The sequence below is a fragment of the Variovorax sp. Soil_C_26 genome (assembly GCF_057657075.1).
In genome coordinates, this window is sequence record NZ_JBDGJC010000018.1 from 1 (window position 1) to 55,222 (window position 55,222).

Genomic DNA, 55,222 nt, shown 5'->3' on the forward strand with positions numbered 1-55,222 from the left:
CCGGCCGCCACGGTGGTGCCGCCGGTGTAGCTGTTGGCGCCCGTGAGCGTGAGCGTGCCGCTGCCCACCTTGACGATCGAGCCGCCGGTGCCCGTGCCGGGCTGCGGGAAGAGGCTGCCCGTGTCGGAGATGGCGCCCGAGATCGCGTCGTTGGCATTCAAGCCGCCCAGCGCCAACTGCGTGGCGCCAAGCACCACCGCGCCGTCGCCCGCGAGCGAGCCGATCGAAAGGCCTGCCGGCGCCGTGATGCCCGACACGTCGACCTTGCCGCTACTCGCGTTGGTGATCGTCGCCGTGCCCGCGGACCCATTGCCCGCGAAGTACACCACGCCGCCGGCCTGGTTGTGGACCTTGGCCGTGCCTGCGGAGGCATCGAACGCGAAGCCCAGGAGGCTGTTGGCACCGACCGTTATGGCCGCGTTGCCTGCGCTGGCCGTGTCGGTGAAGACGACCGTCCCGCCCTGGTTGTCGATGGTCGCGCTGCCCGCGGTGCTGGCATCGCCGAACACCACGCCATTGAGGGTGCCGCCGAAGAAACCCTGGCCATGGAGGTCGATGCGGGCCGCGCCGGCCGAGGCCGTCTGCGCGAACCCGAGCGTGTTCGCGCTGTCGGCGCTGCCTGCACGCCCCACGGTGAAGTGGGTGCTGCCGGCGTTCGCCGAACCCGTGATCGCCACCTGCGTGCCATCGGTTTCCTGCCGCACGTCGCCGCTGCCGAAGGCGCCGTCCGCGTTGGCGATGATCGAGCCTCCGTCCCGCAGCAGCGTGCCACCGTCGTAGGTGTTCGCGGCATTCAGCACCAGCGCACCACCCACCCCGCCCGCGCCCCTGACCGTGAGGCCGCCGACACCGCCGATGGACCCGTTCGCGTCGAAACTGCCGCTCGCCATCTCGAAGGTCCCGCCGCCCGCGCCCAGCGTGATGGCGCGCGTGGAGGCCACCGTGCTGACCCCGGTGGCCACGCGCAGCGTGCCCCCGTCGAACGCCAGCCCGGTGCCGGCCACGCCCAGGTTGTGGTCCGCCGAGATCTGCAGGATGCCGCCCTTGACCGTGGTGCCCCCCGCGTAGGTGTTCGCGCCGCCCAGCACCAGCGTGCCGCCGTCTTCCTTCACGAGGCCGCCCGCGCCGCCGATCGCCGCGCCAATGCTCGCGGTCATGCCCGCGCTGGCCGCCGAGCCGTCGCCTACGCGAACCACGCCCAACGGTGCGCTGATCGTCAACGCATCGCCGTCGATGCTGTAGCCGTCGACCGCGAACTGCGCGCCGCCGATGCGCACCGCGCCATCGGTGCCCTTGTTGTCCACCGTGACGGCGCCGCCCGTGCCGCCGAAGATCGCGAAGCCGTCCTGGACCCAGCCTGCGTTCACCACCCCGTTCACGTCGGTCCAGTTGTCGCCGGGGCTGCCCGCGCGCCAGGTGCCCGCGCCGCCGGCGATCTTGCCGTCATTGAAGTTGGCAGGGTTGGCGCCGTCCCACATGTTGAGCGCGAGGCCGCCGGTGTTGACCAGGTTGATCTGGTTCGCGACGCTGGTCTGCAGCGCGAGGTAGCCCGGCGGCGTGGGCGCGCTGCCGATGGTCATCGCATTGGCGGTGAGTGCACCGGTGTAGTTGATGAGCCGGTAAAGGCCCGCGCCGAAATTGCCGCCGGCCGACTGGCTCACGTTGAGCGTGCCGCCGAGCGCGAGGTCGCCGTTGACGTTCAGCAGGTCGTTGAAAGCGCCGCCGACCACACCGGCCTGGCCGAGTTCCATGTCGAGCGACGAGCCCGCCGCGAGCGTCAGCGCTCCGGTGTTCATCGTGCCCACGCTCGCGCCCACCGACAGGCGTCCGCCCGCATTCACCACCACCGGGCCGGCCATGGCGCCGCTGCCGGCCAGGGTGGCACCCTTGCCCACGGTGACGGCGCCCAGGCCGGTGGCGCTGCCCGACGCATTGGCGATGCGCAGCGTGCCTTGCGCCACGAGCGTGCCGCCCGCGTAGGTGTTGGCGCCGCCCAGCACCAGTTCGCTCCCGCCGACCTTCACGATGGCGCCGTCGCCCGACACCGTGCCGCCGATCGACATCGCCGGGCCGGTGACCGTGAGCGTGCGGCCCGCGTCGATCGAGAAGGCATTGGCCAGCGCACGGGGTGCGTTGCCCGACAGGGCCACGTTGCCTTCGATGGACACCGTGCCGGCGCCCAGCGCGGTGTCGCTGCCGACCAGCACCGAGTTGGCCCCCAGGCGCGTGCCGCCGCCGTAGCTGTTGTTGCCCAGCAGTGACACCGCGCCGCCGACTGCGCGCAGGTCCAGCGCGCCCGCGCCGGACACCAGGCCGTTGAAGGTGACGCTGCCGGGCGCCTGCACCGCCAGCGTGCCGCCGCCCGCGAACAGGTCCACCGCGTTCAGCGACAACGCGGGAGCCGCGCTGGTGAGCGTGACCGGTCCGCCGATGCCCAGCGCCGCGCCGCCCAGCGCCGCTGCGCCCGTCAGTTGCAGCGTGCCCCCATAGGCCGTGATGCCGCCCGTGAAACCGCTGTTGTTGCCGCTCAGCGCCAGCAGGCCCGTGCCGAACTTGATCAGCGTGCCCGAGCCGCTGATGTCGCTGGCGACGTTGGAATCGAGGTTGTCGTTGAGGCGCAGTGCGGAGCCGGCGCCCAGCGACACCGTGCTGCCCGCCGCGCCCTGGAGGTTGCCGATGAGCGGCGTGGCGCCCGTCACCGTGTAGAGCTGCGAGCCTGCGGCCAGGCTCACCGCGGCATTGCCGCCGAACGTACCGCCGGCGCCGAAGCCCAGCGCACCTGCCTCGATCGAAGCGGTCCGGGGCCCGATCGACCGGTCGATCAACCAGTCGCCGCTGTCGACCTTGATCAGGTCGCCGCCGAAGTCGGTGATCCCCGACGCGGCCTGTGAATAGACCTGGGTGCCCGCGCCCGCCAACGTCAGCGTCGACCCCGCCATGGCGCCGATGCTGAGGTTGCCGACGATCCGGCTGCCGGTACGAAGCGTGACGCGCTGCACAAGACCGTGGTCGAGGGCGATGTGGCCTCGCAGCAGACCCCCGTTGTCGATCGTGAGCGACGTGGCTTGGCCGTAGATGCTGTATTGGCCCTCGATGGTGGAGCCGAAGGTATTGGTGATGTTTGCACTGCCGCCTCCGAAGCCGAGCCCGAGGTAGTTGCCCGTGCTGGTGATGCGGCTGTTGCCGGCATTCACGATCGTGCCGCCGCCGTACAGCAGGGCGCCGGCCAGGCCTTCGATCACGCCGCCGTTCGAGTTGGTCAGCGTGACCGGTCCACCGGTGACCTGGATCGCGCGATCGCTGGCAACGATCGAGCCGCCGTTGTTGTTGATTACCGCATTGCCTCCGGCCACCACGCCCGACGTACCGGTGACCGTGCCGGTGTTGTTGACCGTGACGTTGCCGCCGACGTAGACACCCCATGTGCCGTCGTTGAAGGTGCCGATGGTGCCGCTGTTGTTGATGATCCCGCCGTCGGCCACGCCCCGCCAGCCGGGGTTGGAACCGGTGCAATCGAGCGTGGAGCCGGTCAACGTGCATGCGGCCCAGGCGGGTGCCGTCATGGCGAAGCCCGCGGCCGCGAGCAACGGTCCGGCCATGCCCACTGCACGGCCGACGCGCGAGCGGGTGCTACTGCTGCTACGTTTTCCGCGCACGCGCGCGAGTTCCGAAGCTGCAACCCAAGCGCCGAGTGCGGCGTTCCAGACGGTGGTGAAAGCGATGTTCATTCACACGAGGCGCAACATGTGTGCCGAACCTGCGCAGGTGCACTGGCCGCGGAGGGCGCGCGCAAAAGACGTTATCTCCGCCGAACATCGTGGAAGATTGGCCAGACCGGGCCGGCCGTCTACCAGCCTGGCGTTGCGTGTTACGTAACGCCGACGGGTACCGTGACGTAACGCCGCGGCCCTCAGCCGCGCTTGTGTCCCGCCCGGTAGGCGGCGATGCGGTCGCGCAGGCCGGGCCGTGCGGCCGAGCGCACAAGGCGCACCAGGTCCTCGGCATCGCCAGCGTCGCCGCGCGGGCGGCGGGCGACGTCGATCGCCTCTTGGACGCCGCGCTGGGTGGGCGCGTCGAGCCGGCGTGAGCGGGCCGCCAGCTGCGCCAGCGCTTCGTCGAGCGCTTCGGGCGCCAGCCGGCGCGTGACCAGGCCGGCTTCGAACGCGGCGCCGTCGTCGATCGACATGCCGCCCTCGACCCAGGCGCGGGTGCAGGTAGCGCCCACGGTATCGGCAAGCCGTGCCGTGCCCAGCACAAGCCCGAAGGCTGCGCCCGGGAAGGCGAAACTGGTGTCGCCGACGGCCCAACGCTCGGCGCAGGCGCAGAAGATGTCGGCACCCGCGCCGATCGTGCGGCCGTGGGCGACCGCGAGCGTGGTGAACGGTGCCGCATGCAGGGCCTGCAGCAGGAGCTCCACGCGGGTGAAGCGGGCCAGCAGGCTGTCGTCCGTTTCGGCGTCGAGCCCGGAGAGATCGAAGCCGGTGCAGAAATGCCGCCCTTCGCCCGACAGCACGAAGAGGCGCACATTCGCCTCGCGCGCCACGTCGACGGCCTGCGTCAGTTCGGCCACGAGTTCGGCCGACAGCGCGTTGCCCTTGCCCGCACGCGCCATCACCACGTGCATCACGTCCTCGCGCTGATCGATGCGCAGCTGTCGCGGGGCGCTCGTCATGACTGCTCCCGTGCCCAGAGGTTGGGCGTCAACGCATTCGAGTAGCCGGACACGAAGTTCTTGCGCTCGCCCGCTTCCGGCACGAACACATGCCGCTCGATGCGCCCGATGTTGCCGCCGTACAGGTGGATGCTGATGGACACGCGGTCGGCGAATGCGTTGCGCACCACATGGATGTCGCCGAGGTCGGGCGAGACGATGTCGAGCTCGCCCGGGCGCAGCGTGACCTCGTCGCCCTGCGCGACCAGCCGGCCCTCGGCACCTGGCGCGTAGCGCTGGCCGCACTCCGCGCCGCGCAGCATGCCGATGATTCCCCACACGGTGTGGTCGTGCACCGGCGTCTTCTGACCCGGCCCCCAGACGAAGCTCACGAGCGAGAAGCGGTCGAGCGGATCGCCATACAGCAGGTGCTGCTGGTAGTACTGCGGATGGCTTGCCGTCATTGGCTCGGGCAGCCAGTCGTCCTCGGCGACGAGCGCACGCATCAACGGTGCCGCGCGTTCCAGCATCTGTGCCTCGCTGCGCGGACCTTCGTTGACGAGCCGCGTCATCGCGGCGACGAATTCGAGGAGCCGGGCGGCCATCAGGCGTCTCCCTGCGCAAAGCGCTGGCGGATCTCGGCTGTGTGCTCGCCGAGCGCGGGCGGCGTTCGCCGGATCGGAAAGCCCTTGCCGTTGAAGCGTATCGGCGAGGCGAAGGTTTGCGTCTGGCGGCCATTGGGGAGCGTCAGCGGCTGCACCCATTCCATGTGTGCGGTCTGCGGATCGGCCAACGCGGCGGCGTAGTCGTTGATGCGCGCGTGCGGCACGCCCGCGGCATGGAACGCATCGATCCAGTGGGCCACCGGCCGCTGCGTGAACACGGCCTCCAGGATGTCCTTGAGCGTGCCCTGGTTGCGCGCCCGGTCGGTGGTGCTGACGAAGCGCGGGTCGGACGCCAGTTCGGGCATGCCGACCACGCGGCAGACCTCGAGCCAGAGCTTGTGGTTGCCGGCCGCGATCGCAAAAAAGCCGTCGTCCGCCTGGAACGCCTGGTATGGCGCGTTGCGCGGATGCGCCGAGCCCAGCTTCACCGGACTGCGGCCATTGCCGAAGTACTCGCTGGTCTGCAGCGCCGCAATGCCCAGCGTGCAGCCGAACATTGGCACGTCGATGTGCGCGCCCTGCCCGCCTGCGCGCACGTTCGCCAGGGCTGCGGCAATGGCGAAGGCGGCATACAGGCCGGAGGCGAAGTCCGAAAGCGGCACGCCGCACTTGACCGGGGCACCGTCGGGCTCGCCGGTAACGCTCATCACGCCGGCCGCGGCCTGAACCGTGAGGTCGAAGCCACCCTCCCCCGAGCGCGGGCCGCTCTGGCCGTAGGCGGAGATCGAGCAGTACAGCAGCTGCGGCCGGCTCTCCGCGAAGCTCGCATAGCCCAGGCCCAGCCGGTCCATCACGCCGGGCCGGTTGTTCTCGACCAGCACGTCGGCCTCGAGCACGAGCTTGCGCGCCAGCGCCAGGTCGGCCGGTGTCTTCAGGTCGAGCGCCACCGAACGCTTGTTGCGGTTGAGCGCCGCGAAATTCTCGCTGTAGCCCTCGTTCAGCGGCGGCCACTGGCGCAGGCCGTCGCCCGCGGGCGGCTCGACCTTGACGACGTCCGCGCCCATGTCGGACAGCAGCATGGTCGAGAACGGGCCCGAGGCGGTGGAACAGAACTCGACGACGCGAACGCCGGACAAGGGCAATGGGGATGGCACGGGGAAAGTCATGGAATGGGCGACGCCGGGTCAGGGAAAGGTGCCGTTTTACCGCACCGCCCCGTGGCGCGTCAGCCCTGCTGCCAGAACCCGCGGTGCGGCGCCGCAGCCTCGTCTTCCAGCAGCGGCCCCAGCACCTCGACGCGGCGCTGGCCGCGTGCGAAGACTTCGCGGCAGGGCAGCGAGAAGGTCGGGTTCTCCGGATGATCGCCGGTGAGCCCGAGCAGCGTGTGCTCCGACAGCGCATAGACCACACGGCCGATGCCGGTCCAGTAGACCGCGCCCGCGCACATGCAGCAGGGTTCGGCGCTGGTGTAGAGGGTGCAGCGCAGCAGCTGCTCGGGCGTGAGCTTCCGTGCGGCCCGCGCCGCCGCCACCAGTTCGGCATGTTGGGTCGGATCGCCTTCGGGCGGCATCGAGTTGTTGCCCGCCTCGGCGACGACGTTGCCGTTTTCGTCGGCGACCAGCGCCGCGAAGGGATGCCGGCCCTGCGCTTTCGATTCTTCCGACAGGGCGATGGCCTGGCGCAGCAGTTCGAGTTCGCGCGGCTGAAGGATGGATGGGGCGGGCGTGGTCATGGTGTCGGTGTATGCAAGGGAGAAGTGGATGCGGAAGTGGATGATGCCGCGTGTGCGTCGCGGCCGCGGTTCAAGAGCAGGTTGAGCAGCACGGCCGTGATCGCGCAAAGGAAGATGCCGCTCTCGAGCACCAGCCTTGCGGGCCCGCTGGCCTGCGCGAAGAGCGCCGGAAAGGACATCGGCAGCACGCCGATGCTGACCGACACCGCAACCACGATCGCGTTGCGTGTTCCCTCGAAGCGCACGCGCGCGAGCTCCTGGATGCCGGCGACCGTCGTCATGCCGAACATCACGATCGCACAGCCACCGAGGACCGGCCGCGGCACCGAGGCGATGAGCGCGCCGAGCTTCGGGAACAGCCCCATCAGGACCATGATCAGCCCTGCGGTCGCCACCACGTAGCGGCTCTTGATGCCCGACAGCGCGATCAGCCCGGTGTTCTGCGTGAAGGCGTTGTAAGGAAAGCTGTTGAAGATGCCGCCGATCATGGTCGACAGCCCGTCGGCGCGAAAGGCATCGCCCAGCGTGGTCTGGGTGGCGGGGCGCCCGACGATCTGCCCGATCGCAAGGCAGTTGCCCGTGGTCTCGGCCATGATCACCAGCATCGCGAGCGTCATGATCAACGTCGGCACCAGGCCGAAAGTGGGCGCACCGAATGCAAAGGGCGCGCTGATCTCGAACCAGGCCGCCTGCGCCACCGGCGCGAAGCTCGTGAGCCCGAAGGCCGCGGCCAGCGCAGTGCCACCGGCCAGGCCGATCAGTACCGCCAGATTGCCGACGTAGCCGCCGAAGCGCGCATAGACGAAGAGCGTGATCGCCACCGTCGCGAGCCCAAGGCCCAGGTTAGCGGCGCTGCCGAAATCGCTCGCGTCCGGGTTGCCGCCGCCAAGCCAGATCGCCGCAGCGGGCATCAGCGTGATGCCGATCACGGTGATGAGGCTGCCGATCACCACCGGCGGAAAGAACCGCAGCAGCCGGCTGATCGCCGGCGCGAGCAGCACGGTGACGGCACCACCCGCAATCACGGCGCCGAAGACGGCCGGCAGGCCGTATTCCTTGCCGATCATGATCATCGGCGCGAGCGCGATGAACGAGCAGGCCTGCACCAGCGGCAAGCGGGCGCCGAAGCGCCTGAACCCGATCGTCTGGATCAGCGTCGCGACGCCGGAGGTCAGCAGGTTGGCATTGATCAGCAGCACGACCTGCGAAGCCGAAAGGCCAAGCGCGCTGCCGAGGATGAGCGGCACCGCGACCGCCCCCGCATAGAGCACCAGCACGTGCTGCAGCCCGTAGCCGGCCATTTGCCGGACGGGGAGGATCTGGTCGACCGGGTGAACGGCCACTGGGGAAGAAGTCTCCATCGAACGCGTCTCCTTGGTTTTTCTGGCGTCGCGATCTTCGGGGCGCTATCCGCCAAGTCCAAACTGATAACCATCGGCTTCTTCGATGGAACAATCCCGCCATGCGTTATTCCCTCGACCAGCTCGAAGTGTTCGCGGCCATCGCCGAGGCCGGCTCGTTCTCTGCCGCAGCGCGCCGGCTGGGCCGCACCCAGTCGTCGGTGAGCGCGGCGATCGGCAACCTCGAGGTCGACTTCGGCGTGGTGCTGTTCGACCGCGGCACCAAGGTCCCGACGCTGACCGAAGCCGGCCAGCGCCTCCTTCGCGAAACATCGGAGGTGCTGGACCGCTGCCTGGAGCTCGACCGCCACGCGCGCAGCCTCGGCGAAGCCGTCGAGCCGCGGCTCACGCTGGCGATCGAGGTGCCCTACAAGGCCGTGGTGCCCCCGCTCGCGGCTTTCGCGGAGCGGTTCCCGCTGGTGGACATCGACGTGCGCCATCCGCTCGAAGGCGACGTCAGCGCGCTGGTCCTGCAAGGCACTGCGCACCTCGGGCTGGCGTTCTCGCAGCCCGACTATCCGCGCGAGCTGGGCTTCGTGCAGATGGGCAAGCTCGTGATGTCGCACGTGGCCGCACGCGACCATCCCCTCGCCCGGCTCGCCAGCGTGAGCTTCACCGAACTGCATCGGCACCGGCGCCTGGTCTTCAGCGCCCACGGCGATCGACTGCCCAGCAGCGAATACCTGGCGTCGACGCGGCGCTGGCGCGCCGAGAGCCACCTGGCGCTGCTCGAGATGACGCGTGCCGGCCTCGGCTGGGCCACGCTGCCCCGTCAGCTGGTGCTGCGCGAGCTCGAGAGCGGCGACTTGGTGGAGCTGCGCCTGCAGGCCTATCCGCACACCGACTGGCTGGTCGGCGTCGACCTGCTGTGGAACAGGTCGCGCCCGCTCGGCAGGGCCGAGGGCTGGCTGCGCGATGAGCTGGCGCGGTTCAAGGTCTCGGAGACCGACAGCGCCGGCCACCCGACGACGTTCTGAGCGCGCCTTCGGAGAAGCTGCCGTTGTTCGAACGCTTGTCCGCTTGCTTGATTTCAATAGTTCGATGATAATTGAATAATGGAAGAAAATACAGTCGTACGTTCCTTGGCCGCACTTGCGCAACCGGTGCGCCTTCGCGTGTTTCGCGCCTTGGTAGTCGCCGGCCCCGAGGGCATGACGCCAGGCACGCTCACGGAAGCCCTGGACATTCCGGCAACGAGCCTGTCGTTTCACCTCAAGGAGCTCACGAACGCCGGCCTCGTTTCGCAAGAGCGGCAGGGGCGGCATCTCATCTATCGGGCGTCGTTCGATCAGATGAATGCGCTGTTGGCGTACCTCACCGAGAACTGCTGCCAAGGGCAGGCATGCGCCACGGAGCAGGTCGACGCTTCGTGTGCCTGCTGACGCTCGCGCACTTCATCTTGCCGCCCCGTCAACGTCCACCTAGGAGAGCCATCATGAAGCGTTTCCACGTTCACCTGCATGTCGATGACCTGAGCAAGAGCATCGCGTTCTATTCCAACCTTTTTGCGGCGGAACCTGCGCGCGTCGAGCAGGACTATGCCAAGTGGATGCTGGAGGACCCCAGGGTCAACTTCGCGATTTCCACGAGGGGCCACGGCACGGGGATCGACCATCTCGGCATTCAGGCCGAAGACGCGAGCGAGCTCGCCGAACTCAAGGTCCGCGCCCAGGCGGCCGACCGTGCACTTTTCGATGAGGGGGCGACGGTCTGCTGCTATGCCAAGAGCGAGAAGCACTGGGTCACCGATCTGCAGGGCGTGGCATGGGAGCACTACCGAACGATGGATGCCTCCAGGATCTTCGGCCAGGGCCGCGACCAGGTCAGCCAGCAGGTTCAAGGCGTGGCCTCGAAGGCGGCCGAACAGCTGGGTCTCTCGAAAAGCGCTTGCTGCACCCGGTGACGCTCAGCCGGCGCCTGTGCATCCATCAACCTGCAATCCACTCATCATGACCGACCGAAAACACAACGTCCTGTTCATCTGCACGGGCAACTCCGCACGTTCGATCCTGGCCGAGGGCATCCTCGAGCAGTTGAGCTCCGATCGATTTGCCGCCTACTCGGCCGGCAGCCATCCCAAGGGCGCCGTACATCCATTGGCACTGGCCACGTTGCGTCAGCTGCGCTATCGCGACACCGGCTACCGAAGCAAGAGCTGGGGCGAATACGCCAAGGACGATGCGCCTCAGATGGACTTTGTGATCACCGTCTGCGACCAGGCAGCCGGTGAGGTCTGCCCGATCTGGCCGGGGCAACCCATCAGCGCCCATTGGGGTCTTCCGGATCCCGCGGCGGTCGATGGCTCGGACGAGGTCAAGCATCGCGCCTTCATGGACGCCGCCGTCACGTTGAAACGCCGGATCGAATTTCTGCTCTCGTTGCCGCTCGCCAAGCTCGAGACCCTGGCCATTCAGCGTGAAGTGCGCGACATCGGAACCCGCTGACATGACGACGAATATCCTGATCCTCTGCACGCACAACTCGGCGCGCAGCGTGCTGGCGGAGGGCATGCTCAATCACTGGGCGCAAGAACTGGGTGTCGACGCGCGGGCCTACAGCGCCGGCAGCGCGCCCAGCGGCCGCATCAATCCGATGGCGATCGAGGTGCTTCAGAACGCGGGCATCGACACGTCGAGCTGCCGCAGCAAGAGCTGGGACGAGTTCACAGAGGCCGGTGCGCCCACCATGCGGGTGGTCATCACTGTCTGTGATAGCGCGGCGCAGGAAACCTGCCCCTATTGGCCCGGCTCGCCCGTGAAGATTCATTGGGGGTACCCCGATCCTTCCAATGCCGGGACGAACGCGGACGAGAAGCGGGAGGCGTTCGAATCCACCCGCCAGGCCATCGGCGAACGGATGCGCAAGCTGGTGCAGGTGCCCTTCGATACGTTGGACGACACGCAGCTGCGCGCAACCCTCGAAGCCATCTGATCCACAACGGCTCGATCTTCCGACCTCATGCAGCGGGCCGGCAGTGCCTGCTCGTGCATCGCCAATTCCAACCAAGAAGAACTCTCCAATGCTCGCGGCCATCCTGATCTTCATCTTCACCCTCGTGCTGGTCATCTGGCAGCCGCGCGGCCTCGGCATTGGGTGGAGCGCTTCGCTCGGCGCCGTGATCGCGCTGCTCTTCGGCGTCGTGCAACTCGCCGACATCCCGGTCGTCTGGGGCATCGTCTGGAACGCCACCGCAACCTTCGTGGCCGTCATCATCATCAGCCTGCTGCTCGACGAAGCCGGCTTCTTCGAATGGGCCGCGCTGCACGTGGCGCGCTGGGGCAACGGGCGCGGCCGGCTGCTGTTCGCCTTCATCGTGCTGCTGGGTGCCGCGGTTTCGGCGCTCTTCGCGAACGACGGCGCGGCGCTGATCCTCACGCCGATCGTGATGGCGATGCTCGTCGCACTCGGCTTCACGCCGGCGGCCACGCTGGCCTTCGTGATGGCAGCCGGCTTCATCGCCGACACGGCCAGCTTGCCGCTGATCGTCTCGAACCTGGTGAACATCGTCTCGGCCGACTTCTTCAAGATCGGCTTCAACGAGTACGCCGCCGTGATGATCCCGGTGAACCTCGCGGCCGTGGCGGCCAGCCTGCTGGTGCTGATGCTCTACTTCCGCCGTGGCATTCCGGCGAACTACGACGTGAGGCAGCTCAAGGCCCCGGTGGAGGCGATCCGCGACCCCGCCACCTTCCGGGCCGGATGGATCGTTCTGGTGCTCCTGCTCATCGGCTTCTTCGGCCTCGAACCCCTGGGTGTGCCGGTCAGCGCGGTGGCAGCCGTGGGCGCGGCCATCCTGCTCGCCGTCGCGGCGCGCGGGCACGTCATCAGCACGCGCAAGGTGCTGCATGGCGCGCCCTGGCAGATCGTGATCTTCTCGCTGGGCATGTACCTGGTGGTCTACGGTCTGCGCAACGCCGGGTTGACCGGTCAGATCGCCTCGCTGCTGGACGTCTTTGCGCAAAGTGGCGTCTGGGGTGCGGCGATGGGCACCGGGTTCCTCACGGCGGCGCTGTCGTCGGTGATGAACAACATGCCGACGGTGCTGATTGGTGCACTCTCCATCGATGCCTCGAACGCGAGCGGTATCGTGAAGGAAGCGATGATCTACGCCAATGTGATCGGCTGCGACCTGGGCCCGAAGATCACGCCGATCGGCAGCCTGGCCACGCTGCTCTGGCTGCATGTGCTCGCGAAGAAGGGCATGGTCATTGCCTGGGGCTACTATTTCAAGGTGGGCATCGTGATGACCATCCCCGTGCTCGCCGTCACGCTGGCCGCGCTGGCGCTGCGCCTCAGCGCAGGCTGAAACAAACCAGTCACCCTCCACACACGCTTGGTACCTCATGAGCGACATCACCATCTATCACAACCCCGCCTGCGGCACGTCCCGGAACGTACTCGCGCTGATTCGCAACACGGGCGAAGAGCCCACGGTGATCGAGTACCTCAAGACGCCGCCCGATCGAACCACGCTGAAGCAGTTGATCTCCGCCATGGGCACGCCGGTGCGCGACGTCCTGCGCCGGAAGGGAACGCCGTACGACGAGCTTGGCCTCGATGATCCGAAGTGGACCGACGACCAATTGGTCGATTTCATGCTGCAGCATCCGATACTCATCAATCGGCCGATCGTGGTGACGCCGCTGGGCACGCGCCTGTGTCGCCCCTCCGAAGCAGTGCTCGACATCCTGCCGCGTCCCCAACTGGGCGCGTTCTCCAAGGAAGATGGCGAAGCCGTGATCGATGCGAAAGGCCAACGTGTCGCCAAGCCCTGAACTCCCCAACCTCGATCCCGAGGCCTTTCACGAGCCGGATCTGCAGCGCTTGCTTCCCACCGTGCGGGCTATGCATGCGCCGCGCATCCTGCTGCTCTACGGTTCGGTGCGTGAACGCTCCTACAGCCGGCTCGTCACGGAAGAAGCGGCTCGACTGCTGCGCAAGATGGGCGCTGAGACGCGCATCTTCGACCCGCGCGGATTGCCCCTGCCGGACGGCGCACCGGAGGATCACCCGAAGGTCCAGGAGCTGCGTGATCTGGCGCAGTGGTCCGAGGGCATGGTCTGGTGCTCGCCCGAACGCCATGGCGCCATGTCCGGGATCATGAAGGCGCAGATCGATTGGATCCCGCTGTCCGTTGGCTCCGTGCGTCCCACCCAAGGCAAGACGCTCGCGGTCATGCAGGTGTCGGGTGGCTCGCAGTCGTTCAACGCCGTGAACCAGCTGCGCGTGCTCGGCCGCTGGATGCGCATGATCACCATCCCCAATCAGTCGTCGGTTGCCAAGGCCTTTCTCGAGTTCGAGGAAGACGGGCGCATGAAGCCCTCGCCCTACTACGAACGCGTGGTCGACGTCATGGAGGAGCTCGTGAAGTTCACGCTGCTCACACGCGACTGCGCAGACTACCTGGTCGACCGCTACAGCGAACGGCGCGAGAGCGCAGAAGCTCTTTCGAAACGCGTCAACCTTCGGAGCATCTGAGGGGGCAAGCCACGGTGCAGAGCAGGACCACGACGACGGTGATGCTGGGGGTGGCGCAGACCCTGGCATGGGCGTCGTCGTACTACCTGCCTGCGGTCCTGGCCGGCGCCATCGGCAGGGATGTGGGCATGTCGACCTCCACGGTCTTCGGCGCATTCTCCGTGGCGCTCCTTGTTGCCGCCGCGATCGGGCCGTACGCGGGCCGGCTTATCGATCGCCTCGGTGGGCGACCGGTTCTCATGGCCAGCAACCTGGTGTTCGCGGGCGGTCTCGCTCTTCTGAGCCAGGCCACACATTCCAATCTCGTCTTTGCGGCCTGGGCCTTGATGGGCCTCGCAATGGGCAGCGGCCTTTACGAAGCAGCCTTCGCCACCGTGGTGCGCCTGCATGGCCAGAACGCGCGCAGAGCAATCACCGGCATCACTTTGTTCGCGGGCTTTGCAAGCACCGTGGGGTGGCCACTGTCGGCCTATCTGGAAAGCACGGTGGGATGGCGCGGCGCCTGTCTTGCATGGGCCGCGTTGCACCTGGTCCTCGGCCTGCCGCTCAATGCCCTTCTGCCTCGCGCGTCCCGCGCCGATTCGGCATCGAAGGAGAACGCGACCTCCGAGAAGGACACCGGACCGGGCCTCACGCCCGCGCAGCAGCGCCGTGCCGCAGTCCTGATGGCCTATGTGTTTGCAGTGGCCTGGTTCATCAGCACGGCCATGGCGGCGCACCTGCCCGCGCTGCTTCTGGCCAGCGGTGCCACGCTCGCCGCGGCGGTGGGAATCGCCGCGCTGGTCGGGCCGGCGCAGGTGGCGGGACGGCTGATCGAGTTCACTTTCTTGAAGCGCGCGCACCCCTTGCTGTCGGCCAGGCTGGCCACGCTGGCACATCCACTGGGCGCGCTCTGTCTGGGCCTGTTCGGCACCTCGGCCGCCGCGGCCTTCGCGGTGCTCCACGGCTTGGGCAACGGCATTCTGACCATCGCCATCGGGACGCTTCCGCTCTTGATCTTCGGCGCCAAGGGCTATGGCCAGCGGCAAGGCTTCTTGATGGTGCCGGCGCGCCTCGTGCAGGCGGGCGCGCCGTTCCTGTTCGGCATGGCCGTGGAGCGGTGGGGTGACGGTGCGCTGTGGTTTTCAGCCGCACTCGGCCTGTCCGCCTGCCTTGCGCTGGCGCTCATGACCACCAGCATCAGGGCGACTCCGCAGGCCGTGAAGGCGCGGAAATCGGCGGCCTGACAGTCGAATGACTTACGACGCGATCATCATCGGCGGTGGCCAGGCCGCGCTCTCGGTGGCGTACTTCCTGCGCCGCACGCAGCGCACGTTTCTGATTCTGGACGCCGAAGAGTTCGGCGGCGGCGCCTGGCAGCATGGGTGGGATTCATTGCGTCTGTTTTCACCGGCAGCGTGGAGTTCGATCGCGGGTTGGCCAATGCCGAGCGCAGGCTCAAGCTATCCCGCTCGCGACCATGTGGTGAGCTACCTGCGGGACTACGAAAAGCGCTACGCACTCCCGATCGAGCGAGCGGTATTCGTGTCCTCGGTCACGCCCGATACACAGGGCTTCCAACTGCAGGCCGGCGACAGGAATTGGACAGCGCGAACGGTCGTCAGCGCAACGGGCACCTGGCGCAAGCCATTCATGCCCGTCTATCCGGGCATGCAGGATTTCGCCGGCCGCCAGCTCCACTCGGCGCACTACCGAAGTCCGGAGGAATTCCGAGGTCAGCGCGTCATGATCGTGGGCGGCGGAAACTCCGGTGCACAGATCCTGTCCGAAGTGTCGCTCTCGGCGAACGAAACCGTGTGGGTCACGGAAGACGAGCCCAGGTTTCTGCCAGATGACGTGGACGGCCGTGTGCTGTTCGAGCGTGCGACCGCACGATGGCGTGCGCTGCAGGAAGGGCGAAGCATCGACGAGCTTCCGGGCGGATTCGGAGACATCGTCATGGTGCCGCCGGTCATGGACGCCCGTGCTCGAGGGGTGCTGTCGTCCGTCAGACCTTTCCGCCGGATGACGCCCGACGGCGCGCTCTGGGACGACGGCACCGCTCGCCGATTCGACGCGGTGATCTGGTGCACAGGATTTCGCGCGGCCCTGGACCATCTCATATCGCTCGACGCCGTCGAGGACGGAAAAGTCCCGGTCGCAGCAGGAACTCGCTCGCGCGACGTGCCCGGACTATGGCTGGTGGGATATGGAGAATGGACTGGGCCGGCTTCGGCAACGCTCATCGGGGTAATGCGTACCGCAAGAAGTACCGCTAGCGAGATTGATGCATTTCTGGATCATCCGTGAGGGCTGGACGAGTGTTCGAGCAGCGCGCTCTCACACTGTTTGCCGAGCTGCTCGGCCGACGTAGCGCGGCCTTTTCCGGAGGACGATCTTGGTTCGTGGTCAGCGCTGTGACGCGCTCATCGCTCACGAACCAGTTTGGAGTATCGCCAGCCTCCCCAGATCACTCCAACGGTTACGCCGATCCCGACGCTCAGGCCGACCGACCACCCCAACCCGAAGGCCAGGAGCAGCATCAACCCGACACAGACCAGCCCAATGAAAATCGACGTGACGAAGTCGAAGCGCACGACCTCGAACGTGTCTTTCCCAACACTGCGCGGACTGCGACCGTGCTTGCTGCGCTGGCGCCTGAACACTAAGACATCCGTCACGAGTTCGAAGAAGCCGGTGCACAGATCGGCCAAGATGCTCCACATCGGGTGGCTCCATTCGGGTAACGACCGGGTTGTCGCTGTTGTCGAAACTTCGTGCGACCAGGGCGGATGTCGCATGACGTTGGAATGCTGCCGTCTTCGGCACGGGTGCTTTCGCAACCAGTTTTCTCGAACGCGGGGTTGACCGAGTTGGTCAACGTCCGGTGTTGGCCCGAGTTGAGCCCGCGCATTGTTCCCCTATCCCCAGGCCCTGGTCATCAACTCGTCCATCGCATCAATGATCTGTTGCCCATATTCCGCAAGAGAATCAAATGCGGCACCAAGTTGATCGGTAGCCACGGATACCACCTGCAGAGGGTTGAGAACGACTTCGACACCCCCAATCCGGAAGATGGGATTCATCCGGGACCCAGAAACTGATGCGCCGGGAGCGTGCTGGCGCAAGACCAAAGGAGCAACCACTCTGCGACGATAGGCATCGAAGCGCGCAGACTGGATGACCACCACAAAGGGAATGCTCTCTTTCTGGCTCCCTTTGTTGCGATGAACGTCGAATTGCGCCACTGGTTCAGAGCGTTGAGTGCTCGTCCGCGAACGCGCCGAACCTGGTGTCGAAATCATTCCAGGCCTGTGCGCTTGTCGTGGCCCAGTCGCGCGCAGATTTGCCTTGACCACTCCGTGCACGCGCCTCTTGGAACTCTTTCATGTCTTGAGGCGAGATCATGTAGGCAGCGGGCCGCCCGTGACGCGTGATGATGACGGGCTCGCGCTGCGCTGTGTCGAGGAGCTGCCCGAATTTGTTTTGCGCCTCGACGGACGTAATGGTGATCATGTTCGATCCTTCAAAGTAGCTAGCTTGGACATTTTAGCGCGCAGGGTGCTGATGCCCAGGCAAATACGTGAAACTTACTTGCAATCGTGATTGCAAGTATTTAACATCGCGGCATGACACAAGCCCGTCCCGAGACGCCGTCGCTGTCCTCGCCGCCCGACGATGCCTCCTCCCGGTCCGCCAACGACAGCGCCACCCATGCCCCGCGCCGCACGCGGCGCACGCAGGCCGAGCGCGTGGCCGAATCGGACCGCCGCCTGTTCGAGGCGGCCACGCACCTGATCGCCAAGCACGGCTACACCCAGACCACGCTCGAGGCCATTGGCGTAGAGGCCGGCTACAGCCGCGGCCTGGTGCAGCACCGCTTCGGCAACAAGGACCGCCTGCTCGACGAGCTGATCAAGAAGATCGCCGCCGACCACCGCGAGCGCCTGCTGGCACGGCTGCGCGGCCTCTCGGGCGTGGACGCGCTGTTCTGCGAAATCGACTGCTACCTCGAAAGCATGGACACGGCGCGCGACAGCTCGCGCGCCTTCTTCATGCTGATGCAAGAGTCGCTCGGGCCGGCGCCGCACATCCGGCCCACCTTCGCGGCGATCAGCGCGCGCTGGCACCGCGCGCTCGCGCGGCAGGTCGAGAACGGCCAGCGCGCCGGCCAGATCCGCGACGACATCGATCCCGAACGCGAAGCGCAGCTGCTCATCGCCACCGCGCGCGGCCTGCGCACGCAGGCGATGCTCAATCCGCAGACCAGCGACATCGCCTCGGCGATCCAGGCCTTCAAGGACGGCCTGCGCGCGCGCTGGCTGAAGCCCGCCACCGGCTAGGCCCGCCGCACCCTTTTCTTCGACGCGCCCAGAACCTTTTCGCCCGGCCCGCGCCCGGCGAACGGGACAGGCTCGTCCCATCGTTTCCCTCTTCTTCTTCTTTCTTTTCTTCACGGAGACATCACCACCATGCGAACCTCGTGGCTTCGCCCGCTCCTGCTCACGCTGCCGTTGGGCCTCGCGGCCTTCGGCGCCAGTGCCCAGGCGAACGACTTTCCCGCCAAGCCGATCCACCTCGTCGTGGGCTTCGCGCCCGGCGGCGCCTCCGACATCGTCGCGCGGCTGCTGCAGCCCGAGCTGCAGAAGCGGCTGGGGCAGCCGATCGTCATCGACAACCGCCCCGGCGCCAACGGCAACATCGCCAACGAGGTGGTCGCCCGCGCCGAACCCGACGGCTACACGCTGCTCTTGGGCAATCCGGGGCCGCTGGTGTTCAACCCCTTTCTCTACAAGCAGGTGCCGGTCGATCCGGCCAAGGCGTTCGCGCCCGTGTCGCAACTGACCGAAAGCCCGATGGTGATCGTGGTGCCCGCCAGGTCGCCGCTCAAGTCGGTGGCCGACCTCGTCGCCCAGGCCAAGGCCAAGCCCGGGGGCCTTGCGTACGGCTCGGCCGGCAACGGCAGTTCGATGCACTTGGCTGGCGCGACGCTGCAAATGCGCACCGGCGCCGCGCTCGTGCACGTGCCCTACAAGGGCAGCGGCCCGGCCATCACCGACCTGCTCGGCGGCCAGCTCGACTTCATGCCCGACAGCCGCTCGACGACGATGCCGTTCATCCGCGATGGCCGCCTGCGCGCGCTGGCGGTCACGGGCGAGCGCCGTGTGGCGGACCTGCCCGACGTGCCCACCGTGGCCGAAGCCGGCGTGCCGGACTTCAAGGTCACCACCTGGCTCGGCGTGGTGGCGCCGGCCGGCACACCGCCGCCCGTCATCAAGCGATTGCACGAGGCCTTCAGCGAAACGCTGAAACAGCCGGCCATCAAGACCCGCCTCGACGAGCTCGGCACCAATGCCATGGGCAGCACGCCCGAAGCCTTCGGCCGCGCGATGGAACAGGAGCGCAAGGAAGCGCGCCAGCTCGTGCAGCAGACCGGGATGAAGATCGAATGAGCGCCGCCGTCCTCGAACTCGCGCGCTGTACCGCGTGCGGCGGCACCAGCTTTCCGGCGCAGGTGCCGGGCTGCCGCCACTGCGGCGCGGCACCGGCGCAATTGCGCGCCGAGGCCTGCGGCGAACCCGCGCGCCTGCTCAACTTCGTCACGGTGCATGCGCCGCTGGCGCCCGGGCTCCAGGTGCCCGCGGTGATCGGTGAAGTGGCGCTCGCGCCGGATCTCGTCGAGGAAGCCCTCCTCGACGTGGCGGACGAAAGCGTCCTCACGCTCGGCATGGCGCTCAGCGCATGCTGGCAGACCGGCGCCGAAGGCGCGTCCGGCCACTGGGTGTTCCGTCCGCTCGATGCCGAGGTGAACGCATGACGACGAACCCGACTCCCCTGCTGCGCGAACGCGCCGTGTATGTCGTCGGCATCGGGCTGCACCCCTACGCCTTTCCCTCCGAGACGCCATACGTGCAGCTCGGCCTGCATGCCGTGCGCGAGGCGCTGGCCGACGCCGGGCTCGCGTGGCCGCAGGTCCGCTCGGCGGTGGTCGGCACCGCCGCGCTCGGCATGGCCGCCGGCCGCGTGATGCTGCGCCACCTCGGCTCCACCGGGCTCGAGGTGATGCAGGTGGAAAACGCCTCGGCCTCCGGCTCGACGGCCTTTCGCATCGCCTGCCTGCAGGTGGCCAGCGGCGAGCACGACGTGGTGCTGGCCATGGGCGTCGACAAGTTCGGCGACGGCCGCCGCGCCGTGCTGAAGGACGGGCTGGCGCCGCTCAGCCCCACGTCGAATGTGCCGCTGGTGAAGTTCGCGCTGCTGGCGCGGCGCTTCATGCGCGAACGCGGCCTGACGCGCGAAGACATGGCCCGCGTCGCGGTCAAGAACCACGGCAATGCCGCGCGCAATCCGTACGCACAGTTCCGCAAGCCGCGCACCCTCGAACAGGTGCTGGCCTCGGCGCCGGTGGCGGGCGACCTCACCGCGATGCAGTGCTGTCCGCGCGGCGAAGGCGCCGCGGCGGTGATCGTGGTCTCCGAAGCCGCGCTCCAGCGCCTCGGCCTGCCGCGCGAGCGCGCCGTGCGCGTGCTGGCCTCCACGGCCACGAGCGAGATGCTGCCGGCCGACGACGCGCCCGCGCTCGTCGACCTGGTGCGCACGTCGTCGGCGGCCGCGCTGGCGCAGGCCGGCATCGGCGCCAACGAGCTGGACATCGTCGAACTGCACGACGCCTTCACGATCGAGGAGCTGCTCTACACCGAGGCCGTGGGCGTCTGCGAAACCGGCGAAGGCGCGGCCTACGTCGCGCGCGGCGACGCCGACATCGGCGGGCGCTGCGCCATCAATCCCTCGGGCGGGCTGATCGGCATGGGCCATCCGCTCGGCCCCACCGGCATCGGCCAGGTGGCCGAGATCGCGCGGCAGCTGCGCGGCGAAGCCGAAGGCCGCCAGCACCCCCATGCCCGCCTCGCGCTGGCCCACATGATCGGCCTCGGCTCTGTGGCCGTGGCCCACGTACTCGCACGCGCCTGATGCAGGCGAAGAAGAAGACACCACTGCCATGAACTACGACACCCTGCTCTACGAGGTCACCGACGCGGTGGCCGTGATCCGGCTCAACCGCCCCGAGCGCATGAACGCGATCGGCGGCGCCATGAAGGCCGAGCTGCGCGACGCGCTGCTCGAACGCGCGCGCCATGACGACGCGGTGCGCTGCGTGGTCATCACGGGCGCGGGCGATCGCGCCTTCTGCGCCGGCGCCGACATCAAGGAGCGCGCCGGCAGCACGACGCCGCAGGCGCACTACCACCTGCAGCAGAAGGCCACGCACGAGCTGTTCCGCGCCATCGAGCAGTTCGAGAAGCCGGTCATCGCCGCCATCAACGGCGTGGCGATGGGCGGCGGACTGGAGATCGCACTGTGCTGCGACGTGCGCATCGCGGCGCGCGGCGCGAAGCTGGCGCTGCCCGAAGCGCGCATCGGCGCCCTGCCCGCCGCCGGCGGCACGCAGCGCCTGCCGCGCCTGGTGGGCCCCGGCATCGCCAAGGAGCTGATGCTCACGGGCGACCACATCGACGCCGAGCGCGCGCTCGCGATCGGCCTGGTGAACCAGGTCGTGGCGCCCGAGGCGCTCATGGCCACCGCCATGGCGATGGCCGCGCGCATCGCCGCCAATGCGCCGCTCGCGGTGCGCCACATCAAGCACGCGGTCGACACGGGCCTGCAGGTGGGCATCGACGCCGGCCTCGAATACGAGCGCTATGCGGCCGCGCTGGTGGTCGCCAGCGACGACCGCCGCGAGGGCATGCAGGCCTTCGTCGAGAAGCGCAAGCCGGTCTTCCGCGGCCAGTGAGCGCCGCGGTTTCCTTCACACCCCACAACGACATCGCAACAAGGAAAGCAACGACATGGATCTGAACCTCAAGGGCCGCGTGGCCTTCGTGACCGGCGGCGGCCAGGGCGTGGGCCGCCGCATCTGCCTGGACCTGGCCGCCGAAGGCGTTGCCGTGGCCGTGAACGACATCTTCGAAGAGCGCGCGCAAGCCGTGGTGCGTGAGATCGCGGCGGCCGGTGGGCGCGCCTTCGCGGCCGTGGCCGACATCACCGCGCAGCATGAAGTGGAGGCCGCCGTCACCGCGACGCAGGAGGCGCTGGGCCCGGTCGACATCCTCGTGAACAACGCCGGCGTGCTGGTCGAGCGGCGCGAGAAGGGCGGCGCCGCGCCGCTCTTCCTCGAGACCGAGGCCGAGGGCTGGCAGCGCATCGTCGACCTCAACGTGTTCGCGATGATGTACTGCTGCAAGGCCGTGCTGCCCGGCATGAAAGAAAGGCGCCACGGCAAGATCGTCAACATCATGTCGGAGGCCGGGCGCGCGGGCGAGGCGCGGCTGGCCGTGTATTCGGGCGCCAAGGCCGCCATGCTCGGCTTTGCCAAGGCGATCGCGCGCGAGCACGGCGCCGACTGCATCAACGTCAACGTGATCGCGCTCGGTGCGGTGTCGCACGAGGGTATCCGCGAAGGCGCGCTGAGCCCCGAATCCACGCCCGAGAACAACGAGCGTCTGGCCAAGATGCTCAACGCCTACCCGATCTCGCGCGGCCTGCGCCGCCTGGCCCGCCCCGAGGACATCTCGGGCATGGTCTGCCTGCTGGCTTCCGACCGCGCCGCCTACATCACGGGGCAGAGCATCGGCATCAGCGGCGGCTTCGTGATGCAGTGACCGGCACGATGTTCCGCACCCGTCTCACGGAACTCCTCGGCATGCGGCTGCCCGTGCTGGGCGGCGGCTTGATGTGGCTGTCCGACGCGCGCTACGTGGCCGCGCTGGCACGCGCCGGCGCGCTGGGCTTTCTCACGCCGCGCTCCTTCGACGGGCCGGAAGAGTTCCGTGCCGCGGTGCGCGCCTGCCGCGAAGCCAGCGCGGGGCAGCCCTTCGGCGTCAACATCACGCAGTCGAGGCGCGCCGAAGAGAACCGGCTCGTGCCCGCGTGGATCGACATCGGCCTGGAAGAAGGCGCGCGCTGCTTCGAGACCGTCGGTCCCTCGCCCTCTCACCTGTTCGCGCGCATCCACGCCGGCGGGGCGCGTGTGGTGCACAAGTGCGCCTTCATCGCGCATGCGCTCAAGGCGCAGGACGACGGCGCCGATGCGGTGGCCCTGGTCGGCTGCGAAGCCGGCGGCCATCCGGGCACCAACGAGCTGCCGACCTTCGTGCTCGGCGCGCTCGCGCTGGAGCGCCTGCACGTTCCGCTGGCCCTGGGCGGCGGCATCGGCAGCGGGCGGCAGATCGCCGCGGCGCTGGCCCTGGGCGCCGATGCGGTCGTGATGGGCACGCGCCTGCTGGTGTGCGAGGAGATCTGGGCCCACGACGACTACAAGCGCCACCTCGCGGCCCAGCCGGCAGAGGCGTCGACGCTGGCGCTGCGCAGCACGGGCCACCCCTGGCGCGTGCTCGACAACCAGACCGTGCAGCGCACCCGTGCACTCGAGGCCGAGGGCGTCTGCCGCTATCCCGACTTCGGCGCGCTCGCCACCGGCCGCCTCGGCCGCGACAACGCCTACGCGGGCGGCGACTGGAACACCGGTCTGCTCTCGATGGGCCCGGCGATCGGTTTTGCTGACCGCATCGAGCCCGTGCAGGCGGTGCTGCAGCGCCTCATGGACGACGCCGCCACCGGCGCCGCGCACCTGCGCGCGCTGACTCCCTCCTCCACCCTTTCGCCTTCGAACTTGCACTCGCACCCATGAACCCGAACCTCACGCTCCACTGCAGCAGCCGCAGCCTGCAGGGCACCACGCTGCAGGCGCAGGCCGCACGCGCCGCCAGCGGCTTCCAGTCGCTGGGCCTCAAGCCCGGCGACACCGTCGCGGTGATGCTGCGCAACGACCTGCCCTACCTCGAACTGATGCTGGCACTGGGCCGCCTCGGCGTGCACCTGGTGGCGGTGAACTGGCACTTCCAGGCCGACGAGGCCGCCTACGTGTTCCAGGACAGCGCCGCGCGCGCGCTGGTGATCCACGCCGACCTGTGGCCGCGCCTGGCCGACGCGGTGCCCGCCGGGCTGCCGGTGCTGATCGTGCCCACGCCGCAGGACGTGCGCGAGGCCTACGCGCTCGAACCCACGCCCATGCCCGCCGGCGCGCAGGACTGGGCCACCTGGCGCGATGCCTTTGCGCCCTGCACCAGCGAGCCGGTGCCCTCCGTGGGCAGCATGCTCTACACCTCGGGCACCACCGGCCGCCCCAAGGCGGTGATGCGCCTGCCCGGCACGCCGCAACAGCATGCGGGCTCCAAGCGCGTGCGCGCACTCGCGAGCCGGGCCCGCGAAGGCATGCGCACCGCGGTGGTCGGGCCGCTCTACCATGCCGGCCCCAACGCCGCGGCACGCGTGGCGCTGGACCTGGCCGAGCGCATCGTCGTGCTGCCGCGCTTCGACGCCGAGCAGCTGCTCAGCGCCATCGCCGAGCACCGCATCACGCACCTGTCGCTGGTGCCGGTGATGCTGGTGCGGCTGCTCAAGCTGCCGGCCGAGGTGCGCGCGCGCTACGACGTCTCGTCGCTGGAGAACGTTACGCATGGCGGCTCGCCCTGCGCGCCCGAGGTGCGGCGCGCCATGATCGACTGGTGGGGGCCGATCGTGAACGAGACCTACGGCTCCACCGAGACCGGCCTCGTCACCTGGGTGAGCGCCACCGAATGGCTCGCCCGCCCGGGCACCGCCGGGCGCGCGTTCGACGGCATGTCGCTGCGCATCCTCGACGCCGAGGGCCGCGTGCTGCCGCCCGGCGAGGTCGGCGAGATCTACGTCGACCCGGGCGACAACGCCTTGCCCTTCACCTACCGCAACAACGACGCCGCGCGGCGCGCCATCGAGCGCGACGGCCATGTGACCAACGGCGACATCGGCTACCTGGATGCCGAGGGCTACCTCTACGTCACCGACCGCAAGCGCGACATGGTGATCTCGGGCGGCGTGAACATCTACCCGGCCGAGATCGAGCATGTGCTGGTGACGAATCCACTGGTCGCCGACTGTGCGGTGTTCGGCATTCCCGATGCGGAATACGGCGAAGCCGTGGCGGCCGCGGTGGTGCGCGCACCGGGCAGCCGCATCACCGAGGCCGAGGTGCGCGACTGGGTGCGCCAGCGCCTGGCCGGCTACAAGGTGCCGCGCCATGTGGAGTTCCACGACGCGCTGCCGCGCGAAGGCATGGGCAAGGTGTTCAAGAACCAGTTGCGGGCGCCGCATTGGGAACGCGCGGGCCGCCGCATCTGACATGGCAATCACGGCACTCCCCGCCTTCTTCGGCACCGAGCCCGACCGCTTCGACTTCGCATGGCCGGGCCATGCGGTGTTCGGCGACGGCTGCGCGCAGCAGCAGCTGCCGGCCTGGGCCGTGGGCCGGGGCGTGCGGCGGCTGCTGGTGCTCAGCGATGCCGGACTCGTGAAGGCCGACATCGTGGCGCCGCTGGTCGATGCGCTGCGCGCTGCCGGATGCGCACCCGTGCTGTTCGACGGTGTGGCCGCGAACCCCACGCTCGACAACGTGCGCCAGGCCCGCGCCTGCTGGGAGGCGCAGCGTTGCGACGGCCTCGTGGCCATTGGCGGCGGCAGTGTGATCGACGTGGGCAAGGTGCTGGTCGCCGGACTCTGCGCCGACGCGCCCATCGAGGAGGTGCTGCGCGAAGGCGACCGCGTGCTGACGCGCGATGCGCCGCCCTTCGCCGCCGTGCCGACCACGGCGGGCACGGGCAGCGAGAGCACCACCGCCGCGCTCGTGAAGGACGACCAGGGCCGCAAGCACGTGCTGCGCAGCCGGCGCAGCCGTCCGCAATGGCTGGCGCTCGATCCCGGCCTCACGCTGAGCCTGCCGCTTTCGGTGACCGCCAGCACCGGCTTCGACACCGTGATGCACGCGCTCGGCGCGGCCACCAACCGCGCGACCAACCCGGTCGGCGAGGCGCTGGCCTTGCAGGCACTGGCATTGTCAATGCGGGCGCTGCCCGCCGTGCTGGCCGAGCCTGCCTCGCTGAAGGCGCGCAGCGACATGCTGCTGGCCAGCTACCTCGCCGGCGTTGCGATGAGCCTGCGCGGCGTCGACGGCATCCACGGCCTGTGCACGCCGCTCGAAGCGCTGGTCGACGTTCCCCATGCGCACGTGCTGGCCGTGACCTGCGTGCCGCTGATGGCCTTCACGCTGCCCGCGGCCACGCCGCGCTATGCGCAGGCCGCGCGGGCCTGCGGGCTCGGCAGCCCCGGCGATGGCGACGACGCACTGGCCCGCGCGCTCGTGGACGCGATCGACGGCCTGCGCCGACGGTCCGGCCTGCCGTGCACGCTGACCGAACTCGGCCTTCGCGCCGACGCGCTCGGCCCGGCCATCGATACGGCCATGGCCAACGCCTCGCTGCGGCTCAACGCGCGGCAACCCACGCGCGAAGACATCGCCGCGCTCTATCGCGCCATGCAGCCGGCCTGAGGCCGCGCTGTTTTCATTGCCCCTTGCGTATTCCCACATGCAGACACCCTCACCCTCCTCCATTCTCCGGACCGGCGTCTATCCGCTGCTGATCGACGGCGAAGAACGCCCCGGCGCCGCAGGGCGCCATTTCGAAGTCGGCAACCCATCGACGGGGCGCCCGCTCGCGCAGGTCGCCGAGGCCGATGCCGGCGACGTCGATGCGGCCGTGCGCGCCGCCCAGCACGCCTTCGACACGCACTGGCGCCAGACCTCGGCGCGCCAGCGCAGCCGGCTGCTGCGCAAGTTGGCCGACGCGCTCGAGAAGCGCAGCGAACAGATGGCATGGCTCGAAGCGTGGAACGTGGGTCGCCCCATCACTCTCACGCGCGGCTCGCTGCAGACCATGCTCGACGGCATCGAGTACATCGCGGGCGTCTCGCAAGGCATCGGCGGGCAGACGCTCAACGTGGCCGACACCCACATCGTCAACTTCACGCTGCGCGAGCCCTTCGGCGTGGTGGGGCTGATCCTGCCGTGGAACTACCCGCTGACCCTCACGCTGAGCAAGCTGATGCCGGTGCTGGCCGCGGGGAACACCGCGGTCATCAAGGCGTCGGAGATCACGCCGCTGTCGTCGGTCGAGCTCGGCGCCGCGATCCTCGAGGCCGGCTTTCCGCCCGGCGTGGTCAACATCGTGCACGGCCCTGGCGCGACGGTCGGCCAGGCGCTGGTGGACCACCCGCTGGTGCAGAAGATCTCGTTCACCGGCGGCACCGAAACCGGCAAGGCCATCTACCGCAGCGCCGCCGAGCGCATCAAGCGCGTGACGCTCGAGCTCGGCGGCAAGTCGCCGCTGATCGTCTTCGACGACGCCGACCTCGACGCGGCCGCCGCCGTGGCGCTGCAGGACGTGAGCCGCAACACCGGCCAGATCTGCGTGGCCTGCACGCGCCTGCTGGTGCACGAGCGCGTGGCCGATGCCTTCACCGAGAAGCTGCGCGAGGCCTACGCTCGCATCCGCATCGGCCTGCCCGACGACCCGCAGACCCAGATGGGCCCGCTGGTCAGCCGCGCGCAGCAGCAGCGCGTGCAGCACTACATCGACATCGGCCGCGACGAACAAGCGCAGCCCGAGACGATGCAGGACCTGTCGCACCGCGCCGACCTGCAGGCCGGCTTCTTTGCCGCGCCCACGCTGTTCCTGCAGGGGCGCAGCGAGATGCGCGTCGCGCAGGAAGAGATCTTCGGCCCGGTGCAGGTGCTGATCCGGTTTCGCGATGAAGACGACGCCGTGCGCATCGCCAACGACAGCCGCTTCGGACTGGCGGGCGTGGTCTACACGCGCGACACCGGCCGCGCCATGCGCCTGTGCAAGGCGCTGCAGATCGGCAACCTCGCGATCAACGACCCGATCAAGGCCACGGCCGATGCACCGTTCGGCGGCTTCAAGGAATCGGGCCTGGGCAAGGAGCGCGGACTCGACGCGATCCTGGAGAACACGCAGTTGAAGAACGTGCGCTTCTCGATGCGCTGAGGCCTTTCATTTTTTTCAAAGGAGACAAGAGACATGAAGAAGATTCGCATTGCAAAACTGCTGCTCGCGCTCGCCGCGAGCGCGCTGGCACCGGCCTGGGCCGCGACATTCCCGGAGCGGCCCGTGAAGATGCTCGTGGGCTTCGCGGCCGGCGGCATCACCGACATCACGGCGCGCCAGATCGCCGAGAACATGAGCCGCACCCTCGGCCAGGCCGTGGTGGTCGAGAACCGCGCCGGCGCCGGCGGCAACATCGCCACCTCCGAGCTCGCGCGCGCGCAGCCCGACGGCTACACCCTCATGCTGGCCTCGCCGGGGCAACTCGTGGTCAACCCGCTCACGCAGAAGTCGCCGGGCTTCGATCCCAAGACCCAGTTCACGCTCGTGAGCCTGGCCAACGAGAGCCCCTTCGTGCTGGTCGTGCCCGCGAACTCCAAGTTCAAGAGCGTGGCCGAGATGGTGGCCTGGGGCAAGAGCAATGAAGGCGGCCTCAGCTTCGCCTCGCCCGGGCTCGGCACCACGATGCACATCGCGGGCGAGATGCTGCAGGTCATGGCCGGCGTGAAGGCGGTGCACATACCGTACCGCGGCGGTGCGCAGTCGACCAACGACCTGGTGGCCGGCCGCATCGACTTCATGATCGACAGCGTGGGCGCGGTCGCGACGCAGCTGCAGGCCGGCCAGCTCAAGGTACTGGCCGTGGCGAGCGGCCGCAAGCTGTCGCAGTTCCCCGATGTACCGCTCCTGTCGAGCATCTACCCGGGCCTCGAGGTGTCGTCCTGGCTCGGCGTGGTCGGCCCGCCCGGCATGCCAGCCGACGTGCAGCGCACCCTGGTGCGGGCCGTCGAGCAGGCGGTGCGCGAGCCCGCCTACGTGCAGATGCTCGAGAAGCGCGGCAGCGTGGTCGCAGCTTCCGGCCCGGAGGCGTTCGCGACCCACCTGGCCAAGGAGCGCGCGCGCGTCGAGCGCACGGTCGTCAAGGCAGGCCTGCGGCTGGATTGAGATCGAGGGCCGCCGCGCTGCGCAGCGCGAGCAGCACGCGCGTCAACGCCGGGCTGGGCTCCTGCCGGTCCCACACCATGCCGACCGGGCCCACGTCGGACGCGAGCGACAGCGGCAGGATCGACAGCAGGCCCAGCCGCTCGAAGTGGCGCGCCGCGACGCCCGACGTCACGCCCAGGCAGCGGCTCTCGCGCATCAGCGCCTGGTTGAGCGTGGACGAGGTCGATTCGATCCAGGCCGGCGGCGGCGCCAGCCCCTGCGCGATGAAGGTCGCATCGACCGCCCGGCGCAGCGGCGAGCCGCGCGGCGGCAGGATCCAGGCACACGCCGCGGCATCGGCCCATGTCACGCGGGCGGACCTTCTGAGCGGGTGCCTGCGGCCCGCGACGATGCAGTGCGGATCGTCGAACAGCGCCTCGTGGTGCACCTGCGCGCCGAAGGCCCGCTCGTCGAAACGGCCGACGATCAGGTCCAGCTCCCGCCGCGCGAAGCGCGCCCAGAGGCCCTCGGCAATGTCTTCGACCACCTCGAGCCGCACCGGCTCGGGCTCGCGCGCGAGTTCGCGCACGGCACGCGGCAACAGCTCGGCGCTGCTGACCAGCATGGTGCCCACACGCACCGCGCCGAGCGTTCCGGCGGCCACGGCCGCGAGTTCGTCGGCCAGCTGGCGCGAGTCGGCCACCATGCGCCGCGCATGCCGCAGCGCCACCGGCAGGTAGGGGCTGGGCTGGATCTGCCGCCCCCGCACGAAGAGCGGAACGCCCAGTGCAGACTCGATCTCGGCCAGCCATTGCGAGACCGCGGGTTGGCTCACCTCGAGCGCCGCGGCCGTCGCCGTGAGGCTGCCATGCCGCTCGACGGCCAGCAGCACCTCGAGATGCCGCAGGCGCAGGCGGCGCAGGTTCAGCGCAAGCTGATGTCCATCTTCTTGCATAAGTAATGGCAATGGACCCAGATGGATTTCCGGGTGGATCATTATGGGCACCTGAACCATCATCCGCTCCATCACCCCTCGATCACCACAGGAGTTGCAGCGATGAACCACACCACCGCCCGGCGCGCGTTGCTCGGACTGGGGCTTGCGCTGGCACTGGCCGCCAGCCACGCACAGACCGCCTATCCCGCGCGTCCCATCAAGCTGGTGGTGCCGTTTCCCGCCGGCGGCGGCACCGACATCGTGGCCCGCAGGATGGCCGAGCAGCTGCGCGTGGAGCTCGGCCAGCCGGTGATCGTCGAGAACAAGGCCGGCGCCAGCGGCAACATCGGCGCCGAGAGCGTCGCGCGCTCGGCGCCCGACGGCTACACGCTGCTGCTCACCGCCGCGCCCTTCGCCATCGCGCCGGCCGTGTTCAAGAACCTGGCCTTCGACCCCGTTTCGAGCTTCACGCCGATCGCCCAGGTCGCGAGCGTGCCGCTCCTGGTCGTGACGCGTGCCGAGTCGCCGCTCAGGACCATCGCCGACCTGGTCGCCGCCGCGAAGAAGGACGCCAACGCGATCAGCTACGCGACCTTCGGCAACGGCGCACCGCCGCACCTGGTCGGCGAGCGCATGAAGTCGCTCGGCGGCTTCGGCATGACGCACGTGCCCTACAAGGGCGGCCAGGCCGCGCTGCCCGACATCCTTTCGGGCCAGATCGGCGTGGCCATCATGGACGTGGTCTCGATGACGCCGCTGATCAAGGCCGGCCGCCTGCGCCCGCTGGCCATCACCGGGCCGCGGCGTTCGCCGGCGCTGCCCGAGGTGCCCACGCTCGCCGAAGCCGGCATCCCCTTCGACGCGGTGGGCTGGTACGCGGTGTTCGGCCCCGCCGGCATGGACCCGGCGCTCGCGACGCGGCTCAACACCGCGCTGCACAAGGTGATGGCGCGGCCCGACATGCGCACGCTGCTCCTCGATGGCGGCTCGATGCCGGTCGATGCGCAGACGCCCGCCCAATGGGCGACCGCCTTCGGCCAGGACGTGCAGCTCTGGGGCCGCATCGCGCGCGAATCCGGCGCTTCGGTCGATTGAAGGAACACGCCGTGACGACGCCGCCCCTCGTTGCCGCCGTGCCCGTGCAGGAGGTCGAGATCGTGCGCGACGTGATCTACGGCCGCGCCCTGGTGCAGCGCGGCCGGCCCGGCGGGCCGGTCGAACGCGCGCTCGCACTCGACCTCTACCGGCCCGTCGGTGCGCCACCCGCAGGCCGCGGTCGCCCCGCCTTGATCCTCGCGTTCGGCGGCGCTTTCCATCGGGGCTCCAAGGAAGACGACGCCTTCGAGGCTGAGGGCCGCAACACGGCGGTCGCCGAGTACTGCCTGCGCTTCGCGCGGCGCGGTTTTGTGGCCTGCGCGATCGACTACCGCCTGGTGCCCGAAGACCCCGAACCGGCCGATACGCCGGTGGTCGGCTCGCCCGGCCGCATCCCGACATCGCGCGTGTCGCTGGTGCGGCAGCTGATGCAGTTGCCGCCCGCCACGTCCGACATGCTGTGGCGCGGCATCGAGGCCGCCAGCGACGACATGGCCGCCGCGACCCGGTTCGTACGCGCACAGGCGGACGCTTGGCAGATCGACCCGGCGCGCATCGCCATCGGCGGCTTCTCCGCGGGCGCGCGCACCGCGCTCAATGTCGCGTTCGGCGAGCAGGTGCCGGTGGCGGCCGTGCTGGCGCTCTCGGGCTACATCGACGACGAGGACCTCGCGCGCCATCTCGCCGGCTGCAACGGCAGCGGCCCGGCCGTGCTGGTGGTGAGCGCCGAGCACGACCTCGACTACGTGGCCGCCGCGGCCCCGGGCATGGTCGCGCGCCTGAGAAGCGCGGGCCTGCATTGCGAGCATGTGGAAGTGCCCGGCGCGGGCCATTTCTATCCGGCCGAGGCGCCGGCGCGCAGCGATCGTCGCGGGCCCGTCACGGTCGAGGAAGCGATGGCGGGCTTCCTGCGCTGCCAGCTTCTTCCTTAGCCTCGGCACCCGCCGCGATGCGCGCCAGCTGCGCCGGGTCTGCAATGCGGATGCGCTTGTAGCGCATGTCGATCACCCCCTCGTCGACCAGCCGCCCGAGCTCCTTGTTGATCGTCTGGCGCGACAGGCCGAGCATTGCGGCCAGGTCGTGCTGCGACAGCCGCACCGGCAGGTTCGCGGCGTCCTCCGGCTGCCCACCGTAGAAGTAGATCAGGCTCGTCAACGTGGCGGCCACGCGCCCGCGGATCGTGTTCAGCATCTGGTTCTGCAGCAGCACGATGCTCTGCCGCTGGCGCTGCAGCGCCAGCCTGGCCACGCCGCGCCACAGCGCGGGCTCGGCATCGAGCACCGCCAGCACGGCGTCGCTCGGCAGGTGGACGATCACCGAGTCTTCGTGCGCGTGGTAGTCGTAGGGCAGCGGCACCTCCTCGAGCAGCCGCACCAGCGGCGCCACCTGGCCGGGCCCGAGCAGCGCGTTGACGTACTTTCGCCCCTGCGGGCTCATGCTGCTGATCTCGAGGCAGCCCGACACCACGGCCAGCAGCTCGCGCTTGTGCCGGTCATGCGCCAGCACCTGCGTGCGGCGGCGGTAGCGCACCAGCCGCGCGGACTTCATCAGCTCGGCCCGGCGCGCGTCGGGCCAGTGCGAGAACAGCTCGTTCCAGCGCAGCGCGCGGTCGAGCAGCGCGGCGCTCTCTTCGGCGTCCTTGGGTGTGGAAACGGGGGATCGGGCCAGCGGGTTCTCCCTGCCTTGATGTTCAGGAATCTGTCAAAGCGTTGACAGATTTGGGGGGCCTTCGTTTCTATCGTAAGCCCCGGAACTCGACAAGCACACAAGCGGCACCGCCCTGCACCCGCAGGCGGCACGCCACACCCGGAGACAACACCCCATGAAGAAGACAGCTGCCGCAGGCCTCGCGCTGACGGCCTCCACGCTCGCGCTCGCGCAGAGCACCGTGACCGTCTACGGCACCCTCGACCTCTACGTGGCGCACGCCAGGTCGGGCGCTACATCGTCGACGCGGCTCGATGACGGCGGCCAGACGGCCTCACGCATCGGTTTTCGCGGCACCGAAGACCTGGGCGGCGGCATGCGCGCGCATTTCACGCTCGAAAGCGGCTTTGCGCCCGACACCGGCAACGGCACCCTGCCCGGCCCGGCGATGTCGTTCAGCCGCCAGTCCTTCGTCGGGATCTCGGCGCCGTGGGGGCAGATCGATGCTGGCCGCATGTACACGCCGATGTTCTACGCGCTGTTCAAGGCCGATCCCTACGGCCTCAATTCGGTGTTCTCGCCCATCAACCTGGTGGCCGCGACCGACGCGCAGACGGGCATCACGCCCTTTGCGGCCCGCGCCAGCAACATGATTCGCTACCGCACGCCGGCGAGCATGGCGTTCTTCGCGGACATCGCCTACGCGCCCGGCGAATCGAGCGCACCGAGCCACCAGAGCGGCAACGTCTACGGCGGCAACATCGGCTGGGCACGTAAGCCCTACTACATCGCCTACGCCTTCCAGCGTGCACGCTCGGGCTCGGCCGCGGCGCCGGTGGCCTCGCCCGCCACCACCACCTACCAGGCGCTGACCGGCTCGTACGAGTGGTCGTCGCTCGGCCTGCAGCTCTACGCGAGCTACGTGCGCAACGCATCGAGCCTGCCCGGCGTGCCGACCGCGAAGCTCTTGAACCTGGGCGCCACCTACAACGTGACGCCAACCTCGAACCTGATCTTCGGCGCCACCGAGCGCAAGGTGGCCGGCAGCGACCGCTCGCAGCTGGCCTGGACGCTGGGCTACGACCACTACCTGAGCAAGCGCACCGTGCTCTATGCGCGCTGGCTGCGCCTCTCGAACCGGCACGGCGCCTCGGCCTCGCTCGCCACCGTGCCGGTGGCGGCCCACAGCGGCAACGACGTGCGCGTTCTCGCCACCGGCATCCGCCACAACTTCTGACCTTCGACATGCCCATCGACTTCTTCTCTTCGCAAGCCGAATCCCTGTCGGCGCTCTTCGCGCCGCGTGCCATCGCGGTGGTCGGCGCCTCGTCCAACCCGCAGAAGATCGGCGGCATCCCGGTCGACTACCTGCGCCGCTTCGGCTTCGACGGTGCGCTCTACCCGGTCAACCCGAACGCCGACCGCATCCAGGACCTGCCCGCATTTCCGAGCCTGCGCGCCATCGGCCAGCCGGTGGACCTGGCGATCCTCGCGGTGCCGTCGGCGCTGGTCGAGGGCGCGCTCGACGACGCCATCGCTTCGGGCGTGAAAGGCGTGGTGCTGTTCTCGTCGGGCTTCGCCGAGATCGGCGCCGAGGGCGCGGCCGCGCAGGCGCGGCTCGGCGCCAAGGCGCGTGCCGCGGGCGTGCGGCTGATCGGCCCCAATTGCCTGGGCTTCATGAACATCGCGCGCCACGTGTATGCGACCTTCTCGCCGGCCCCCGGCGTGGGCCGCGTGGCGCCGGGGCGCATCGGCCTGGTGAGCCAGTCGGGCGCGTTCGGCGCCTATGCGTACGCGATGGCGCGCGCGCGCGGCGTCGGCCTGTCGCTGTGGGCCACCACGGGCAACGAGGCCGACGTGCAGGTCGCCGACTGCCTGGCCTGGCTCGCGCAGGACCCCGGCACCGACGTGGTCATGGCCTACATGGAAGGCTGCCGCGACGGCCCGCGCCTGCGCGCGGCGCTGGCCCTGGCGCAGGCCAACGGCAAGACCGTGGTGATGGTCAAGGTCGGCCGCACCGCGCTCGGCGCCGAGGCCGCGGCCTCGCACACCGCCGCGCTGGCGGGCGACGACGCGGTGTACGACGCGGTGTTCCGCCAGTACGGCGTGCTGCGCGCGCGCAACCTCACGGAGTTCTTCGACCTCGCGCACAGCGCGGCCGTGGCGGGCCGCCCGCGCGACCGCTCGATCGGCCTGTTCACGCTGTCGGGCGGCGTCGGCGCGTTGATGGCCGACGAGGCCTCGGCGCAGGGGCTGGACGTGCGGCCGCTGAGCGAGCCCGCGCAGGACACGCTGCGCAGCTGGGTGCCTTTCGCGGCGCCGCGCAACCCGGTCGACATCACGGGGCAGGTCACCAACGACCTGACGCTGATCGAGCGCACGGCACGCGTGATGCTCGACGACCGCGGCTTCGCGTCGTGGATGGGCTTTCTCGCGGCCGCGGGCGCATCGGATGCGTTCTGGCCGGTGCTGCGTGCGCTGGTGACGTCGCTGCGCGCGGCCTACCCCGACACGCTGCTGGCGGTGAGCACCTTGCTGTCGCCCGAGCGCCGCGCCGAGCTCGAGGCGATGCGCTGCCTGGTGTTTGCCGACCCGTCGGACGGCATCCGCACGATCGCCGCGCTCGCGGGGCTGAAGCCCGCGGCGCCCGCTGCAGCAGCCGACGCACCGATCGCCGCGCCATTGGCGCTCGCCCCCGGCACGATGTCCGAGCCCGATGCGCTCGCCCTGCTCGCCGAGGCGGGCGTGCCGGTGGTCGCACACCGCGTGGTGCACAGCGCCGACGAGGCCGCGGCGGCCGCGGAAGCACTCGGCGATGCCGTCGTCGTGAAGATCGTCAGCGCCGACATCCCGCACAAGTCCGACGTCGGTGGCGTGGCGCTCGGCATGCGCGGCGCGGCACAGGCGCGCGCGGCCTTCGAGCGCACGCGCGACCACGCGCTCACCGCCCGGCCCGATGCGCGGCTCGGCGGCGCGCTGGTGGCGCGCATGCTGCATGGCGGCGTCGAGTGCATCGCGGGCGTGCACCGCGACCCGGTGTTCGGGCCGGTGCTGATGTTCGGCCTGGGCGGCATCCACGTCGAGACGCTCGGCGACGTGTCGCTGCGCGCGCTGCCGGTCACGCGCGACGACGCGCTGGCAATGGTGCGCGAGCTGCGCGCCTTCGCGATCCTCGAGGGCGCGCGCGGCCGCCCACCCGTCGACCTCGCGTCGATCGCCGACGCGTTGTGCGCGCTCGCGGCCTTTGCCGAGCGCGCGGGCGACACGCTCGCGAGCGCCGAGATCAACCCGCTCATCGCCCGGCCGCAAGCCGACGGCGGCTGCGTCGCGGTCGATGCGCTGGTCGTCGGTCGCGCCCTGCACACCACCGGAGAAACCGCATGAGGAAGACCACATCGACCGCCGCGCTGCGGCGCGCACTCGGCAGCGCCGCAGCGCTGGCCTTCGCCGCCGGCGGCGCGGCGGCCGCGGGGGCGGATGACGGCTTCCCCTCCAAGACCGTGCGCATCCTCGTTCAGTACCAGGCAGGCGGCTCGACCGACATCCTCGCGCGGCTGCTGGCCGAGGGCCTCTCGAAACGGCTGGGCCAGCCGGTGGTGGTCGAGAACCGCACCGGCGCGGGCGGGATCATCGGCACCGACCATGTCGCCAAGAGCGTGCCCGACGGCCACACGCTGCTGCTGACGGTGCCGGGGCCCGTCACCGCGAACCTGGCGCTCTACAGCAAGCTGCCGTACGACCCGCGCACCGACCTGCGCATGGTCTCGGACATCGCCACCATGCGCACCGTGCTGGCCGTGCACCCTTCGGTTCAGGCCACCGACTTCAAGAGCCTCGTCGCCACCGTGAAGGCCGCGCCGGGCAAGTACGCGATGGGCTCGTGGGGCCCCGGCACGCAGCCGCACCAGGTGCAGGTCCACATGGACAGGGCCTATGGCCTGCAGACGCTGCACGTGCCCTACAAGGGCGAGAGCCCGATGGCGGTCGATTTGATCGGCGGCGTGATCCAGATGACCGTCGGCTCGGTCACCACGCTGCAGCCGTACATCCAGGCCGGCAAGCTGCGCCCGCTGGCCGTCGCCGGCCTGCGCCGCGCCCGCGCGCTGCCCGATGTGCCGACCTTCGCCGAGCAGGGCTACGCCGACGAGGTCTACACGATGACCGGCCCGACCTCGCTGATGGCGCCCGCCAGGACGCCCGATGCGGTCATCGAGCGCCTGGGCCGGGAAGTCAGCGCGGTGGTGCGGCAGCCCGAGGTGAGCCGGCGCATCGAGGAACTCGGCGCCGAGCCCGTGGGCAACCTCCCGGCCGAGGCCGCCGCGGCCTACAAGGCCTTCCTGCCGGTGACGCTGAAGCTCACGCAGGCCACCGGCGTGAAGCTCGATTGAGCAGCGATCGCCCCCGCATCCCTCCCCTTTCACCCATCCGTCCGAGGTCCTTTCCATGAACGCTTCCGTCTCCGCGCCCGATGCAACCGCCGCCCGCAAGGCCGCCGCCCGATCCATCGGCCTGGCCGCCTTCGTCTATGGCTATCCGCTCACCGAGACCTACCGCACCTGCGCCATGCAGACCGCGCCGCGCGCCGAACGCCGCATCGGCACCTCGGCCGGCTCGGACGTGCGAGCGCCGCTGAACACGCTGCACCATGCGCCGCGGCCCTCCACCGACGAAGACCGCGACGTGGTCACGCCCGCCAACGACCTGCTCTACACCATGGCCTGGGTCCACCTCGCCGACGGGCCGATGCTGCTCACGGTGCCCGCGTCGGCGCGGCATCCGGGGCGCTACTTCGTGCTGCCGCTCTACGACGCCTACACCGAGAACTTCGAGAACCTGGGGCCGCGCAACTGCAACCCCGAGGGCGAGACCGTGGTGCTCGTGGGCCCCGGCGGCACGGTGCCCGACGCGCTGGCCGGCCACCGCGTGGTGCGCTGCCCGACCGACCTGGTCTGGCTGATCGGTCGCATCCTGGTGGGCGACGAGAGCGACTGGCCGGCCGCCCGCGCGCTGCAGTCGGAGATCCGGCTCGCGCCCGCGCCCGGCACGGTGCAGCAGGGACGCCCGGCCACCGTCGAGCAGTGGGCCGGCCCGCACGTGGACGCCATGGCCGCCGCCTTCGAGCACGGCGAGCCGGCCGCGCAGGTGGCGCCGCGCTTCTTCACGAACCTTTGCCATGCGCTGGCCGAGGCGCCGGGCCGCATCGAAGACCGCGGCCTCGTCGCATGGTTCGGCCAGGCCGGGCTGCTGGCCAACGCCGCGTTCTCGTGGGAGGCGGTGGACGCACCGCTGCGCGAAGGCCTGGTCGAGGGCTTCGCCGAGGGCGTGCAGTTGGTCGCGGCCGTGGGCGCCAACCGGCGGCCCAGGCCCTGGTCGATGACGCCCGCCACCGGACGCTACGGCAACGCGTACCTCGGCCGCGCGCGCACCGCCTACCTGGGCCTCGGCGCATTGGCCACCAGCGAGGCGGTGTACGCCGCCTCGCACCACGACGCGAACCAGGAACCGCTCGATGGGCAGCGCCGCTACGCGATGCGCTTCGAGGCCGGTGACGCACCGCCGGCAGACGCCTTCTGGTCGGTGACGCTGTACGACAGCGACCGCTTCCTCTACCCCAACCCGCTGCGGCGCCATGCCATCGGCGACCGCACGCCGGGCCTCAAGCGCGGCGCCGACGGCAGCCTCGAACTGAGGGTGAGCCACGCGCGCCCCGCCGACACGGCCAACTGGCTGCCCGCGCCGGCCGGGCGCTTCTACCTGATCCTGCGCATGTACCACCCGCGCGAGGGCGTGCAGAGCTGGCGCATTCCGGCTCTTCAGGTGCAGCAGGACTGAACACGATGCAGCCGCACGCCGACAACCTGCAAGCCCTGGCCGAAGAGGCCGTGGTCTACGCCTATCCGCTCTACGAGATGCGCCGCATGCGCGCCGCCACCTCGCCGCGGCGCACCGACGCCCACGGCGAGGCGCCCGAGCCGCAGCGCTGGTGCAACGTGTTCACACACGCACGCCAGCTGCTGCGCGCGGGCAAGAGCCGCGTCGTGACGCCGAACAACGACACGCTCTACACCAACGCCTGGCTCGACCTCGGCGAAGGCCCGCTCGTGATCGACGTGCCCGACACCGCCGGCCGCTACTACGTGCTGGGCCTGCTCGATTTCTTCACCAACCCCTTCGCGCACCTCGGCCAGCGCCTCACGGGCACAGCGGCGCGCGCGTTCGTCGTCACGCCGCCGGGATGGCGCGGCACGCTGCCCGCGGCCTTCGATGCCCCGGGCGCACGCATCGAGGCGCCCACACGCTGGCTGTGGATCATCGGGCGACTGCTGGTCGACGGGCCGGAGGACGTGGCCGCGGTCAACGCGCTGCAGGACGGGTTCGTGGTGCGCACGCTGGCCGACTGGGAGGCCGGCCGCGCCTCGCCGCCGCGCGCCTTCGACCCCGCCTGCGACCCGAAGGCGCCACTCACGGCCGCGCACTTCGCGGCGCAGGTGAACGCGGCACTGCGCGACAACGCGCCACCGCACGGCGACGCGGCAAAGCTCGCGCGCTATGCGGCGCTCGGCCTCGGCGCCGGTGCAGGGCCGCTCGACGAGCGCCGCCGCGCCGCGCTGCAGGCCGCGCTCGACACCGGGCTGCCGCGGCTGCGCGAGGCGCAGTCGGGCCGCACCACGGCGTCGGGCTGGGTGCAGATGCCGCTGGTCGAAGGCAGCTTCGGCGACGACCACCTGGCGCGCGCACTGGTCGCACTCAAGTACATCGGCATGCTCGAAAGCCGCGAAGCCACCTATCCGATGGCCTGGCACGACGCGGCGGGCGAGGCGCTCACCGGCGAGCGCCGCTACACGCTTCGCTTCGCGCCTGGCGCACTGCCGCCGGTCGACGCCTTCTGGTCGCTCACGATGTACGACGCGCGCGATTACATGCTGGTGGACAACCCGATCGACCGCTACGCCATCGGCGACCGCACGCCAGGCCTGCAGCGCGATGCGGACGGCGGCCTCACGCTGCACATCCGGCACGCGCGCCCCGAGGGCGCCGCCGCCGAGGCCAACTGGCTGCCGGCACCCGAAGGCGCCTTCTATCTCTGCCTGCGCGCCTACATGCCGCGCGCCGAACTGCTCGACGGCCGCTACCTGCTGCCGCCGCTCACCGCCAACAAGGACACCGCATGACCGCCATCGCTGCCAAGCCAGACCACAAGACCGAAGAAGAAGAAAAGCCGTTCCTCATCGTCGGCGCCGGCACCGACACGGTGGCGCCAGGCCTTCACATCCTGCGCGGGCAGGGCCAGTCGTTCGTGGCCGAGACCGATGCGGGTCTCGTCGTGGTCGATGCCGGCCCGGGCGGCTCGGTGACCGCGGGCATGATCGACGCGGTGCGCCGGCTCAGCGATGCGCCGGTGCATGCGCTGTGCTTCAGCCACGGCCACATCGGCTACAACGCCGGCGTGCCGATGTGGCTGGCGCATGCCGCCGCGCGCGGCGACGCGCCGCCGCGCATCATCGCGCACCGCAACGTGCCGCGCCGGCTCGCACGCTACAGCGAGACGCTGGCGCTGCAGCACCGCATGGCCGAGATCCAGTTCAACCGCCCCGCGGGCTTCTTCGACCGCCGGCTGGCGACGCACGCGCCGACCGAAACCTTCGAAGACCTGCTGCAGATCGGCAGCGGCGAGCAGCGCATCGAACTGCGCTGGGCACCTTCGGAGACCGACGACGCGATCGCGCTCTGGAGCCCGGCGCAGCGCGTGCTCTACGGCGGCGCGGCACTGATCGATTCGATCCCCAACATCGGCACCCCGTTCCGCACGATGCGCGACACGGTGCGCTGGGCCGACACGCTCGATGCGCTGGCGGCGCTGGGCGCGCGCAAGGCGGTGCGCGAGTTCGGCGCCACGCTCGAGGGCGAGGCGCAGGTGCGGCACGTGCTCACGCACACGGCCCGCGCGCTGCGATGGCTGCGCGCCGAGGTGGTGCGGCTCATGAACGAGGGCCTCAACGAGCGCGGCATCCTGGCGCGCATCCGCTTTCCGGACGAGCTGTTCGCGGTCGACTGGATGAAGCCCACCTATGGCGACCCCAGCTACATCGTGCGCGACATCTACCGCTCGGAGAACGGCTGGTGGGACCGCAACCCGACCTCGCTGCATCCGGCGGCGCCCGAGGCGGTGGGCCGCGCGGTGGCCGACGCGATCACCGACAAGCGCGGCGTGATCGAGCGCGCGCGCACGCTGGCCGCCGACGGCCAGTGCCAGCTGGCGCTGCATGTGATCGACCTGCTGGCCACCGCCGAGGGCGAGGCGCCCGAGATCGCCGAGGCGCGCGCGCTCAAGGCCGAATGGCTGCGCCAGCGCGCGCGCGAAGTGCCCAGTTACGTCTCGCGCAACCTGTACCGCGTGGGCGCGGACATGATCGAGCAGGGCACGCAGGCGCGCTTCGGCATCCATTGATTGAACGACCGACCCGATTTCCAGGAGACAAGAACCATGACGAGCCCGCATTTCCTTCACCGCCCCCTTCGCGCACTCGCCTGCGGCGCGTTCGCAGCCGCCTGCGTGGCCGCGGCCGCCCATGCGCAGGGCCCCGATGCCTACCCGGACAAGCCCGTCACGCTCGTGGTGCCGACCGCCCCCGCGGGCGGCACCGACACCATCGCGCGGATCTTCGCCGAGGCGCTCGGCAAGGCGCTCGGGCAGACCTTCATCGTCGACAACCGGCCCGGCGCCAACGGCATCCTCGGCGCCGAACTCGTCGCGCGCGCGGCACCCGACGGCCAGCGGCTGCTGTTCACCTATGCCGCGGCGATGGTCGTGAACCCGAGCCTCTACAAGAAGCTCTCGTACGACCCGGTAAAGGACTTCGCGCCGGTGGCGCAGATCGGCCGCGGCGGCAACTTGCTGCTGGTGCGCAAAGACCTGCCGGTGAAGACGATCCAGGAGTTCGTCGCCTACGCCAAGGCCCGCCCCGACAAGCTCAACTACTGCTCGTGGGGCGCCGGCTCGGGCGGCCACCTGGCCATGGAAAGCCTCAAGAAGCAGGCCGGCCTGGTGATGACGCACGTGCCCTACAAGGGCAGCGGCCCCTGCGTGCAGGACCTCGCGGGCGGCCAGGTGGATGCCGCGTTCGCCGACATCTCGTCGACCGTGGAGATCGTGCGCGCAGGCCGCATCCGCGCCCTGGCGAACAGCGGCCCCGGGCGCATTCCCATGCTGCCCGACGTGCCGACGATGACCGAGAGCGGCTATCCGTTCAAGAACTACGCCTGGTACGGCCTGCTGGCCCCTGCCAAGACGCCGCCGGCCATCGTGAAGAAGCTCAACGACGCCGTGAACCAGGTGCTGCGCGACCCGGCGGTGGTGCGCCGCATGCACGACCTCAACTTCAACGACCTGCCGCAGAACACGCCCGAACAGTTTGCCGCCACGATCCGGCAGGACCTGCAGGACTGGGGCGCGCTGGTGAAGGACATCGGCCTCACGCTCGAGTGAGCGGCCGATGCGCTCAGCACCTCAAGGCTTGAAGAACGAGGTCGGCACCATGAGCTTCGTCTCCTGGGAGACGAGGTAGGCGGCCTCGGCGCTCTTGTCGAGGTAGCCGGCCCAGGCCGGGTCGCGCTGCATCGCGGCGCGCTTGTCGGCGCGGTCCTTCGCGTCGGCGAAGACCCAGATGTGGGTGTAGCTGTTGACGTTGCCGGTCTCGGTCTGCAGATAGGCCAGCGGTTCGCCCAGGTGGCGCCGCTGCACGTCGAAGCCGTGCTCGGCATAGAGCGCCAGGTGGCGCTTGAGGGTGCCGGGGCGGCAGGTGTAGGTGCGTACGTCGTAGAGCATGGGCTGTGGGTTCCTTGGCTTGAAGTTCGAAGAAGAAAAGGAGAAAGGGTCTGGGTTCAGTCCACGGTGGCGCCCGAACGCTCGACCAGCGCACCCCAGCGCTTCACCTCCTGCGCGACGAAGGGCTGGAAGGCTTCATGCCGGTCGCCGATGGGATCGGCGCCGAGTTCCTTCAGGCGGGCCTGCACCGCGGGATCGGCCACGGCCGCGGCGATCGATGCCGACAGCTTGGCCACCACCGGTGCCGGCGTGCCGGCCGGCGCGAACAGGCCGAACCACGAGCGCGCGTCCATCTGCGGATAGCCGGCTTCGGCGAAGGTCGGCACCTCGGGCAGGTTGGCGCGCCGCGCCTTGCCCGTGACCGCGAGCGGCCGCAGCTTGCCGGCCTGCACCTGCGAGAGCACTTCGGGCAGGTTGGCGAACATCGCCTGCACCTGGCCGCCAATGAGGTCGGTCTGGGCGAGCGCGCCGCCCTTGTAGGGCACGTGCATCATGCGGGCGCCGACCATCGTATTGAACTGCTCGCCCGCCAGGTGCGCGGCGGTGCCGGTGCCACCCGAGGCGAAGTTGAGCTTGTCGCCCTCGGCCTTGGCATGGGCCGCGAACTCGCCCGCGTTGCGCGCCGGCACGCCAGGGTTGACCACCAGCACGAGCGGCACCGAGGCCAGGTTCGAGAGCGCGGCGAAGTCCTTCGTGAGGCTGTAGTCGAGCTTGCGGTAGAGCGTGGCGTTGATCGCGTGGCTCGAGGTGGCCATGAGGATGGTGTAGCCGTCGGGCGTGGCGCGCGCCACGGTGACGGCGCCGATGTTGCCGTTGGCGCCGGCCTTGTTGTCGACGACGACCGGCTGGCCGAGCGAGTCCGACATCTTCTGGCCGACTACGCGCGCGATCACGTCGGTGGCGCCGCCGGGCGCAAACGGCACAACGATGCGGATGGGGCGCACCGGGAACTCGGCGGCAGCCTGTGCATGGGCCTGCGTGAGCGCGCAGGCGCCCAGGGCCGCGAGGGCCGAAGCCCGCAGCAGTTTGTTCATGTGTTTTGTCTCCTTGGTGGTGATGAATCGTGTCAGGCCGCGGCGCGCTGCTGTTGCTTTTGCTTCTGCTGCAGCAGCGCCTTCTCGCGCAGTTCGCTGAGCGTGGCGCGCGGGGTCAGGATCTCGGGCTCGATCGCGAGTTCGATGAGTGCCGCGCCGCCCGCGGCCAGCGCGCGCTGCAGCGCCGGCGCGAACGCTTCGGTGCGGGCCACGCGCTCGGCCTGCAGCCCGAACGACTGCGCATAGCGCACGAAGTCGGGGTTGCACAGGTCGGTGCCGATGGGGCGGCCGGGGTAGTGCATCTCCTGGTGCATGCGGATGGTGCCGTACATGCCGTTGTTGAAGACGATGAAGACGATCGCGAGGTCGTGCCGCTTCACGGTCGCGAGCTCCTGCGAAGTCATCAGGAAGCAGCCGTCGCCGGCCAGGCACACCACCTGCCGCGACGGATGCTGCAGCTTGGCTGCTATGGCGGCCGGCACGCCGTAGCCCATGGCGCCGCTGGTCGGCGCAAGCTGGGTGTTCGGCCGCGAGAACGGGTAGTAGCGGTGCGCCCAGGCGCTGTAGTTGCCCGCGCCGTTGGTGAGAATCGCATCCGGCGCGAGCGTGTCGCCGAGCGCCTGGATGACGCGCGCCGGGTCGAGCGCGGCCTCGCGCGCCACGGGCGTGGTGTAGCGCTCGTAGTTGGCGCGCAGCCGGTCGCGCCAGGCCTGCCGCGGGGTCGCCGCATCCACCGCCGGCAGCAGGGCAGCCGCCTCGGCGAACGGGGACACGGCGCTCAGGATGCTGACGGCGGGCTGGTAGACGCGCCCGAGCTCCTCGGCGCACGGCAGCACATGCACGAGCTGCTGGCGCGGCAGCGGCACGTCGAGCAGCGTGTAGCCGCTCGTCACGATCTCGCCGAGCCGCGTGCCGACGGCGATCAGCAGGTCGGCCTCGCGCACCGCCTGGGCCAGCTCGGGGTTGAGGCCGATGCCGACCTCGCCGACGTAGTTCGGATGGCGGTTGTCGAACAGATCCTGCCGGCGAAATGCGCAGGCCACGGGCAGTGCGTTCTGCACCGCGAAGCGCTCGATCGCGGCGCGGGCCTGCGGGCGCCATCCGGGGCCGCCGAGCAGCAGCAGCGGCCGCTCGGCCGCGGCCAGGCGCTCGTGCAGGCGCTGCATGGCGTCGGGGGCGGGATGCGCCGCGGGCACCTCCACGCGCGGCACGGCCAGCGGCATGGCGGCATCGGTCAGCATGTCTTCGGGCAGCGCCAGCACCACGGGGCCGGGGCGCCCCGACATGGCCACCGAGTAGGCGCGCGCCATGAATTCGGGCACGCGCGCGGCGTCGTCGATCTGCGCCACCCACTTGGTGAACGGGCCGAACATGCGGCGGTAGTCGATCTCCTGGAAGGCCTCGCGCTCGATCATGTCGCGCCCGACCTGGCCGATCAGCAGGATCATCGGCGTCGAATCTTGGTACGCGGTGTGCACGCCGATGCTCGCGTTGGTGGCACCCGGCCCGCGCGTGACCATGCAGATGCCGGGGCGGCCGGTGAGCTTGCCCTGGGCCTCGGCCATGAAGGCGACCGCGCCTTCGTGGCGGCAGGCGACGACGCGCATGGCGCCCTGCTGCGCATGCAACGCATTCAGCACGTCGAGGTAGCTCTCGCCCGGCACGCAGAACACGGTGTCGGCGCCTTGCGCCAGCAGCGCGTCGACGATCAGCTCGCCGCCGGTGCGCAGTGGGGTGGATTCGTTCATCGCCAGCCATCGGGCCGCCCATGACGGCGGCAGAGTTTCAGATGGAAGGACTTTAGGCAGCCGGGCGCCGAAGGGGGTAGGACGATTGGTCGCTCGCCTTGTACTTTTCGACGGCGCGGACTAGGGGCTTACGCCAGGGGTCCCAGGGGTGCCGTAGCGCTTCTTGAACTCGCCGGGCGTCATCTGCGTGCGCTTCTTGAAGAAGCGGCTGAAATACGCATGGTCTTCGAACTGCAGGTGGAACGCGATCTCGGCCACTCCCATGCCGGTGTTGCACAGGAGCCGCTTGGCCTCGAGCACGCGGCGCTCGTGCACCAGTTCGCCGGCGGTCTTGCCGAGCGTGCGCTTGACGGCCTCGTTGAGCTGGCGCTCGGTGACATGCAGCCGCTCGGCATAGTCGCCGAGCGGGCCGAACTCCAGGTAATGGCGGTCGATCAGCAGCCGGAAGCGCTTCGTCAGTGCGTAGCTCTGCGGCGAGGCGCCCTCGGCCGCGCGTTCGGGGTAGAGCCGCCGCAGCCGCGTCAGCAGCACCAGCAGGTAGGAGCGCACCACGTCCAGCCGCGCCTCCTGGCGGCCGAGCATCTCCTGCTCCATCTCGAGCAGCAGCGGGAGCAACGCGTCGTGCTGCGCCTGTTCGAGGTAGAGCACCGGCGCGTCCGAGGCGATGTGGAAGAACGGGTACTTGGCGATGTCGTCGGCGCGCGGGAACATCTGCACGAAGAACTCGGCGCTGAAGTTGATGACGAAGCCCTTCGGCGGCACGTCGGAGGCCCAGGCGTGCAACTGGCCGGGCGAGACGAAGAACACCGTGTTGGCGCGCACCTCGAAGGTCTCGAAGTCGAGCAGGTGCGTGCCCGCCGCCTCGCTCATCCAGAGCAGGTGGTAGTAGTTGTGGCGATGCGGAAACCCGCGCGGAATGTCCGGGCGCGATTCGAGCCGCACCAAGTCGAAATGGAACGCGCCCGACTCGCCGCTGAAGTCGGAGCTGTCGAAGACGGGGAAATCGGTGGGGGACGGAATGGGCACGGCCTGGGTGAAGTCGCGAAAGTATCGCGCATCCGCCACAGGGCCAGCCTCCGCCAGCCCAATAGGTAAACTCAATGACAGAAATGTAAACTTTCTAACTCATTTTGTACGAAACCGCTTACAGTCGCGCCATGATGAAAAGACGAGTTCACATGTCCGTATTGATGGCGGAACTCAAGATGCTGCAAGCCCGTGCCAAGGCGGGCGACTGTGCCGCCATCCGCGTCCTCTGCAAGGGGGGCGAGCATCGAGCCCCGCCTTCGTGGATTGCCGACGCAGCACGCTGCAGGGAGCGGTCGGCCTAACGACGACCCAGCGCCGCGATCTTGCGCGGCCCGGCCCACGCTTCGAGGATGTCGATGGCGTCCTGCGCCGAATGCTGCTCGGCAGGAGTCAGCCCGGCCTCCAGCGGTGCGCCTGCCACGCGGCGCAGTTCATCCACGTCGATGGGATGCCGGTCCGCGACCGGCAGGCCCTCGAACACCACGCCGGACTGCGCCAGCGAAGCCGCATAGAACAAGCGGCGGATGCCCGCCACCCGCATGGCGGCGACGCACATCGCGCAAGGCTCGCATGAGGAATACATCTCGCAGCCTGCCAGGTCGACGCGCTGCAGCCGCCGGCACGCGTCCCGGATCGCTTCGACCTCTCCGTGCGAAGTGGGATCGAAATGGGCGACCGAATGATTGAAGCCCTCGCCGACCACCTGCCCATCCTTCACCACCACCGCGCCGAAGGGCTCGGTGCCGGGCTCCGCGATCGCGCGCGCTGAAAGCGCCAGCGCCTGCTTCATGAATTTCTCTTGGTACACCTTTGCTGCTCCTGCGTCTGTCTGAAGGGGTGCTGTCGATTTTTAATTGGGATGGCACTGCGGAACGACACTGTTCTTTCGTCAACGCGCGATCGCGCTTCGTCCGTCGGCGCGAAGGGTCACCCGATGGCGCTGCGGCCAGGCGTCGCACGGCCGGCCCGTGCAGAATGCAACCAATAGCCGGATCCGGCCAGGACCAGTCATTCGACAGCTTGCTTCAATTCACACGAAGGCGCTCCATGGGGCCGTCCGCCCGTGGCGCTAATGGGTAGCGCACCCTTCAGACCTCAGGTTGAACACCCGGCGGTGCCCGGTACACCAACACCTTCAACGACCGCTCGTCGGACACGTCGGGAAAGGTGCTTGGATTCGCCAGTCTTTCCACGAAATCCAGCTCCGGCACCAGTGCGCTCATTTGCTCTTGCAGGAATTTTGGCCCCAGTTCTGGGGCATTGAGGCATAACAGGACAAGGCCGTCGGGCTCCAGCAGGTCAGGCAAGCGCTTAATCAGCCGGGCGTAGTCCTTGGTCGCAACGAAACTTCCCTTTTGATAGCTTGGTGGGTCAACGATGACCAGCCCGTAAGGGCCTCCGCGCGAGATTTTTCCCCACGAACTGAAAAGGTCATGAGGGAGGAAGCTCGCGCCGGCGAGCACGCCGTTGGCGCGGTGGTTCTGTTGCCCCACGGCCAGAGCGCCCTTGCTCATGTCCAGGTTGGTGACGTGCTGGGCCCCTGCCTGCAATGCGACCACCGAAAATGCGCAGGTGTAAGCAAACAGGTTGAGCACCTTGACGCGCGACCGGGCGTCTGGGCGCGCCTTCACAAACGCACGAACCCAGCGCCGTCCTTCGGCCATGTCGAGAAACAGCCCGTGGTTCTGGCCCCGGCCCACGTTAACGCGATAGCGAGCGCCCTCCTCGGTGACCCAATGCGGGTCGGGCACCGAACCGCCCATAAGTCGTGTGCTGCTCTGGCCTTCATGCCGGCACTGAAACACCCATTGCAGCGTTTCACCCGGTGCCAACTGTGACCAGCGACGCTCCAGTGCGGCGCCAATTGCAGCCAGTTCGCCGTCGGTCGCAGGCTTGAAGCTGGTCAACACCCAAACCGGCGGGAAAAAATCGAGCGACAAGTGAGCGCACTCGGGATGAAGCCCACCGCGGCCGTGGAAGATGCGCTGCGCATCCACCGGTGCGGACATTGAAGCGATTGCGTCGAACAGGGGCTGCATAGGCATAGGCTCCCATTCTGACCGGATATCGCGGTGGTCCTGGCCAAGACTTCACTGGGCGAACTGAACCGCCAACGCAGCCGCCGGCTGCAGCAGACCTAGCCGGCTGCGGCACCTTTCAAACAGGCTTCGCTCACATTCCTGACCATCACCAATGCGGGTGTGCGGCTACAGTCGGCCAAGAGCGGAAGTACGAATCGAACCCCTGGCCTGACCATGGTGCATATGCGTCTCACGCGAACGGATTGCTGAGACCTCTGGAACACGCTATCCTTGCTCTCCATGGCTTGCTCGCGCTTCGCGTTCATTATTCGCACCATCCGAAGGATGGTGGGTTAGCGCGCGGCCTGAGTAGCCAAAGCAACCCGCCCCACGAGGCGGGTTTTTTCTGTCTCCTGGGGCTCCTCAGAGCTACTGGAGATTGGAATGCCCGAAACCGAAACTTCGCGGTCTGCCGCCGCCTCTTCCTTGCCAGGGGTCCTGCACATGGTCTGCGGGAAGATCGCGTCCGGAAAGTCGACGCTCACCAAGCACCTCGCGGCGCAGCCGAAGACAGTTCTCATCAGCGAGGACGATTGGCTTGCACGTCTATACCCGAACCAGGTTCAAGCCCTCGCGGACTACGTGCGCTGTGCCGGCAGATTGCGCGAAGCGATGTCCGGCCACATTGCGGCACTGCTCGCGGCGGGCACGTCCGTCGTGCTCGACTTCCCCTCGAACACCCCCGCCACGAGAAGTTGGGCCCGAGGCGTTTTCGAGAAAGCTGAAGCAGCTCATCGCCTGCACTACCTGGACGTCCCTGACGACGTTTGCAAAGCGAGACTGCGTGCTCGTAATCTTTCGGGCGAGCACCCGTTCCAAACAACCGATGCGGAGTTCGATCAAATCACCAGCCATTTCGTCCCGCCTGGGGCGGAGGAAGGCTTCAATATAGTTCGCTATGGCTGAACGTGTGGTCGTCGACTCTGCCGCCGCGCATTTGAAGTCGGCCGCAAAAGGCAGAATCCGGCCAGGAGCCGACATTCGTTCCGTGCCTCCAGTTCGAAAGCGTTCCGGACCGGTCAGAGCAGTCCTTCTTTGACGCTTCCGGTTTAAAACACAGGTATCGCTCCGAAGGCGCGACGACGCGCCGAGCAGGGATGCCTCGACTTCATTAGCCGACCTTCAATGCCGATTGATCGTAAATGGCGGTGCCTGGGATGCTCTCTGCAAAGCCAGCGCCGAACAGGCGCGCCGGAGTATTGAATCCCCCCCGCTTTTCACCCCTGAGTACACGCTTGGCGGCCTCCACAGCCGCGAGAGGCGTGTAGGTATAGCCGTTCACCGTGTCGATCACCGATCGCGCAACAGAACCATCGGCGCCCGTGACCTCCACCACGGCGCGAGCCCTTTGGCCGTCGCGCTCTTCGCGGCTGGGGCCGTCCGCGAGCTTGGATAAATCGCCGCCCGGAAACGCAGCGCCCGTCACGTTCACGAACATGGCAATGTTGGGTATGCGCGTGGAATGCCATGCCGTGACCAGGTCGCCGAACGACAACGGCGCGCAAACGACGGGCCCGTCGCCGAAGTCGAACTGCGCGGGCTGAGCGTCCGGCGTTGCAACCAGCATGCCGTCGAGCCGTGCCATCAACCCGGCTCCGACGATCTCGCCGGCACTGACGGCCGAGCCGCGCGACATTGAGCCCGCCACCTGCAATGCGATCCTCAGCGACACCGGGTTGGCGACGCGATGTGAGACCTGCACGGCCAGGCAGTCGGTCGGCACGACATCCCAACCCACGCCGGGCATCAGCATCACGTCGGTTTCTGCCGCTTCCTCGCTGAGTTGCTCCGCCAGGCGATAGACATTGATCTCCGCCGTGATGTCGAGGTAGTGCGCGCCCGAATCGATGCAAGCCCGCATCAGCGGCTCCGCTGTTTGGGCGAAGGGCCCGGCACAGTTGAGTACGACAGTGATACCGTTCAGCGCTTCGCGCACGGTGGTCGTGTCGTCGAGCCCGAAGGCTCGATACGGCACATCCAGTTCCTCGGCAAGCGCCGCCAATCGGGCCGCATTTCTTCCAGCGATGGCGAAGTCCAGACTCGCTACCTTGGCCTGTCGGGCGACCATGCTGCCGGTGTAGCCGTTTGCGCCGTAGATGAGAAGACGGCTCATGGTTGCGCCTTCTGCCAACTCTTGTAGACGAACTCGAGGCTGTAGCCGTCCGGGTCCAGCACATTGGCGGCGTAGTAGCGCGGGTCGTAGTGCAGGCGTGCGCCGGGTGCGCCCTTGTTGACGGCACCTGCCGCCAGGGCGGCGGCGTAGGCCGCGTCGACCGCGGCAGCGTCTGTCGCGACGAATCCGACGTGCACCGCACGCCCTTCGACGACACCGTTTTGCAGCCAGAAGAACACCCGTCCGTTGGCGCCGAAGCCCTTGAGATCAGGATGCCCAGGCGGGCCGTCCTTGCCGGCATAGTCGTGTTGGCGGGTGATCCCGAGGGGGGCCAGTGCCGCCGTGTAGAACGCAATCGAGCGATCGAAGTCGCTTACCGAGAGGAAGATGTGATCGAGCATGGTGACTTCTAACTCAGATGTTGTAGCCACCAGCGACTTCGATGTTCTGCGCATTGATCCAGCCACTGTCCGCAGACAGCAGGCTGGCGATCACGCGGCCGACATCGTCTGGCGCACCGATCCGCCCGAGCGCGGTTTGTCCGGCCAGCATCGTGACGAATTCAGGGCTCTGGTCGAACGCGCCGCTGGTCATGTCGGTGCGGATCGCGCCCGGCGAGATCGAATTCGCCCGGATGCCGCGCGCACCGAACTCCCTGGCCATGTAGCGCGTCAGCACTTCCAGCCCACCCTTGAATGCCGCATAAGGCGCGGCACCTGGCGTCGCTACGCGGGTCGTCGCGCTGGTCATGTTGACGATGTGGCCGCCATCGGCCATCAGCGGCAGCAGCGCCTGGGTCAGGAAGAACGGCCCCTTCAGGTGCACATTCAACAGGCCGTCGAACTCGGCTTCGCTGACGGTCTCGATCGGGTTGAAGAGGCCATAGCCCGCGTTGTTGACCAGCGCGTCGAAGCTGTCCCGGCTCCAGGTCGACTTGAGCGCTGCGGCGACCTTCTCGCGAAAGCCGGCGAAGGATGCGACCTGGCCGACATCGAGCGGCAGCGCCACGGCCTTGCCGCCAGCCGCTTCGATGTCGCGAACGACTTGCTCGGCGCCTGCCGCGTGGCTGTTGTAGGTGACGATGACGCCCATGCCGCGCTGGGCTGCCTGGACGGCGGTGCTGGCCCCGAGACCTCGGCTTGCGCCGGTGATGATGACGATGTTCATGTGTTCTTTCCGTTGGGTAAGTGGTGCATGAACGATAGGTCGTGAGCCTCCTGCAGGCCTGCCCGTTCCTGCCGCAAACCTGCCTATTCCTGCTTCGGTGGTTGCAGCGCGCCTCACATTGCGATCTGATATAGCCCCATGGAAGAACAACTCAGAGAGCTTCGGACCTTGGCGTCGAAAGCAAGGAACCGTCTGACCGAGACTGGCATTCCGCGTGTCGCGATGGTGCAGGGCAAGATCCCCGAGCACGAGCTGAGCGCCGTCTACGACCCGATGGTTAACCTGATTCTTCAGGGCAGCAAATCCATGACCGTCGGCGACCGCACGCTGCACTACTGTCCGGCGAACTATTTCGTGATGTCCATCGACCTGCCTGCGGTCGGCACCGTGTGGCCTGCAGCGACCGGCGAGCCCTACCTGGCGGTGGCCTTGACCCTCCAGCCGACGGTGGTGGCCGAACTGATCGCGGACTTGCCTAAAGTCGCTCACAGCGAGAAAGCCGAAACCGGGTTCTCGGTGTCCGCAGTGACGCCCGATCTGATGGACGCATGGGTCCGCATGCTGCGCTTGATGGAACGTCCCGCGGACATTCCGGCACTGGCGCCTGCTTACGAGCGCGAGATCCTCTACCGGGTGCTGCAGGGGCCGCACGGGCAGATGCTGCGCGACATCGCCATGCCCGACAGCGCCATCGCACGGGTCAGCCTGGCGATCCAGTGGATCCGGCGCGACTTCGCCGAACCGCTGCGGGTCGAAGCTCTGGCACAGAAGGCGGCGATGAGCGAGTCGGCGTTTCACCGGCATTTCAAAGCGGTGACGGCACTGAGCCCGCTGCAATACCAGAAGCGGGTCCGCTTGCTGCAGGCCCGCACGCTGCTGGTCGTCGGCGGCAAGAGCGTGACCGCGGCCGCCTTCGAGGTGGGCTACGAGAGCGCGACCCAGTTCAGCCGCGAATACGCACGTGCGTTCGGCCTGCCACCGGGACGCGACTCGGAGCAGATCCTGGCGAAGTACCGGCCGCCGGTCGACAACGTGGGTCAGCGGCAGACTGCCACTGCGATCTAGTCAGACGAGTGCGTCGACGTCCGCCGTCGCGCGCCGAGAGGCGGCCGGTGCCTTGAACCGCGCCACATCCCGGGCCGGCGGCATTCCAAACAGGCGCGCGTATTCGCGGCTGAATTGCGAAGCACTTTCATAGCCGACTGAAAACGCAATCGATGCTGCGTCGCGTGGCTCGAACAGCAAGAGCCACCTGGCCCGGAGCAGTCGCAGCCGCTTCTGGTACTGAATCGGCGCCATCGCGGTGATGGCCTTGAAGTGGCGATAGAACGCCGGCACGCTCATGTCGGCCATCGCCGCGAGCTGCTCCACACGAAACGGTTCGGTGTAGTGGTCGCGAATCCAGTGGATGGCGCGGCGAATCCGGGGCAGCCGACCATCGGGTCGCGCGATTTCCCGCAGCAAGCCGCCCAGCGGTCCCTGCAAAGCGCGAAAAAGAATCTCTCGCTCGATCATGGGTGCCAGCATCGCGACCTCGTGAGGACGATCGACGAGCCGCATCATGCGCAGCCACGCGTCCATCATCTCGGAAGGCGCCGGCACTGAAACGAAGCACACCTTGTTCGGCTCGTCTGCTTCAAGCTTGTCGACGAGCAAGCTGGCGATGACCGCCGGATCGAGGGTCAAGCTGATGGCGAGGTACGGCAAACCCGGCCCGCCAGGGTAAATCTGGCCGGTGGCAGGGACGTCCACGGGCACGACGAAATAGGTGCCGGCTTCGTAGTTCAGCACCCGGTCGCCGATGGACAAGGTCTTCGAACCCTGCACAACGAAATGCAGCATGGGTTGATAGACCTGATCGGCGCAGGCCTCCGCGCAGACCATCGCCACGCGGGGCACGCCGATGTCGGTCCACTTGTTTCCCGCCCGCATCACGATGCGGCGCAGTTCATCCAGAGCTGTAGCCATGCGGTCGATGATGGGGCACGCAGAGGGGCGAAGCAAGCGATCCGAGAAGAATAGGCAAGCATGGGAGAAGAACTGGCACCCCCTCGCAGCCGGGTTGATCGAATATTGGACGCAGTACTCAACCTGGAAAGACACCCATGAAGCTAGAAGGAAAAATCGCAATCGTCACCGGCGCATCGAGTGGCATCGGCGCCGGGATTGCCAAGGCACTGGCCGCGGAAGGCGCCACCGTGGTCGTGAACTACGCCACCAGCCAGAAGGGCGCAGACGCCGTCGTCAGCGCGATCGAGGCGGCGGGCGGCAAGGCCGTCGCCGTGCAGGCGGACATGAGCAAGACGGCCGATGTCGGCCGCCTGTTCGACACCGTGAAGGCCGATCACGGCAAGCTCGACGTGCTGGTGAACAATGCCGGCCTCGCGGTGTTCGAGATGGTCGCCGACCTGACCGAGGAAGCATTTCACAAGCAGTTCAACGTCAATGTGCTGGGGTACTTCCTGGCGATCCGCGAAGCAGTGAAGCACTTCGGTGATGACGGCGGCAGCATCATCAACATCAGCTCGATCCTGAGCACCGATCCCTATCTGGCCTCAAGCGTGTACGCGGCGACCAAAGGCGCCGTCGACACGATGACATTCGCGCTCGCTCGCGAACTCGGGCCGCGTGGAATCCGGGTGAACTCGATCTTGCCGGGGCATACCAACACGCCGGCCACCGACGGCAATTTCGCTGGCGAGTTCGGCGTGAAGCTGATTGCCGGGACGCCGCTCGGTCGGTTCGGCGAGCCGGAAGACATCGCGCCCGTCGCCGTGTTTCTGGCGTCGCAGGACGCGCATTGGGTCACAGGCGAATCGATCCGGGCCGCCGGCGGCGTGCGCGGCGTCGGCTACTGACTGTCTTCGAAAAATTCGACATGGCAAGTTTGACCCTGGGGAGCGTCGCCCCCGCATCGGGGCGACGCGCGCTCGCGTTGTTCATCGTTCTTGCAGCGCAGTGCATGTTCGCGATGGACCTGCTGATCGTCGTCATCGCATTGCCTCGCATACAGCAGGATCTGGGCTTCAACCCGGCTGCCTTGACCTGGGTCCTCAACGCGTTCGGTCTGGCGTTCGGCGGCCTGCTCATGCTGGGTGGTAGGCTTGGCGACATGATCGGTCAGGTGCGCGCCTTTCGCGCGGGGCTGATCGTGTTCGTGCTGGCCTCGCTGCTGGGCGGCCTCGCCCAGACGCCGGTCATGCTGGTGGCCGCACGCGTGTTGCAAGGGGTCGGTGCCGCGCTGGCAGGCCCGAGCGTCCTTGCCCTGGTGATGGTGATGGCACGCGACGCGACGGAACAGGCGCGCGGCATGTCTCTGTTCATCGCGGTCTCCACCATTGGCGCCTCCGCCGGTTTGATTCTGGGCGGCATGCTGACCGAATACCTGACGTGGCGCTGGTCGCTGCTGATCAACGTGCCGGTCGGCGCGGTGGTGGTGATGGCCGTGGGTCGGCTGGTCGCCGAGACCCATCCGAAGCCGGCGCGTCTGGATGTGGTCGGTGCCTTGACCGCCACGCTGGGCTCGGTGGCGCTGGTGTACGGCTTCATCAGCGCGGCGGAGAACAGTTGGGCCTCCGCCGGCACGATGCTTTCCTTCTCGGCAGCGGTGATCCTGTTCGGCGCGTTCGTGCGGACGGAAAAACGGCACAAGGAGCCGTTGCTCGACCTGCACCTGCTGCAGGATCGATCCCGACTTGGCGGGCTGGCGGTGATGGCCTTGATCGTCGGCGTGCACTTCGCGGTGTTGTTCATCCTCGTGCAGTACTTGCAACGCATCCTGG

At 68.8% G+C, this 55,222-nt stretch carries 55 protein-coding genes (1 of these 55 cut by a window edge); 34 read left to right on the forward strand and 21 right to left on the reverse strand.

The window, feature by feature from the left end:
• The 6 genes from AC3A6G_RS26380 to AC3A6G_RS26405 all read right to left on the reverse strand — a co-directional run.
• The coding region (locus AC3A6G_RS26380) for a beta strand repeat-containing protein (protein WP_487860597.1) at positions 1-3,728 on the reverse strand (3,728 nt) is incomplete at its 3' end.
• Between the two features lie 182 nt (positions 3,729-3,910).
• Positions 3,911-4,672 (reverse strand): enoyl-CoA hydratase/isomerase family protein, encoded by a 762-nt coding sequence (locus tag AC3A6G_RS26385; protein WP_487860596.1) that lies wholly within the window; start codon positions 4,670-4,672, stop codon positions 3,911-3,913.
• Complete coding sequence (locus AC3A6G_RS26390; protein ID WP_487860595.1) at positions 4,669-5,256, reverse strand: cysteine dioxygenase family protein; 588 nt, start codon at positions 5,254-5,256, stop codon at positions 4,669-4,671. Before AC3A6G_RS26390 ends, AC3A6G_RS26385 begins: the two co-directional genes overlap by 4 nt.
• Complete coding sequence (locus tag AC3A6G_RS26395) at positions 5,256-6,422, reverse strand: CaiB/BaiF CoA transferase family protein (protein WP_487860594.1); 1,167 nt, start codon at positions 6,420-6,422, stop codon at positions 5,256-5,258. Before AC3A6G_RS26395 ends, AC3A6G_RS26390 begins: the two co-directional genes overlap by 1 nt.
• 59 nt (positions 6,423-6,481) lie before the next feature.
• Positions 6,482-6,988, reverse strand: a complete 507-nt coding sequence (locus AC3A6G_RS26400; protein WP_487860593.1) for a nucleoside deaminase — start codon at positions 6,986-6,988, stop codon at positions 6,482-6,484.
• Positions 6,985-8,349, reverse strand: a complete 1,365-nt coding sequence (locus tag AC3A6G_RS26405) for a nucleobase:cation symporter-2 family protein (RefSeq protein ID WP_487860592.1) — start codon at positions 8,347-8,349, stop codon at positions 6,985-6,987. Before AC3A6G_RS26405 ends, AC3A6G_RS26400 begins: the two co-directional genes overlap by 4 nt.
• A gap of 101 nt (positions 8,350-8,450) precedes the next feature.
• On the opposite strand from AC3A6G_RS26405, the gene AC3A6G_RS26410 reads away from it, so the two are divergent.
• The 10 genes from AC3A6G_RS26410 (at position 8,451) to AC3A6G_RS26455 (ending at position 16,155) form a co-directional block, all read left to right on the forward strand.
• Positions 8,451-9,365 carry a LysR family transcriptional regulator gene (locus tag AC3A6G_RS26410; protein ID WP_487860591.1) on the forward strand — a complete coding sequence of 305 codons (915 nt, stop codon included), beginning with the start codon at positions 8,451-8,453 and terminating at the stop codon, positions 9,363-9,365.
• Positions 9,366-9,443: 78 nt separating this feature from the next.
• The gene (locus tag AC3A6G_RS26415) at positions 9,444-9,770 is read left to right on the forward strand and encodes an ArsR/SmtB family transcription factor (RefSeq protein WP_487860590.1); all 327 of its coding nucleotides are present in this window, start codon (positions 9,444-9,446) and stop codon (positions 9,768-9,770) included.
• 53 nt (positions 9,771-9,823) lie between these two features.
• Positions 9,824-10,291: an ArsI/CadI family heavy metal resistance metalloenzyme gene (locus tag AC3A6G_RS26420; protein ID WP_487874998.1), complete on the forward strand. Its 468-nt coding sequence runs from the start codon at positions 9,824-9,826 to the stop codon at positions 10,289-10,291.
• Positions 10,292-10,337: 46 nt separating this feature from the next.
• Positions 10,338-10,832 carry an arsenate reductase ArsC gene (locus AC3A6G_RS26425; protein ID WP_487860588.1) on the forward strand — a complete coding sequence of 165 codons (495 nt, stop codon included), beginning with the start codon at positions 10,338-10,340 and terminating at the stop codon, positions 10,830-10,832.
• Between the two features lies 1 nt (position 10,833).
• Positions 10,834-11,319: an arsenate reductase ArsC gene (locus AC3A6G_RS26430; protein ID WP_487860587.1), complete on the forward strand. Its 486-nt coding sequence runs from the start codon at positions 10,834-10,836 to the stop codon at positions 11,317-11,319.
• 88 nt (positions 11,320-11,407) lie between these two features.
• Positions 11,408-12,694, forward strand: coding sequence for an arsenic transporter (locus tag AC3A6G_RS26435; protein WP_487860586.1), 1,287 nt, complete (start codon positions 11,408-11,410; stop codon positions 12,692-12,694).
• A 37-nt stretch (positions 12,695-12,731) separates the two neighbouring features.
• Entirely contained in the window at positions 12,732-13,163 is a 432-nt protein-coding gene (arsC, locus tag AC3A6G_RS26440; RefSeq protein ID WP_487860585.1) for an arsenate reductase (glutaredoxin), read from the forward strand.
• Entirely contained in the window at positions 13,132-13,866 is a 735-nt protein-coding gene (arsH, locus tag AC3A6G_RS26445) for an arsenical resistance protein ArsH (protein ID WP_487860584.1), read from the forward strand. The genes arsC and arsH overlap by 32 nt, the downstream gene beginning before the upstream one ends.
• Before the next feature lie 14 nt (positions 13,867-13,880).
• Positions 13,881-15,092 (forward strand): MFS transporter, encoded by a 1,212-nt coding sequence (locus tag AC3A6G_RS26450; RefSeq protein ID WP_487860583.1) that lies wholly within the window; start codon positions 13,881-13,883, stop codon positions 15,090-15,092.
• A gap of 7 nt (positions 15,093-15,099) precedes the next feature.
• Entirely contained in the window at positions 15,100-16,155 is a 1,056-nt protein-coding gene (locus AC3A6G_RS26455; protein WP_487860582.1) for an ArsO family NAD(P)H-dependent flavin-containing monooxygenase, read from the forward strand.
• Positions 16,156-16,271: 116 nt separating this feature from the next.
• Here AC3A6G_RS26455 and AC3A6G_RS26460 read toward each other — a convergent pair whose 3' ends face one another.
• The 3 genes from AC3A6G_RS26460 to AC3A6G_RS26470 all read right to left on the reverse strand — a co-directional run bounded on the left by AC3A6G_RS26460 (position 16,272) and on the right by AC3A6G_RS26470 (position 17,361).
• Positions 16,272-16,571 carry a hypothetical protein gene (locus AC3A6G_RS26460; protein WP_487860581.1) on the reverse strand — a complete coding sequence of 100 codons (300 nt, stop codon included), beginning with the start codon at positions 16,569-16,571 and terminating at the stop codon, positions 16,272-16,274.
• Positions 16,572-16,766: 195 nt separating this feature from the next.
• Entirely contained in the window at positions 16,767-17,093 is a 327-nt protein-coding gene (locus AC3A6G_RS26465; RefSeq protein WP_487860580.1) for a CcdB family protein, read from the reverse strand.
• A gap of 4 nt (positions 17,094-17,097) precedes the next feature.
• On the reverse strand, positions 17,098-17,361 hold the full coding sequence (locus tag AC3A6G_RS26470; protein WP_487860579.1) for a type II toxin-antitoxin system Phd/YefM family antitoxin: 264 nt from the start codon (positions 17,359-17,361) through the stop codon (positions 17,098-17,100).
• A gap of 113 nt (positions 17,362-17,474) precedes the next feature.
• On the opposite strand from AC3A6G_RS26470, the gene AC3A6G_RS26475 reads away from it, so the two are divergent.
• From AC3A6G_RS26475 to AC3A6G_RS26525, 11 genes are all read left to right on the forward strand, one after another.
• Positions 17,475-18,188 carry a TetR/AcrR family transcriptional regulator gene (locus tag AC3A6G_RS26475; RefSeq protein WP_487874999.1) on the forward strand — a complete coding sequence of 238 codons (714 nt, stop codon included), beginning with the start codon at positions 17,475-17,477 and terminating at the stop codon, positions 18,186-18,188.
• Between the two features lie 129 nt (positions 18,189-18,317).
• On the forward strand, positions 18,318-19,298 hold the full coding sequence (locus AC3A6G_RS26480) for a Bug family tripartite tricarboxylate transporter substrate binding protein (RefSeq protein ID WP_487864691.1): 981 nt from the start codon (positions 18,318-18,320) through the stop codon (positions 19,296-19,298).
• Positions 19,295-19,663: a Zn-ribbon domain-containing OB-fold protein gene (locus AC3A6G_RS26485; RefSeq protein WP_487860576.1), complete on the forward strand. Its 369-nt coding sequence runs from the start codon at positions 19,295-19,297 to the stop codon at positions 19,661-19,663. Before AC3A6G_RS26480 ends, AC3A6G_RS26485 begins: the two co-directional genes overlap by 4 nt.
• Positions 19,660-20,817: a thiolase family protein gene (locus AC3A6G_RS26490; protein ID WP_487860575.1), complete on the forward strand. Its 1,158-nt coding sequence runs from the start codon at positions 19,660-19,662 to the stop codon at positions 20,815-20,817. Before AC3A6G_RS26485 ends, AC3A6G_RS26490 begins: the two co-directional genes overlap by 4 nt.
• Positions 20,818-20,845: 28 nt before the next feature.
• Positions 20,846-21,637, forward strand: a complete 792-nt coding sequence (locus AC3A6G_RS26495; RefSeq protein WP_487860574.1) for an enoyl-CoA hydratase/isomerase family protein — start codon at positions 20,846-20,848, stop codon at positions 21,635-21,637.
• Positions 21,638-21,692: 55 nt separating this feature from the next.
• The gene (locus AC3A6G_RS26500) at positions 21,693-22,505 is read left to right on the forward strand and encodes an SDR family NAD(P)-dependent oxidoreductase (protein ID WP_487860573.1); all 813 of its coding nucleotides are present in this window, start codon (positions 21,693-21,695) and stop codon (positions 22,503-22,505) included.
• A gap of 8 nt (positions 22,506-22,513) precedes the next feature.
• Positions 22,514-23,533, forward strand: coding sequence for an NAD(P)H-dependent flavin oxidoreductase (locus AC3A6G_RS26505; RefSeq protein ID WP_487860572.1), 1,020 nt, complete (start codon positions 22,514-22,516; stop codon positions 23,531-23,533).
• Positions 23,530-25,062: an AMP-binding protein gene (locus AC3A6G_RS26510; protein WP_487860571.1), complete on the forward strand. Its 1,533-nt coding sequence runs from the start codon at positions 23,530-23,532 to the stop codon at positions 25,060-25,062. Before AC3A6G_RS26505 ends, AC3A6G_RS26510 begins: the two co-directional genes overlap by 4 nt.
• Before the next feature lies 1 nt (position 25,063).
• A complete protein-coding gene (locus tag AC3A6G_RS26515) occupies positions 25,064-26,266 on the forward strand; it encodes an iron-containing alcohol dehydrogenase family protein (protein ID WP_487860570.1) in 1,203 nt (400 codons plus the stop codon).
• Positions 26,267-26,303: 37 nt separating this feature from the next.
• Complete coding sequence (locus tag AC3A6G_RS26520; RefSeq protein WP_487860569.1) at positions 26,304-27,782, forward strand: aldehyde dehydrogenase family protein; 1,479 nt, start codon at positions 26,304-26,306, stop codon at positions 27,780-27,782.
• Positions 27,783-27,815: 33 nt separating this feature from the next.
• Positions 27,816-28,784 (forward strand): Bug family tripartite tricarboxylate transporter substrate binding protein, encoded by a 969-nt coding sequence (locus AC3A6G_RS26525; protein ID WP_487860568.1) that lies wholly within the window; start codon positions 27,816-27,818, stop codon positions 28,782-28,784.
• Here AC3A6G_RS26525 and AC3A6G_RS26530 read toward each other — a convergent pair.
• Complete coding sequence (locus tag AC3A6G_RS26530) at positions 28,759-29,718, reverse strand: LysR substrate-binding domain-containing protein (RefSeq protein ID WP_487864692.1); 960 nt, start codon at positions 29,716-29,718, stop codon at positions 28,759-28,761. The two genes, AC3A6G_RS26525 and AC3A6G_RS26530, sit on opposite strands and share 26 nt — an antisense overlap.
• A gap of 102 nt (positions 29,719-29,820) precedes the next feature.
• Here AC3A6G_RS26530 and AC3A6G_RS26535 point away from each other — a divergent pair, with 102 nt between their 5' ends.
• Positions 29,821-30,795 (forward strand): tripartite tricarboxylate transporter substrate binding protein, encoded by a 975-nt coding sequence (locus AC3A6G_RS26535; RefSeq protein WP_487864693.1) that lies wholly within the window; start codon positions 29,821-29,823, stop codon positions 30,793-30,795.
• Positions 30,796-30,806: 11 nt separating this feature from the next.
• The gene (locus AC3A6G_RS26540; protein WP_487860565.1) at positions 30,807-31,727 is read left to right on the forward strand and encodes an alpha/beta hydrolase; all 921 of its coding nucleotides are present in this window, start codon (positions 30,807-30,809) and stop codon (positions 31,725-31,727) included.
• On the opposite strand, the gene AC3A6G_RS26545 is transcribed toward AC3A6G_RS26540, so the two are convergent.
• Positions 31,675-32,343, reverse strand: a complete 669-nt coding sequence (locus AC3A6G_RS26545) for a Crp/Fnr family transcriptional regulator (protein WP_487860564.1) — start codon at positions 32,341-32,343, stop codon at positions 31,675-31,677. The two genes, AC3A6G_RS26540 and AC3A6G_RS26545, sit on opposite strands and share 53 nt — an antisense overlap.
• Positions 32,344-32,617: 274 nt before the next feature.
• Between AC3A6G_RS26545 and AC3A6G_RS26550 the strand changes: the two genes are divergently transcribed.
• The 7 genes from AC3A6G_RS26550 to AC3A6G_RS26580 are packed head-to-tail and all read left to right on the forward strand — an operon-like array spanning position 32,618 to position 41,929.
• On the forward strand, positions 32,618-33,679 hold the full coding sequence (locus AC3A6G_RS26550) for a porin (protein ID WP_487860563.1): 1,062 nt from the start codon (positions 32,618-32,620) through the stop codon (positions 33,677-33,679).
• Between the two features lie 8 nt (positions 33,680-33,687).
• Complete coding sequence (locus AC3A6G_RS26555) at positions 33,688-35,826, forward strand: acetate--CoA ligase family protein (RefSeq protein ID WP_487864694.1); 2,139 nt, start codon at positions 33,688-33,690, stop codon at positions 35,824-35,826.
• Entirely contained in the window at positions 35,823-36,830 is a 1,008-nt protein-coding gene (locus AC3A6G_RS26560; protein ID WP_487864695.1) for a Bug family tripartite tricarboxylate transporter substrate binding protein, read from the forward strand. The genes AC3A6G_RS26555 and AC3A6G_RS26560 overlap by 4 nt, the downstream gene beginning before the upstream one ends.
• Before the next feature lie 55 nt (positions 36,831-36,885).
• Positions 36,886-38,274 carry a DUF1254 domain-containing protein gene (locus AC3A6G_RS26565; protein WP_487864696.1) on the forward strand — a complete coding sequence of 463 codons (1,389 nt, stop codon included), beginning with the start codon at positions 36,886-36,888 and terminating at the stop codon, positions 38,272-38,274.
• 5 nt (positions 38,275-38,279) lie between these two features.
• Entirely contained in the window at positions 38,280-39,614 is a 1,335-nt protein-coding gene (locus AC3A6G_RS26570; protein WP_487864697.1) for a DUF1254 domain-containing protein, read from the forward strand.
• On the forward strand, positions 39,611-40,891 hold the full coding sequence (locus tag AC3A6G_RS26575) for an alkyl sulfatase dimerization domain-containing protein (RefSeq protein WP_487864698.1): 1,281 nt from the start codon (positions 39,611-39,613) through the stop codon (positions 40,889-40,891). Before AC3A6G_RS26570 ends, AC3A6G_RS26575 begins: the two co-directional genes overlap by 4 nt.
• 36 nt (positions 40,892-40,927) lie before the next feature.
• Positions 40,928-41,929, forward strand: coding sequence for a Bug family tripartite tricarboxylate transporter substrate binding protein (locus tag AC3A6G_RS26580; RefSeq protein WP_487864699.1), 1,002 nt, complete (start codon positions 40,928-40,930; stop codon positions 41,927-41,929).
• Positions 41,930-41,950: 21 nt separating this feature from the next.
• Here AC3A6G_RS26580 and AC3A6G_RS26585 read toward each other — a convergent pair whose 3' ends face one another.
• The 6 genes from AC3A6G_RS26585 to AC3A6G_RS26610 form a co-directional block, all read right to left on the reverse strand.
• Positions 41,951-42,268, reverse strand: coding sequence for an NIPSNAP family protein (locus tag AC3A6G_RS26585; protein ID WP_487860556.1), 318 nt, complete (start codon positions 42,266-42,268; stop codon positions 41,951-41,953).
• 56 nt (positions 42,269-42,324) lie between these two features.
• Positions 42,325-43,302 carry a tripartite tricarboxylate transporter substrate binding protein gene (locus AC3A6G_RS26590; RefSeq protein WP_487864700.1) on the reverse strand — a complete coding sequence of 326 codons (978 nt, stop codon included), beginning with the start codon at positions 43,300-43,302 and terminating at the stop codon, positions 42,325-42,327.
• Between the two features lie 32 nt (positions 43,303-43,334).
• Positions 43,335-45,050: a thiamine pyrophosphate-binding protein gene (locus AC3A6G_RS26595; RefSeq protein ID WP_487864701.1), complete on the reverse strand. Its 1,716-nt coding sequence runs from the start codon at positions 45,048-45,050 to the stop codon at positions 43,335-43,337.
• A gap of 120 nt (positions 45,051-45,170) precedes the next feature.
• Entirely contained in the window at positions 45,171-46,115 is a 945-nt protein-coding gene (locus AC3A6G_RS26600) for a helix-turn-helix domain-containing protein (RefSeq protein WP_487864702.1), read from the reverse strand.
• 262 nt (positions 46,116-46,377) lie between these two features.
• A complete protein-coding gene (locus AC3A6G_RS26605; RefSeq protein ID WP_487860552.1) occupies positions 46,378-46,869 on the reverse strand; it encodes a nucleoside deaminase in 492 nt (163 codons plus the stop codon).
• 298 nt (positions 46,870-47,167) lie between these two features.
• Positions 47,168-48,118 (reverse strand): class I SAM-dependent methyltransferase, encoded by a 951-nt coding sequence (locus AC3A6G_RS26610; RefSeq protein WP_487875000.1) that lies wholly within the window; start codon positions 48,116-48,118, stop codon positions 47,168-47,170.
• 426 nt (positions 48,119-48,544) lie between these two features.
• Here AC3A6G_RS26610 and AC3A6G_RS26615 point away from each other — a divergent pair, with 426 nt between their 5' ends.
• Complete coding sequence (locus AC3A6G_RS26615; protein ID WP_487875001.1) at positions 48,545-49,066, forward strand: P-loop nucleotide/nucleoside kinase family protein; 522 nt, start codon at positions 48,545-48,547, stop codon at positions 49,064-49,066.
• A gap of 205 nt (positions 49,067-49,271) precedes the next feature.
• Here AC3A6G_RS26615 and AC3A6G_RS26620 read toward each other — a convergent pair whose 3' ends face one another.
• Genes AC3A6G_RS26620 through AC3A6G_RS26630 form a run of 3 tightly spaced genes read right to left on the reverse strand, consistent with a single transcriptional unit; the run spans position 49,272 to position 51,440 of the window.
• The gene (locus AC3A6G_RS26620) at positions 49,272-50,273 is read right to left on the reverse strand and encodes a saccharopine dehydrogenase family protein (RefSeq protein ID WP_487875002.1); all 1,002 of its coding nucleotides are present in this window, start codon (positions 50,271-50,273) and stop codon (positions 49,272-49,274) included.
• Positions 50,270-50,674: a VOC family protein gene (locus tag AC3A6G_RS26625; protein ID WP_487875003.1), complete on the reverse strand. Its 405-nt coding sequence runs from the start codon at positions 50,672-50,674 to the stop codon at positions 50,270-50,272. The genes AC3A6G_RS26620 and AC3A6G_RS26625 overlap by 4 nt, the downstream gene beginning before the upstream one ends.
• A 13-nt stretch (positions 50,675-50,687) precedes the next feature.
• Complete coding sequence (locus tag AC3A6G_RS26630) at positions 50,688-51,440, reverse strand: SDR family NAD(P)-dependent oxidoreductase (RefSeq protein WP_487863213.1); 753 nt, start codon at positions 51,438-51,440, stop codon at positions 50,688-50,690.
• 138 nt (positions 51,441-51,578) lie between these two features.
• Between AC3A6G_RS26630 and AC3A6G_RS26635 the strand changes: the two genes are divergently transcribed.
• Complete coding sequence (locus AC3A6G_RS26635; RefSeq protein WP_487875004.1) at positions 51,579-52,505, forward strand: AraC family transcriptional regulator; 927 nt, start codon at positions 51,579-51,581, stop codon at positions 52,503-52,505.
• Here the strand turns inward: AC3A6G_RS26635 and AC3A6G_RS26640 are convergent, their stop codons facing one another.
• Entirely contained in the window at positions 52,506-53,408 is a 903-nt protein-coding gene (locus AC3A6G_RS26640) for an AraC family transcriptional regulator (protein WP_487875005.1), read from the reverse strand. It lies immediately after the preceding gene.
• 137 nt (positions 53,409-53,545) lie between these two features.
• On the opposite strand from AC3A6G_RS26640, the gene AC3A6G_RS26645 reads away from it, so the two are divergent.
• Both AC3A6G_RS26645 and AC3A6G_RS26650 read left to right on the forward strand, forming a co-directional pair.
• Complete coding sequence (locus tag AC3A6G_RS26645) at positions 53,546-54,298, forward strand: glucose 1-dehydrogenase (RefSeq protein ID WP_487875006.1); 753 nt, start codon at positions 53,546-53,548, stop codon at positions 54,296-54,298.
• A gap of 20 nt (positions 54,299-54,318) precedes the next feature.
• On the forward strand, positions 54,319-55,222 hold the 5' portion of the coding sequence (locus AC3A6G_RS26650; protein ID WP_487875007.1) for an MFS transporter. The gene runs 479 nt beyond the window's last position; 904 of the gene's 1,383 nt are visible here — the first part of the coding sequence; its start codon is at positions 54,319-54,321; the stop codon falls past the right edge of the window.

Excerpts from the sequence above, each read along its gene's own strand:
- AC3A6G_RS26410 (WP_487860591.1), top strand. The coding sequence starts at position 8,451 with ATGCGTTATTCCCTCGACCAGCTCGAAGTGTTCGCGGCCATCGCCGAG.
- AC3A6G_RS26385 (WP_487860596.1), bottom strand. The coding sequence starts at position 4,672 with ATGACGAGCGCCCCGCGACAGCTGCGCATCGATCAGCGCGAGGACGTG.
- AC3A6G_RS26575 (WP_487864698.1), top strand. The coding sequence starts at position 39,611 with ATGACCGCCATCGCTGCCAAGCCAGACCACAAGACCGAAGAAGAAGAA.
- AC3A6G_RS26615 (WP_487875001.1), top strand. The coding sequence starts at position 48,545 with ATGCCCGAAACCGAAACTTCGCGGTCTGCCGCCGCCTCTTCCTTGCCA.
- AC3A6G_RS26490 (WP_487860575.1), top strand. The coding sequence starts at position 19,660 with ATGACGACGAACCCGACTCCCCTGCTGCGCGAACGCGCCGTGTATGTC.
- AC3A6G_RS26435 (WP_487860586.1), top strand. The coding sequence starts at position 11,408 with ATGCTCGCGGCCATCCTGATCTTCATCTTCACCCTCGTGCTGGTCATC.
- AC3A6G_RS26570 (WP_487864697.1), top strand. The coding sequence starts at position 38,280 with ATGCAGCCGCACGCCGACAACCTGCAAGCCCTGGCCGAAGAGGCCGTG.
- AC3A6G_RS26455 (WP_487860582.1), top strand. The coding sequence starts at position 15,100 with ATGACTTACGACGCGATCATCATCGGCGGTGGCCAGGCCGCGCTCTCG.
- arsC (WP_487860585.1), top strand. The coding sequence starts at position 12,732 with ATGAGCGACATCACCATCTATCACAACCCCGCCTGCGGCACGTCCCGG.
- AC3A6G_RS26460 (WP_487860581.1), bottom strand. The coding sequence starts at position 16,571 with ATGTGGAGCATCTTGGCCGATCTGTGCACCGGCTTCTTCGAACTCGTG.
- AC3A6G_RS26480 (WP_487864691.1), top strand. The coding sequence starts at position 18,318 with ATGCGAACCTCGTGGCTTCGCCCGCTCCTGCTCACGCTGCCGTTGGGC.
- AC3A6G_RS26405 (WP_487860592.1), bottom strand. The coding sequence starts at position 8,349 with ATGGAGACTTCTTCCCCAGTGGCCGTTCACCCGGTCGACCAGATCCTC.
- AC3A6G_RS26390 (WP_487860595.1), bottom strand. The coding sequence starts at position 5,256 with ATGGCCGCCCGGCTCCTCGAATTCGTCGCCGCGATGACGCGGCTCGTC.
- AC3A6G_RS26500 (WP_487860573.1), top strand. The coding sequence starts at position 21,693 with ATGGATCTGAACCTCAAGGGCCGCGTGGCCTTCGTGACCGGCGGCGGC.
- AC3A6G_RS26415 (WP_487860590.1), top strand. The coding sequence starts at position 9,444 with ATGGAAGAAAATACAGTCGTACGTTCCTTGGCCGCACTTGCGCAACCG.
- AC3A6G_RS26645 (WP_487875006.1), top strand. The coding sequence starts at position 53,546 with ATGAAGCTAGAAGGAAAAATCGCAATCGTCACCGGCGCATCGAGTGGC.
- AC3A6G_RS26510 (WP_487860571.1), top strand. The coding sequence starts at position 23,530 with ATGAACCCGAACCTCACGCTCCACTGCAGCAGCCGCAGCCTGCAGGGC.
- AC3A6G_RS26515 (WP_487860570.1), top strand. The coding sequence starts at position 25,064 with ATGGCAATCACGGCACTCCCCGCCTTCTTCGGCACCGAGCCCGACCGC.
- AC3A6G_RS26605 (WP_487860552.1), bottom strand. The coding sequence starts at position 46,869 with ATGAAGCAGGCGCTGGCGCTTTCAGCGCGCGCGATCGCGGAGCCCGGC.
- AC3A6G_RS26635 (WP_487875004.1), top strand. The coding sequence starts at position 51,579 with ATGGAAGAACAACTCAGAGAGCTTCGGACCTTGGCGTCGAAAGCAAGG.
- AC3A6G_RS26485 (WP_487860576.1), top strand. The coding sequence starts at position 19,295 with ATGAGCGCCGCCGTCCTCGAACTCGCGCGCTGTACCGCGTGCGGCGGC.
- AC3A6G_RS26430 (WP_487860587.1), top strand. The coding sequence starts at position 10,834 with ATGACGACGAATATCCTGATCCTCTGCACGCACAACTCGGCGCGCAGC.
- AC3A6G_RS26535 (WP_487864693.1), top strand. The coding sequence starts at position 29,821 with ATGAACCACACCACCGCCCGGCGCGCGTTGCTCGGACTGGGGCTTGCG.
- AC3A6G_RS26580 (WP_487864699.1), top strand. The coding sequence starts at position 40,928 with ATGACGAGCCCGCATTTCCTTCACCGCCCCCTTCGCGCACTCGCCTGC.
- AC3A6G_RS26565 (WP_487864696.1), top strand. The coding sequence starts at position 36,886 with ATGAACGCTTCCGTCTCCGCGCCCGATGCAACCGCCGCCCGCAAGGCC.
- AC3A6G_RS26530 (WP_487864692.1), bottom strand. The coding sequence starts at position 29,718 with ATGCAAGAAGATGGACATCAGCTTGCGCTGAACCTGCGCCGCCTGCGC.
- AC3A6G_RS26425 (WP_487860588.1), top strand. The coding sequence starts at position 10,338 with ATGACCGACCGAAAACACAACGTCCTGTTCATCTGCACGGGCAACTCC.
- AC3A6G_RS26470 (WP_487860579.1), bottom strand. The coding sequence starts at position 17,361 with ATGATCACCATTACGTCCGTCGAGGCGCAAAACAAATTCGGGCAGCTC.
- AC3A6G_RS26620 (WP_487875002.1), bottom strand. The coding sequence starts at position 50,273 with ATGAGCCGTCTTCTCATCTACGGCGCAAACGGCTACACCGGCAGCATG.
- AC3A6G_RS26520 (WP_487860569.1), top strand. The coding sequence starts at position 26,304 with ATGCAGACACCCTCACCCTCCTCCATTCTCCGGACCGGCGTCTATCCG.
- AC3A6G_RS26400 (WP_487860593.1), bottom strand. The coding sequence starts at position 6,988 with ATGACCACGCCCGCCCCATCCATCCTTCAGCCGCGCGAACTCGAACTG.
- AC3A6G_RS26595 (WP_487864701.1), bottom strand. The coding sequence starts at position 45,050 with ATGAACGAATCCACCCCACTGCGCACCGGCGGCGAGCTGATCGTCGAC.
- AC3A6G_RS26550 (WP_487860563.1), top strand. The coding sequence starts at position 32,618 with ATGAAGAAGACAGCTGCCGCAGGCCTCGCGCTGACGGCCTCCACGCTC.
- AC3A6G_RS26525 (WP_487860568.1), top strand. The coding sequence starts at position 27,816 with ATGAAGAAGATTCGCATTGCAAAACTGCTGCTCGCGCTCGCCGCGAGC.
- AC3A6G_RS26555 (WP_487864694.1), top strand. The coding sequence starts at position 33,688 with ATGCCCATCGACTTCTTCTCTTCGCAAGCCGAATCCCTGTCGGCGCTC.
- AC3A6G_RS26475 (WP_487874999.1), top strand. The coding sequence starts at position 17,475 with ATGACACAAGCCCGTCCCGAGACGCCGTCGCTGTCCTCGCCGCCCGAC.
- AC3A6G_RS26560 (WP_487864695.1), top strand. The coding sequence starts at position 35,823 with ATGAGGAAGACCACATCGACCGCCGCGCTGCGGCGCGCACTCGGCAGC.
- AC3A6G_RS26640 (WP_487875005.1), bottom strand. The coding sequence starts at position 53,408 with ATGGCTACAGCTCTGGATGAACTGCGCCGCATCGTGATGCGGGCGGGA.
- AC3A6G_RS26495 (WP_487860574.1), top strand. The coding sequence starts at position 20,846 with ATGAACTACGACACCCTGCTCTACGAGGTCACCGACGCGGTGGCCGTG.
- arsH (WP_487860584.1), top strand. The coding sequence starts at position 13,132 with ATGCGAAAGGCCAACGTGTCGCCAAGCCCTGAACTCCCCAACCTCGAT.
- AC3A6G_RS26420 (WP_487874998.1), top strand. The coding sequence starts at position 9,824 with ATGAAGCGTTTCCACGTTCACCTGCATGTCGATGACCTGAGCAAGAGC.
- AC3A6G_RS26630 (WP_487863213.1), bottom strand. The coding sequence starts at position 51,440 with ATGAACATCGTCATCATCACCGGCGCAAGCCGAGGTCTCGGGGCCAGC.
- AC3A6G_RS26625 (WP_487875003.1), bottom strand. The coding sequence starts at position 50,674 with ATGCTCGATCACATCTTCCTCTCGGTAAGCGACTTCGATCGCTCGATT.
- AC3A6G_RS26545 (WP_487860564.1), bottom strand. The coding sequence starts at position 32,343 with ATGAAGTCCGCGCGGCTGGTGCGCTACCGCCGCCGCACGCAGGTGCTG.
- AC3A6G_RS26505 (WP_487860572.1), top strand. The coding sequence starts at position 22,514 with ATGTTCCGCACCCGTCTCACGGAACTCCTCGGCATGCGGCTGCCCGTG.
- AC3A6G_RS26585 (WP_487860556.1), bottom strand. The coding sequence starts at position 42,268 with ATGCTCTACGACGTACGCACCTACACCTGCCGCCCCGGCACCCTCAAG.
- AC3A6G_RS26610 (WP_487875000.1), bottom strand. The coding sequence starts at position 48,118 with ATGCAGCCCCTGTTCGACGCAATCGCTTCAATGTCCGCACCGGTGGAT.
- AC3A6G_RS26395 (WP_487860594.1), bottom strand. The coding sequence starts at position 6,422 with ATGACTTTCCCCGTGCCATCCCCATTGCCCTTGTCCGGCGTTCGCGTC.
- AC3A6G_RS26590 (WP_487864700.1), bottom strand. The coding sequence starts at position 43,302 with ATGAACAAACTGCTGCGGGCTTCGGCCCTCGCGGCCCTGGGCGCCTGC.